The 57,671-nt window shown below is 44.7% G+C and carries 51 protein-coding genes (1 of these 51 running past the window's edge); 13 read left to right on the top strand and 38 right to left on the bottom strand.

The features are described 5' to 3' along the window. From ED652_RS12395 to ED652_RS12405, 3 genes are all read right to left on the bottom strand, one after another. Positions 1 to 233: hypothetical protein (locus tag ED652_RS12395; RefSeq protein ID WP_122055011.1), on the bottom strand; the 233-nt coding region annotated here is incomplete at its 3' end. 51 nt (positions 234 to 284) lie between these two features. Further along, positions 285 to 590 carry a hypothetical protein gene (locus ED652_RS12400; protein ID WP_216821910.1) on the bottom strand — a complete coding sequence of 102 codons (306 nt, stop codon included), beginning with the start codon at positions 588 to 590 and terminating at the stop codon, positions 285 to 287. A gap of 86 nt (positions 591 to 676) precedes the next feature. Continuing rightward, a complete protein-coding gene (locus ED652_RS12405) occupies positions 677 to 1,534 on the bottom strand; it encodes a MurR/RpiR family transcriptional regulator (protein ID WP_162929939.1) in 858 nt (285 codons plus the stop codon). Positions 1,535 to 1,802: 268 nt separating this feature from the next. Between ED652_RS12405 and ED652_RS12410 the strand changes: the two genes are divergently transcribed. The 7 genes from ED652_RS12410 (at position 1,803) to ED652_RS12440 (ending at position 9,568) form a co-directional block, all read left to right on the top strand. Beyond that, positions 1,803 to 2,345, top strand: a complete 543-nt coding sequence (locus tag ED652_RS12410) for a TRAP transporter small permease subunit (protein WP_122055015.1) — start codon at positions 1,803 to 1,805, stop codon at positions 2,343 to 2,345. Beyond that, positions 2,342 to 3,661 (top strand): TRAP transporter large permease subunit, encoded by a 1,320-nt coding sequence (locus ED652_RS12415; protein ID WP_122055016.1) that lies wholly within the window; start codon positions 2,342 to 2,344, stop codon positions 3,659 to 3,661. Before ED652_RS12410 ends, ED652_RS12415 begins: the two co-directional genes overlap by 4 nt. A gap of 65 nt (positions 3,662 to 3,726) precedes the next feature. Continuing rightward, the gene (gene dctP, locus ED652_RS12420; RefSeq protein ID WP_122055018.1) at positions 3,727 to 4,779 is read left to right on the top strand and encodes a TRAP transporter substrate-binding protein DctP; all 1,053 of its coding nucleotides are present in this window, start codon (positions 3,727 to 3,729) and stop codon (positions 4,777 to 4,779) included. Positions 4,780 to 4,827: 48 nt separating this feature from the next. After that, a complete protein-coding gene (locus ED652_RS12425) occupies positions 4,828 to 6,195 on the top strand; it encodes a glutamine synthetase family protein (protein ID WP_122055020.1) in 1,368 nt (455 codons plus the stop codon). 32 nt (positions 6,196 to 6,227) lie between these two features. Beyond that, on the top strand, positions 6,228 to 7,649 hold the full coding sequence (locus ED652_RS12430; RefSeq protein WP_122055021.1) for an aldehyde dehydrogenase family protein: 1,422 nt from the start codon (positions 6,228 to 6,230) through the stop codon (positions 7,647 to 7,649). Continuing rightward, positions 7,650 to 8,816 carry an iron-containing alcohol dehydrogenase gene (locus ED652_RS12435; RefSeq protein ID WP_122055023.1) on the top strand — a complete coding sequence of 389 codons (1,167 nt, stop codon included), beginning with the start codon at positions 7,650 to 7,652 and terminating at the stop codon, positions 8,814 to 8,816. 11 nt (positions 8,817 to 8,827) lie between these two features. Next, positions 8,828 to 9,568, top strand: coding sequence for a GMP synthase (locus ED652_RS12440; protein WP_122055025.1), 741 nt, complete (start codon positions 8,828 to 8,830; stop codon positions 9,566 to 9,568). Positions 9,569 to 9,677: 109 nt separating this feature from the next. On the opposite strand, the gene ED652_RS12445 is transcribed toward ED652_RS12440, so the two are convergent. From ED652_RS12445 to ED652_RS12460, 4 genes are all read right to left on the bottom strand, one after another. After that, positions 9,678 to 11,558: a RimK/LysX family protein gene (locus ED652_RS12445; RefSeq protein WP_122055027.1), complete on the bottom strand. Its 1,881-nt coding sequence runs from the start codon at positions 11,556 to 11,558 to the stop codon at positions 9,678 to 9,680. Positions 11,559 to 11,862: 304 nt separating this feature from the next. Then, positions 11,863 to 12,672 (bottom strand): M15 family metallopeptidase, encoded by an 810-nt coding sequence (locus ED652_RS12450; RefSeq protein WP_122055029.1) that lies wholly within the window; start codon positions 12,670 to 12,672, stop codon positions 11,863 to 11,865. Between the two features lie 79 nt (positions 12,673 to 12,751). After that, positions 12,752 to 13,480 (bottom strand): DUF429 domain-containing protein, encoded by a 729-nt coding sequence (locus tag ED652_RS12455; RefSeq protein ID WP_122055031.1) that lies wholly within the window; start codon positions 13,478 to 13,480, stop codon positions 12,752 to 12,754. 51 nt (positions 13,481 to 13,531) lie between these two features. Then, positions 13,532 to 15,244, bottom strand: coding sequence for a bifunctional 2-polyprenyl-6-hydroxyphenol methylase/3-demethylubiquinol 3-O-methyltransferase UbiG (locus tag ED652_RS12460; RefSeq protein ID WP_122055033.1), 1,713 nt, complete (start codon positions 15,242 to 15,244; stop codon positions 13,532 to 13,534). Positions 15,245 to 15,514: 270 nt separating this feature from the next. Between ED652_RS12460 and ED652_RS12465 the strand changes: the two genes are divergently transcribed. The 4 genes from ED652_RS12465 to ED652_RS12480 all read left to right on the top strand — a co-directional run bounded on the left by ED652_RS12465 (position 15,515) and on the right by ED652_RS12480 (position 20,938). Then, on the top strand, positions 15,515 to 16,453 hold the full coding sequence (locus ED652_RS12465) for a hypothetical protein (RefSeq protein ID WP_122055035.1): 939 nt from the start codon (positions 15,515 to 15,517) through the stop codon (positions 16,451 to 16,453). A 197-nt stretch (positions 16,454 to 16,650) separates the two neighbouring features. Further along, the gene (locus ED652_RS12470; RefSeq protein WP_122055037.1) at positions 16,651 to 17,418 is read left to right on the top strand and encodes a 1-acylglycerol-3-phosphate O-acyltransferase; all 768 of its coding nucleotides are present in this window, start codon (positions 16,651 to 16,653) and stop codon (positions 17,416 to 17,418) included. A gap of 147 nt (positions 17,419 to 17,565) precedes the next feature. Then, positions 17,566 to 18,936: an MBL fold metallo-hydrolase gene (locus ED652_RS12475; RefSeq protein ID WP_122055039.1), complete on the top strand. Its 1,371-nt coding sequence runs from the start codon at positions 17,566 to 17,568 to the stop codon at positions 18,934 to 18,936. Positions 18,937 to 19,390: 454 nt separating this feature from the next. Then, positions 19,391 to 20,938: a sodium:alanine symporter family protein gene (locus tag ED652_RS12480; protein WP_122055041.1), complete on the top strand. Its 1,548-nt coding sequence runs from the start codon at positions 19,391 to 19,393 to the stop codon at positions 20,936 to 20,938. A gap of 161 nt (positions 20,939 to 21,099) precedes the next feature. Here the strand turns inward: ED652_RS12480 and ED652_RS12485 are convergent, their stop codons facing one another. The 5 genes from ED652_RS12485 to guaB form a co-directional block, all read right to left on the bottom strand. Further along, positions 21,100 to 21,693: a GPR1/FUN34/YaaH family transporter gene (locus ED652_RS12485; protein ID WP_010440610.1), complete on the bottom strand. Its 594-nt coding sequence runs from the start codon at positions 21,691 to 21,693 to the stop codon at positions 21,100 to 21,102. Positions 21,694 to 22,351: 658 nt separating this feature from the next. Continuing rightward, positions 22,352 to 23,902, bottom strand: coding sequence for a Na+/H+ antiporter NhaC family protein (locus ED652_RS12490; protein WP_122055042.1), 1,551 nt, complete (start codon positions 23,900 to 23,902; stop codon positions 22,352 to 22,354). A 275-nt stretch (positions 23,903 to 24,177) separates the two neighbouring features. After that, positions 24,178 to 25,887: a chitinase gene (locus tag ED652_RS12495; protein ID WP_122055044.1), complete on the bottom strand. Its 1,710-nt coding sequence runs from the start codon at positions 25,885 to 25,887 to the stop codon at positions 24,178 to 24,180. Positions 25,888 to 26,173: 286 nt separating this feature from the next. Further along, the gene (gene guaA, locus ED652_RS12500) at positions 26,174 to 27,727 is read right to left on the bottom strand and encodes a glutamine-hydrolyzing GMP synthase (protein WP_122055046.1); all 1,554 of its coding nucleotides are present in this window, start codon (positions 27,725 to 27,727) and stop codon (positions 26,174 to 26,176) included. Positions 27,728 to 28,091: 364 nt separating this feature from the next. Beyond that, positions 28,092 to 29,555, bottom strand: coding sequence for an IMP dehydrogenase (gene guaB / locus ED652_RS12505; protein WP_004735127.1), 1,464 nt, complete (start codon positions 29,553 to 29,555; stop codon positions 28,092 to 28,094). Positions 29,556 to 29,824: 269 nt separating this feature from the next. Here guaB and xseA point away from each other — a divergent pair, with 269 nt between their 5' ends. Further along, positions 29,825 to 31,171, top strand: coding sequence for an exodeoxyribonuclease VII large subunit (gene xseA / locus ED652_RS12510; RefSeq protein ID WP_122055048.1), 1,347 nt, complete (start codon positions 29,825 to 29,827; stop codon positions 31,169 to 31,171). Positions 31,172 to 31,260: 89 nt separating this feature from the next. Here the strand turns inward: xseA and ED652_RS12515 are convergent, their stop codons facing one another. From ED652_RS12515 to trmJ, 21 genes are all read right to left on the bottom strand, one after another. Continuing rightward, positions 31,261 to 31,488: a zinc ribbon domain-containing protein gene (locus tag ED652_RS12515; RefSeq protein ID WP_017106474.1), complete on the bottom strand. Its 228-nt coding sequence runs from the start codon at positions 31,486 to 31,488 to the stop codon at positions 31,261 to 31,263. Positions 31,489 to 31,524: 36 nt separating this feature from the next. Then, positions 31,525 to 32,526 (bottom strand): sensor domain-containing diguanylate cyclase, encoded by a 1,002-nt coding sequence (locus tag ED652_RS12520; RefSeq protein ID WP_122055049.1) that lies wholly within the window; start codon positions 32,524 to 32,526, stop codon positions 31,525 to 31,527. A gap of 288 nt (positions 32,527 to 32,814) precedes the next feature. Continuing rightward, entirely contained in the window at positions 32,815 to 33,717 is a 903-nt protein-coding gene (locus tag ED652_RS12525; RefSeq protein ID WP_122055051.1) for an alanyl-tRNA editing protein, read from the bottom strand. A 133-nt stretch (positions 33,718 to 33,850) separates the two neighbouring features. After that, on the bottom strand, positions 33,851 to 35,332 hold the full coding sequence (gene der / locus ED652_RS12530; RefSeq protein ID WP_017106477.1) for a ribosome biogenesis GTPase Der: 1,482 nt from the start codon (positions 35,330 to 35,332) through the stop codon (positions 33,851 to 33,853). Positions 35,333 to 35,490: 158 nt separating this feature from the next. After that, positions 35,491 to 36,651 (bottom strand): outer membrane protein assembly factor BamB, encoded by a 1,161-nt coding sequence (gene bamB, locus ED652_RS12535; RefSeq protein ID WP_065105021.1) that lies wholly within the window; start codon positions 36,649 to 36,651, stop codon positions 35,491 to 35,493. A gap of 10 nt (positions 36,652 to 36,661) precedes the next feature. Further along, positions 36,662 to 37,276: a YfgM family protein gene (locus ED652_RS12540; protein WP_017106479.1), complete on the bottom strand. Its 615-nt coding sequence runs from the start codon at positions 37,274 to 37,276 to the stop codon at positions 36,662 to 36,664. A 79-nt stretch (positions 37,277 to 37,355) separates the two neighbouring features. After that, positions 37,356 to 38,624: a histidine--tRNA ligase gene (gene hisS, locus ED652_RS12545; protein WP_017106480.1), complete on the bottom strand. Its 1,269-nt coding sequence runs from the start codon at positions 38,622 to 38,624 to the stop codon at positions 37,356 to 37,358. Between the two features lie 70 nt (positions 38,625 to 38,694). Next, a complete protein-coding gene (ispG, locus tag ED652_RS12550; RefSeq protein ID WP_009848294.1) occupies positions 38,695 to 39,816 on the bottom strand; it encodes a flavodoxin-dependent (E)-4-hydroxy-3-methylbut-2-enyl-diphosphate synthase in 1,122 nt (373 codons plus the stop codon). A gap of 7 nt (positions 39,817 to 39,823) precedes the next feature. Next, positions 39,824 to 40,759 carry a cytoskeleton protein RodZ gene (gene rodZ / locus ED652_RS12555; protein ID WP_122055052.1) on the bottom strand — a complete coding sequence of 312 codons (936 nt, stop codon included), beginning with the start codon at positions 40,757 to 40,759 and terminating at the stop codon, positions 39,824 to 39,826. A gap of 440 nt (positions 40,760 to 41,199) precedes the next feature. Then, positions 41,200 to 42,342: a bifunctional tRNA (adenosine(37)-C2)-methyltransferase TrmG/ribosomal RNA large subunit methyltransferase RlmN gene (locus ED652_RS12560; RefSeq protein WP_009848292.1), complete on the bottom strand. Its 1,143-nt coding sequence runs from the start codon at positions 42,340 to 42,342 to the stop codon at positions 41,200 to 41,202. A gap of 345 nt (positions 42,343 to 42,687) precedes the next feature. Continuing rightward, entirely contained in the window at positions 42,688 to 43,122 is a 435-nt protein-coding gene (gene ndk / locus ED652_RS12565) for a nucleoside-diphosphate kinase (RefSeq protein WP_004735101.1), read from the bottom strand. A gap of 106 nt (positions 43,123 to 43,228) precedes the next feature. Further along, positions 43,229 to 44,524, bottom strand: a complete 1,296-nt coding sequence (gene pepB / locus ED652_RS12570; RefSeq protein WP_122055054.1) for an aminopeptidase PepB — start codon at positions 44,522 to 44,524, stop codon at positions 43,229 to 43,231. Positions 44,525 to 44,730: 206 nt separating this feature from the next. Next, positions 44,731 to 44,931 carry a Fe-S cluster assembly protein IscX gene (iscX, locus tag ED652_RS12575; protein WP_122055056.1) on the bottom strand — a complete coding sequence of 67 codons (201 nt, stop codon included), beginning with the start codon at positions 44,929 to 44,931 and terminating at the stop codon, positions 44,731 to 44,733. A 117-nt stretch (positions 44,932 to 45,048) separates the two neighbouring features. Then, on the bottom strand, positions 45,049 to 45,387 hold the full coding sequence (fdx, locus tag ED652_RS12580; protein ID WP_017098073.1) for an ISC system 2Fe-2S type ferredoxin: 339 nt from the start codon (positions 45,385 to 45,387) through the stop codon (positions 45,049 to 45,051). Between the two features lie 20 nt (positions 45,388 to 45,407). Further along, on the bottom strand, positions 45,408 to 47,258 hold the full coding sequence (gene hscA, locus ED652_RS12585; RefSeq protein ID WP_065105026.1) for a Fe-S protein assembly chaperone HscA: 1,851 nt from the start codon (positions 47,256 to 47,258) through the stop codon (positions 45,408 to 45,410). Between the two features lie 22 nt (positions 47,259 to 47,280). Beyond that, positions 47,281 to 47,796 (bottom strand): co-chaperone HscB, encoded by a 516-nt coding sequence (gene hscB, locus ED652_RS12590; protein WP_102383545.1) that lies wholly within the window; start codon positions 47,794 to 47,796, stop codon positions 47,281 to 47,283. Between the two features lie 80 nt (positions 47,797 to 47,876). Continuing rightward, on the bottom strand, positions 47,877 to 48,200 hold the full coding sequence (iscA, locus tag ED652_RS12595; RefSeq protein WP_004735095.1) for an iron-sulfur cluster assembly protein IscA: 324 nt from the start codon (positions 48,198 to 48,200) through the stop codon (positions 47,877 to 47,879). Between the two features lie 103 nt (positions 48,201 to 48,303). After that, the gene (gene iscU, locus ED652_RS12600) at positions 48,304 to 48,681 is read right to left on the bottom strand and encodes a Fe-S cluster assembly scaffold IscU (RefSeq protein ID WP_004735094.1); all 378 of its coding nucleotides are present in this window, start codon (positions 48,679 to 48,681) and stop codon (positions 48,304 to 48,306) included. A gap of 33 nt (positions 48,682 to 48,714) precedes the next feature. Next, on the bottom strand, positions 48,715 to 49,929 hold the full coding sequence (locus tag ED652_RS12605) for an IscS subfamily cysteine desulfurase (RefSeq protein WP_009848287.1): 1,215 nt from the start codon (positions 49,927 to 49,929) through the stop codon (positions 48,715 to 48,717). A gap of 27 nt (positions 49,930 to 49,956) precedes the next feature. Further along, a complete protein-coding gene (gene iscR / locus ED652_RS12610; protein WP_017110474.1) occupies positions 49,957 to 50,478 on the bottom strand; it encodes a Fe-S cluster assembly transcriptional regulator IscR in 522 nt (173 codons plus the stop codon). Positions 50,479 to 50,594: 116 nt separating this feature from the next. After that, a complete protein-coding gene (trmJ, locus tag ED652_RS12615) occupies positions 50,595 to 51,323 on the bottom strand; it encodes a tRNA (cytosine(32)/uridine(32)-2'-O)-methyltransferase TrmJ (RefSeq protein ID WP_017110475.1) in 729 nt (242 codons plus the stop codon). A 180-nt stretch (positions 51,324 to 51,503) separates the two neighbouring features. Here trmJ and suhB point away from each other — a divergent pair, with 180 nt between their 5' ends. After that, on the top strand, positions 51,504 to 52,307 hold the full coding sequence (suhB, locus tag ED652_RS12620) for an inositol-1-monophosphatase (protein ID WP_102279638.1): 804 nt from the start codon (positions 51,504 to 51,506) through the stop codon (positions 52,305 to 52,307). Between the two features lie 224 nt (positions 52,308 to 52,531). Here suhB and secF read toward each other — a convergent pair whose 3' ends face one another. The 5 genes from secF to queA all read right to left on the bottom strand — a co-directional run. Further along, complete coding sequence (gene secF / locus ED652_RS12625; RefSeq protein WP_122055058.1) at positions 52,532 to 53,479, bottom strand: protein translocase subunit SecF; 948 nt, start codon at positions 53,477 to 53,479, stop codon at positions 52,532 to 52,534. 14 nt (positions 53,480 to 53,493) lie between these two features. Beyond that, positions 53,494 to 55,350: a protein translocase subunit SecD gene (gene secD, locus ED652_RS12630; RefSeq protein ID WP_017106488.1), complete on the bottom strand. Its 1,857-nt coding sequence runs from the start codon at positions 55,348 to 55,350 to the stop codon at positions 53,494 to 53,496. A gap of 20 nt (positions 55,351 to 55,370) precedes the next feature. Then, the gene (yajC, locus tag ED652_RS12635; protein WP_010440492.1) at positions 55,371 to 55,700 is read right to left on the bottom strand and encodes a preprotein translocase subunit YajC; all 330 of its coding nucleotides are present in this window, start codon (positions 55,698 to 55,700) and stop codon (positions 55,371 to 55,373) included. Positions 55,701 to 55,810: 110 nt separating this feature from the next. Further along, a complete protein-coding gene (tgt, locus tag ED652_RS12640; RefSeq protein WP_004735086.1) occupies positions 55,811 to 56,947 on the bottom strand; it encodes a tRNA guanosine(34) transglycosylase Tgt in 1,137 nt (378 codons plus the stop codon). A 221-nt stretch (positions 56,948 to 57,168) separates the two neighbouring features. Continuing rightward, positions 57,169 to 57,671, bottom strand: partial view of a tRNA preQ1(34) S-adenosylmethionine ribosyltransferase-isomerase QueA gene (queA, locus tag ED652_RS12645; protein ID WP_122055059.1) — the final stretch only. The gene runs 550 nt beyond the window's last position; the window shows 503 of its 1,053 coding nt (coding positions 551–1,053); the start codon falls outside the window, past its right edge; it ends in the stop codon at positions 57,169 to 57,171.

A 57,671-nucleotide genomic window follows, 5' to 3' on the forward strand; every position in this document is an offset into this window, starting at 1 on the left:
AGAAGTGTCATGTTAGCGGTGGCTATTTGAGCTTGATATTTCGTTGTCTTTTCGACGACCTCTGCCCGTACAAAGCCTTGAGAGACATCTGCTTTTTTGAGTTGCTGGCGCTTAGCATAAAACGTCGAGGGATTGAGTTCATTAAGCTTACAAAATGCAAGCGTTGACAATGAACTCGATTCAGACTGCTTGATGAGCGTTTGCCACTCTTGATTAGTGTGTCGTTTTGCCATTTCAAATCTCCTCATGGTTGGAGACTTGATCTTATTCTACGCGCTAGGCGATTAGAATGCGGGTTTTATGGAGCGCTTACGGAAATGCTTACGGAAATCCTCTAAGAACTCTACAGGGTACAATTTTGCCGGGTAAACCCTACCATCTGGATACTCATGGTCATAAGTAGGAAACTCTTTAGGCTCAACACCTCTATGCTTCCTCAACCAACCGCAAAAGATTCTACCCTCAGATGCATCCGGAACAAGATTTTCTGGCAGTGTATAACCAGCTTCCTCTAGAGGTGCAATCAAGTTCAATGTAATCTCATTGAGCATAGAAAAATGTGTATAAGGAATCTTTGTTCTGTTCTTCATGTAACGGTCTAAGTGAGCAGGTAATGCGCCTGTTGCTTTACACTCTTGATATTGTGTACAGTCAACAAGTCATTGGTAAAAGTGAATTAAACAAACTTCTTAAACAGTTTGACTCGATCTAACAACACTTCAAGATCTTTCATTCTGCTACTGGTATCTGACCACGTAGCAGACTGTACAGCTTCAACTAAAGCTTCAACCAAAAAGGTAATTGCAACGTTAGAATCCCATGCCGAAGGGGCTTCAATACGAGCATGGAAAACATGCTGAGAAAATTTACTGACCGGTGAACCCCACTGATCAGTAAACAATACCAACCTTACGTCTCGACTTTGGGCGATTTCTGCTAAGGTCAGGATGTCATTTTCGTATCGACGAATATCAAACACCACCAATGTATCTCCTGGGTTCATATTGATCACATAATGTGACCAACGATTGGCATTAGGCTCCACCATCGTTACGTTAGCTCTGATCACTTGCATATGAGTAAACATATACTCAGCAATCGAATGACTAATTCGCCCCCCCACAATATATAGAGAACTATTTGGGTTAATCAGGGTATCAACGACTTGGTTGAATGACTCTTCATCAATTTGCGCGACAGTTTGCTGAATATTGTTTATAACTGCGTGAGAAAACCGTCCCAAAAGATGGGAACTTGGATCAGCGTTTGAGATAGATGCATGCTTTTCGATTGGGTTTTTTAACGTATCACCGATCTCTTCATGAAGACTTCGTTGCATATCTGAAAAGCCCATAAAATCCAGCTTTTTAGCTAAACGAACCACTGTAGGATTAGATACTTTGGCCGCTTCAGCAATTGAAACGACAGTCCCTAAACTTGATGCTGGATAGTTATCTAACATCACATTCGCCAGTTGCCTTTCAGCCCTTGTAAGCGTTGAAAATTTCTCTTTTATCTTTTCTGAAACCGTCAATTGATTCTCCTTAAGTGATTGTGAAAATAGAACCTGACACAATACCGTAACAAATATTACACCAAACCAAATCGTGAAATAAACTTTTCTTTTTTGTTGACTATTTGTGATTATTTGTAATTATTGTGTGACAAGCTGACATTTTGTTCATTTTTTAATCAACCCTCTAAGCCAATTATAGTCGGCTGTTAAATGGTAGGAAGAGCAGAGTGTTGATAGTAAGGAGCCATGAGTTTCCTACCAACAAAAAGACACGGAGTCGCGAACAATGCAGGATCCAATCAACTTTCTGCCCTCTCCCGCTAAGGCATTTGTCAGAATAGTCGAGGCCATCAACCGCAGAATTGGGCGATTTGCGATGTATCTAATCTTTGTAATGATCGGAATATTGCTCTATTCCTCCATTTCCAAAACGTTTTTCTTTCCCTCACTGTGGACATTAGAAATGGCTCAATTCGTTATGGTTGCCTTCTACATGCTTGGTGGACCGTACTCAATGCAACTGCATAGCCATGTCCGGATGGATCTGCTCTATGGCAATTGGACTCCACGCAAAAAAGCCGTCATCGACAGCATCACCGTCATCATGTTGTTTTTCTATCTCAGCGTGCTGCTTTATGGCGGCATATCTAGCACCAGTTATGCCATTGAATACGGCGAACGCAGTTATTCTGCGTGGCGCCCATACATGGCACCAATAAAGATCCTTATGTCAGTTAGTGTATTTATGATGATGCTGCAAGCCATAGCCGTTTGGCTTCGTGACATTGCGACAATTATTTATGGTAGCAAGTTGGAGGCGAGCTCATGAGTTACGAAATGATCGCCTTAATGATGTTCTCTGCCATGATGCTGATGCTACTCACTGGTCAACGAGTATTTGCCGTAATTGGCTCTATTGCCGTGATTGCTGCACTGTCGCTCTGGGGGGATGGCGGCTCTGAAATTGCCTTCAGCTCTGCAATCAAGTTGATGAAATGGTACCCACTGTTAACTCTACCGCTGTTTATCTACATGGGCTACATGCTATCAGAATCTGGTATTGCCGAAGATCTCTACCGGATGTTCCATGTGTGGATGGGACCACTCAACGGGGGGCTAGCCATCGGGACTATCGCTTTAATGGTGGTTATTTCGGCTATGAATGGCTTAAGCGTGGCCGGTATGGCTATTGGTGCCAGTATTGCCTTGCCAGAACTACTTCGTCGTGGCTATGACAAAATCATGGTCACAGGTGTTATTCAAGCCGGCAGCTCGTTGGGCATTCTCGTTCCACCGAGTGTGGTCTTGGTGCTCTATGGCATGATTGCTCGTCAGCCTGTTGGTCAACTATGGCTTGCCGGGGTATTCCCGGGATTATTGATGGCGACACTGTTTATTGTTTACATCGTGATTCGCTGCAAAATTCAGCCAAATCTTGGCCCGGCACTACCAGAAGAAGAGCGTAACGTTAGCCTAAAAGAGAAACTATTGCTGCTGCGTGCGGGTATTACCCCACTACTCATTTTTGTTTCCATGACTGGGCTTTTCCTCATGGGCGTAACCAGCTTAGTTGAAAGCTCTGCAGTTGGCTCCGTCGCAGCCACCATAGCCGCCATTGCAAAGAGACGACTTAACCGCTCAGTGCTGGAAGAGACGCTAAGAAAAACACTGGCGATTAGCTGCATGTTTATGTGGATCATATTAGCTGCACTCTGTTTTGGCGCAGTGTTTGATGGCATTGGTGCGGTAAAAGCGATTGAAGGCTTCTTTATTGACCGCCTCAATTTGACCCCGTGGCAAGTACTGATCTTAATGCAGCTATCTTACCTTTTGATGGGCACCTTTCTCGACGACACGGCAATGTTAGTCATTGTTGCCCCACTCTACGTGCCACTGGTTGGTGCTTTGGGCTTTGACCTATTGTGGTATGGCGTACTCTACACTATTACTTGCCAAATTGCCTATATGACACCACCGTTTGGCTACAACCTGTTTTTAATGCGTGCTATGGCACCACCTGAAGTTTCATTGAAAGACATTTACACCTCAATCATTCCGTTTGTGCTCATTATGATGTTTGGTTTGATTCTGGTAATGGCTTTCCCTCAACTAGCTTTGTGGCTTCCGGAGTACCACTACGGCTAATGAAAATCACCCAATGTACAACCATAACTTTTGATATGGACACACATTCCATGGAGGAATAAAACATGTCTTCTAGAAGAGATTTCCTGAAAAAAGCTGGTGCTGTTTCTGCTGCTGGTGCTACTGCATTGGCGGTGACACCTACGATTGCTAGTACCAAAGAGCCGATTAAATGGCGTTTACAAACCTATGCTGGCCCTGCATTAGGTGAACATGTCATTAAACCAGCTGTTGATGCTTTTAACGAAGCTGCCAATGGTGAAATGATCATTGAGTTGTTCTATGCCGATCAGCTTGTGCCAACTGGCGAGTTATTCCGCGCCATGCAACGTGGCACCATCGACATGGTGCAAAGTGATGATGATTCCATTGCCGCGCCAGTCGATATTTCTGTTTTCGGTGGCTACTTCCCGTTCGCAACTCGTTACAGCCTTGATGTTCCAGTTCTATTTGAGCAGTACGGTCTAAAAGAGATTTGGCAAGAAGCCTATGACGAAATCAAAGGCGTAACTTGGTTATCTGCAGGTGCGTGGGACCCATGTCACTTTGCCACAGTCAAACCTATTCGCAGCCTAGCGGATCTAAAAGGAAAACGTGTCTTTACTTTTCCAACCGCGGGTCGCTTCCTCTCTCGCTTTGGTGTTATTCCAGTCACCTTACCTTGGGAAGATGTTGAAGTAGCAATTCAAACTGGGGAGCTTGACGGAATTGCATGGTCAGGGATAACCGAGGATTACACGGTTGGTTGGGCGGATGTGACCAAATACTTCCTCACTAACAATATTTCTGGGGCTTGGTGTGGTTCCTTCTTTGCCAACAGCGAACGCTGGGATGCCTTACCTGAGCACCTTAAAACTCTATGGCAATTATGCATGGACAGCTCGCACTACTATCGTCAGCACTGGTATTGGGGTGGCGAAGCAAAACTACGTGTTGAAGGCGACAAACTTGAATTAACCACCATCCCTGATGAAGAGTGGAAAACGGTTGAAGCTGAAGCACTTAAGTTTTGGGATGAAGTCGCCGAAACCAGCCCAAGAAACAAACGGGTAGTGGATATATTCAAAAAGTACGCTGCCGACATGGAAAAAGCAGGTAAACCTTACCGTTATAGCTAACTCAGGTAATGCACCGGCTAAGATTGCCGGTGCAAAGAGGAACAACGAATGGACGCAAGATCAGTAAAGACCATCGAAGATGCCAAAGCGATAGTCGAGGATCGTAACCTATCTCATATCAAAGTTGGCTTATTTGATAATGATGGCATCATGCGCGGAAAATACATGTCGAAAGACAAATTTTTCTCGTCGCTGGAAAAAGGCTTCGCATTTTGTGATGTGGTATTAGGCTGGGACAGTAAAGACCAGCTCTACGATAATACCACTTACACCGGTTGGCATACCGGCTATCCCGATGCACCAGTTAAAATACTGCCTGATACGTGCCGAGATGTACTCGATGAAGAAGACATGCTGCTATTTATCGCTGAGTTTGACCAACAAGCAGCAGCAATTTGTCCTCGCAGTACTCTTAAGCGAATTGTTGAGAAGTACCATGAATTAGGACTGAATCCTTTCTGCGCCTTTGAATATGAATTTTTCGTTTTCAACGAGACACCTAAATCTGTTCGTGAGAAAAACTTTCAAGATCTTGAATCCATCACACCTGACTGGTTTGGCTATTCGATGATCAGAAACTCCACCTATATCGAGTTGTATAAGCAGATATTAGACATGAGTGAAAGCATGGACTTCCCTATCGAAGGCATTCACTCTGAGACGGGGCCAGGCGTAATTGAAGCTGCTCTTTCGGTTGATAATGCAATGAATGCTTCCGACAAAGCGGCGCTATTTAAAACCTATACCAAAGTGTTGATGCAACGAAATAACATGATGGCGACCTTTATGGCCAAATGGAGTAATGACTGCCCAGGTCAAAGTGGCCACATTCATATTTCACTGCAAAACAGTGATGGTAGCTCTGCATTTTACAACCAAAGTAATCAGCACAATATGAGCGCACTACAACGTCATTTTATTGCGGGTCAACAGCGATTGATGCCTGAGTTCTTGTCGATGGTAGCGCCAACGGTTAATAGCTACCGCCGCATGATCCCTGGTTTTTGGGCACCGACCCACTCCACTTGGGCAGTGGAAAACCGTACCACTTCACTGCGCGTTATCCCCGGTTCAGAAAAAAGCCAACGAGTCGAGTACCGAATCGGTGCGGCAGATGGCAACCCATATTTAGCATTGGCTGCCGCTTTAGCTTCCGGTCTTTGTGGCATTCTCAATAAATGGGAGCCGGGTGAAGCCATTGTTGGTAATGCCTATGAGCAAGACATTCCTGAAGAACTGAAACTGCCAGCCACCCTTTGGGAGGCTGCGCAAATGCTCAAAGCATCACCTTACGCTCGCGAAATGTTTGGTAATGAATTTGTTGACCATTTTGCAGCAAGTAGAGAATGGGAAGAACGTGAATTTCGTAAAGCAGTGACCGATTGGGAACTCAATCGCTACTTTGAAATCATTTAAACGGCAATCGTGACAACATAGGTAATAAAAGCATGGAACAGCACACTCTATCTCCCGTTGACGGCAAGGTTTGCGTATCGAGAGCGTTATCATCGGACAAGCAAATCAACGCTATTATTGAGCAAGCAACTCACAGCCAAAATAAGTGGCAAGCTACACCTTTGACTGAACGTAAGGCAATCTGCAGACAAGCGATCGCAAACTTTGTCGACAATCAAGACACCATCAGACAAGAAATCACTATGATGATGGGCAGACCCTTCGTTCAAACTCAAGGTGAAGTATTAGGGGTAGAAGAGCGTGCACTATCGATGATTGAGCAAGCAGAACAAGCGTTGATGACCATCGAATTGGCTGATAAACCCGGCTTTACTCGTTATATCAAGCGGGTACCAATAGGTAATGTTCTGGTGGTAGCGCCATGGAATTACCCTTACTTAACCGCCATTAACGCCGTTATCCCAGCACTTATAGCGGGTAACTGCGTGATCCTAAAACACTCAGCGCAGACGCCACTTTGTTCAGAGCGATTGGTACAAGCTTTTGAAGGTACGGGCTTACCTCATGGTGTTTTTCAGTTTGTACATACCGACCACCCAACCACTGAACAAATGATCAAGCATCCACAGATCAATTACGTTGCCTTTACCGGCTCAGTGGCAGGAGGTGCGATGGTCGAGAAAAACGCCGCTGGGCGCTTCATTGGCGTGGGGTTAGAGCTTGGTGGTAAAGACCCTGCGTATGTGCGTGCCGACGCCGATATTGATTACGCAGTTGAAACACTCGTCGATGGCGCGTTTTTCAATTCCGGCCAATCATGCTGTGGGATTGAACGCATATATCTGCATGAGTCAATTCATGATCAGTTCGTTGAAAAAGCGGTGGCATTGACCAAACAATATCAACTCGGCAATCCAAACGCCTCAGAGACCAATCTGGGCCCAGTTGTACGTACCGCTGCCGCCGATTTTGTTCGTTCACAAATTGAGGATGCGCTTGCTAAAGGAGCCATTGCCAATATTGATGAGTCTTGGTTTTCCTGGAGCAAAAACGGCACACCTTATCTTGCCCCGCAGATTTTAACCAATGTAAACCATACTATGCGAGTGATGACTGAAGAATCCTTTGGTCCCGTGGTTGGCATTCAGTCGGTATCGAATGACGAAGAAGCCGTCAGGTTGATGAATGACTCTGAGTTTGGCTTAACTGCTTCTATCTTCTCAAGCGATGAACAAGCTGCAGCAAAGCTTGGCGAGCAAGTTGATACAGGCACTTTATTCGTCAACCGATGTGATTATCTTGACCCACAATTAGCATGGACAGGGGTTAAAAATTCAGGTCGCGGTTGTACTTTATCACTCATTGGTTTTGAAATGCTCACTCGACCTAAATCATTTCATATTAAAACGCACCACACTCAAACATCTCAAGTTCAAGTTGCGGGAGAGAGCTAAATGACCATTTCAAATTGGAACTATCCTACATCAATCTGTGTAGGTGAAGGTGCGCTCAATTTACTAGCGAAGCATTGCCTACGCTTAAATATGAAGTCGCCAATGTTGGTCACCGACCCATTTCTCGCACAACTAGATATCGTGGAAAATACAGTGAATGATTGCGCCAAACAGGGCGTCGAAATCACCGTATTTTCCGATGTACAGGCCAACCCCACCGATGACAATGTTAATAACGGGATTGCTGCCTATAATGCGCAAAATCACGATGGTATTATCGCCTACGGTGGCGGTTCAAGCCTTGATGCGGCAAAAGCAATTGCGTTGTGTGCCAAGCAATCACTGCCACTATGGAGTTTTGAAGACATTGGAGATAACTGGACACATGCCGACGAGAACACAATCGTTGCGGTGATTGCCATCCCAACAACCGCAGGAACAGGATCAGAAGTAGGCAGAGCATCTGTCATTACTGATAGTCAAAACCACACAAAAAAAATTATTTTCCACCCGAAAATGTTGCCTGTGCAGGTGCTCCTAGACCCATTAACCACCATAGATTTACCTGCCCATATTACTGCTGCAACTGGGATGGACGCCCTATCTCATAGCTTGGAAGCGTTCTGCGCACTAGGTTATCACCCAATGGCTGATGGTATCGCGATTGAATCAATCCAACTAGTCAAACGTAATCTATATCGAGCATATGTTGATGGGCATGATGTTGATGCTCGTACTCAGCTATTGGTCGCATCATGTATGGGTGCTACGGCATTTCAAAAAGGCTTAGGAGCAATGCACGCCCTAGCGCACACCCTTGGCGGGCTGTATGACAAGCATCACGGGTTACTCAACGCGATTTTAATGCCTTACGTTCTGCAAGCCAACCGTAGCGAAATCGACTCCAAGATGGTCACGCTAGCTCGTGCACTTTCACTTCCATCCCCAGGGTTTAAAGCAGTGCATAAGTGGGTGATTGAATTAAGAGAAATATTAGCGATTCCACATACTCTTGCTGAGATCGGTATTAGCGATAAAGATGCGATAAAAATTGGTGAACTTGCGGTCAATGATGCAGCCTCCAGTGGCAACCCCATCCCGTTTAACGCACAGCAATATACACTCCTGTTTTTACATGCTCTGACAGGTAAAAACACAAACTCATAACGGTGACAACAATGAAAATTGGCGTATTAATCTGCGATGATGTAAGCCCTGCGCTAGAGCTAGAACACGGAAATTATAAGGCCATGTTTTCTCGATTGTTACTTGCCGTCGACAAAACCCTAGAGCTTAAATTTTACTGGTTAAATCACAATGAGTTTCCCGATGAATTAACTGAATGTGATGCCTATATGACGACTGGCAGCAAGTCAGGCATTATGGATGACGATGCGTGGATCATACGTATGGAGGATTTGGTTCGCCAAATCCATCTCGCGCAGATACCCTTTGTCGGTATCTGTTTTGGGCATCAGATGCTCGCCAAAGCCCTTGGTGGAGAAGTCTATCGAGCAAAGGTTGGCTGGGGTATTGGCACTATGATCGCCAAAGTCTACAAGCCACAAGTATGGATGAAACCTTATCAAAACAAATTCAACCTTCTAGTCAGCCATCAAGATCAAGTGCTGCGCATCCCAGACAATGCGCAAGCTATCGCAGGCAATGACTTTTGCCCAGTTTCAATGATGCAAGTAGGACAAACTTCATTGGGTATTCAAGCGCACCCTGAGTTTTGCGTGGCCTACTCAAAGGCGCTGATAGAAAAAAGAAAAGACTCTATTCCAGAAAACGTCCAAAAGAGAGGTTTTACCTCGTTGAAGCTGCCGACAGATGGGCAACTCGTCGCTTGTTGGATGCTAAACTTCATTAGAATGGGGCTGAAACTTGGGAAGAAAAATATTAAGCGAAGTACATGAAAAAGCCTGCTCATTTCCTTCTGGTCCAGTAAGAAAAGCCACACATCCCAATACTGAAATGTGTGACAGTTTAGAGCCGTTCTAGTACAAACTCAAACCAGTTTCGGGATTACTCCATATCACCGAGTAAGTAATCTTCATCGCTACTTACTACCGCGCCGTGCTTTAAGAAGTTCTTACCTAAAATCATGCTGTATGTGAAGCGGGAGCGATCTTGAAGGTTTACCCTCACCTCTTTCTCTAGATCTCCGAGCTTAACCTTCATTTCAACCACAGGGCGAATGTTCACCTTCTCGCCTTTCTTCGCTTTAATGCGCATCACATCAATCACTGGCTTGGTGAACTCTTGCTTATCGCCTTGGTTATTTTGATAAGTAAAGGTCACCATGTCTTGGCCGTCTTTCTTGAATCGCTTGATGTTCACCGCGTTCATAGAGCTCACATCAGCACCGGTATCTAGCTTGGCAGGGAATGTCATGCCGTTCACTTCAACCACTTCAATGTGCCCTACTTTAAACAGAGGCTCGGCTTTCAATAGGTAGTCAGAACGCGTGTTTACGTAAACGTCCTCTTTCGCCATCTTCTTACCTAGAATGAAGTAGGCTTCTTTTTCATTACTGTTTAGCACATCGATAGCAAACTCTTGTGTACGAACCTTGCCAGATGCCGAGAACTCACCACTCACAACTGGGCGACTATCATCACCGACGTTGAGCTTTTTAATGATTGGCTTTGTGACCTTTTGCTGTTCGCCATTCGCGTCAGTTAGGTAAAACTCAACCGATTCATCTTTGCCTTTACCGACAATCTCAAAGCTGTCCACCTTCAACAAAGGTGTGTTTACGGTAAAAGAAGCCACAGCCTTAAGTGGGAAGTCATCCAGTGTGATGTCCTCTTCTGGTGAGATAATCATAGGCTCACCCAACTCAGCAACATCACTAAAGCTCTCTGAACCTTCTGATAAAATGTTTTCAGCACTCGTATCAATCATAAAGAATTCGCTAGCGGTGCTGGTTCCAAATCTCAACTGCGACTCACTACTCGAACGCTCACGTAGGTATACCAGAACGTCTTTGGTGGTGTTCTCATCAAGTTGAACAGGCACATAGACTAAAGGCCTCTTCTTGCCGCTCACGCTTAACATTCGAACTAATGGCAATGTCATCTCTTTTTGCTTGCCATCGTTGTCGAACATATCAAACGTCACTTGTTTGTTCTTTTTATCTATGTCGATATTTTTTGCATGCAAAATACTGTAGCGGTTCTTTAAAGAGAAGGTCGCATTCATCGGCATTCCCGAGATAGACACCACCTCTTTACGGCCAACCACGGTTGCGTTCTCTTGCTCTTGCAAATAGTCGTAGCCCGCAAACACCAGCGCGTTATCCGCTAGGAAGGTCTTACCGATCAATACTGGCGCAGAGAAGTGGCTTCTGTCTGTCAGGTTAACATCGGTTTTTAGCTCTTGGTCTGCGATAGTCAGAGACATTTTAATCGTCGGGCGAAGCAAAGGCGTGCTGCTGGTACGGCTGCGAATCATGCTGACACGCTCTAGCGGCGCCTCAACCAATACCATCTCACCAGTACGTGGGTTTTGAACTTTAAAAGAGACCACAGCTTGGTATTTCGCAAAGGTGCTGCCATCCCAATCGTCGTAATCAACGTCACTATTGTTCAGCACATCTTCGGTCAATGCCGACATCAACTCTTTATCTTTGAGGTTCTTATAATCGGCATGTGTGCTTTTTACATGGATGTCTTCTGCATGCATGGAAGTGGTTTCTGCACCAGTGTCTATTTTGCCAATGAAAGGAACGTCTTTAAGCCCTTGAACGCTAGAGAGGTACACATTCTCAGTACGGCCTAATACCGCCTTACCATCGAGTTCGTAAGTCGGATTTTGAGTGGTGTGTGAAGTGACTGTAGCCAAAGAATATTGTGAAAAAAGTAAAGTGCTTAAAAGAGTTAGAGCCAAAGGTATCTTTTTCATTAGTTGGTCCGTTGTGATCAGTTCACTAATAATACTGATGAAAAGACAATAAGTTCCCCCACCAGCAATGGTTCTCACATAACGCTTACACTATGACTTTTTCAATGACAAACCGATGACTTTGTGTCGCATTACTTCATCAATTATTGACTAACCGATACCCAATAACCTTTGAATACTCAGAGTTCTATTGGAGAAACAAATACAAAAAAGGCCAACGACGCGCGTTGACCTTAGCGATTCAAAATACCCTTGAAGCGAGCTTAACTTGCTAAAACACAAACGGTTCTAAATAAACATAGCACTAAAAAGTCCCGACTGTTTTCTTTGCACAGATAGCACGAGCTTTTTCTGCGCCCTCACCTCTGTTTTTATTAAAACATTGGCGGTAAGATTCGACGTATCGCTCAAATAACACTTTGGCTTCCGGTTTGGGTTTAGAGAGCAGTTGATTGACGAACTTTCTCGAACCGACCTCGAAATGCTGAGTATCGATTGGGCTATTCCAATCCCCTCCCCAGATCATGAAACCATGATATGCAAACAGCTCGACCACATCTTCCGCCATGCCTCGGCGTTCAATGTCATTACGGGCACGAAAGCGTGTTCTATTCACGTAGCTGGGTGCCGATTGCGATGGCTTTACCGTGATGGTTCCGTTGCTATCAAACGCTAAGAAAGGATTTTGAACTGGGTTAATGTCGATTGCCACACCGTATGCATGCTTCGACCAACCTCCTCCACCAGTGATAGGCCGAGCATTAAACGCGCTGCTGTTATTGGCTTCCATTGAGGCGTTATCATCGCCGTTAAACTCACGCATTAGGCGCGCAGAATGCAGTGGGAAATTACGCTGTTTAAGTTCTAAAAAGATTTGTTCAACAGAAGGGGCGATAACATCAAGCACAATCATATTCCCCTGCTGCGTTTCGCCCTTAAAGTTCACGAAATCAAAGTCCACTTTAGATAGGCGCTCACAACCAACAGGTGCTCCACTATTCAATACCTTGTTCTTTTTCATCATGTCACACTGCCATTGAGAAACAGGTGCAACTTGGCCGTAACTCGCCGCACTGCTCAAGGTTGCCAGCAAACCAACAATTAAACGTTTCATATCAAGGCTCAAAAACAGTAAGAGTAAAAAGATAGGAAGTGGAAAATAACACACTCAACCTAACAGAGCGCATACTTTGCTAGTGCGTTTTCTTCCAATAAACGATTTCGCGAACTCGACCATTCTGATCCTTATCCACCTTTCCGCCAATCTCAGAAAGTTCGGGTAAGCACGACAATATTGGAGCGTGATAAGCAATCAACATCAATATAAACGCGTCATAAATATCATCTATCGCGACATCTTTACGTTTAGTCTTGGAAATAGATAACGCCAAACCCTCACACCATTGCGGAGCGAGTTGCTGAATAATCGAAAGCCTTTCCTCTTTGCCCTCTTGAGTTCGCTTAGAAAAGGTAAGCGGCTCCCCTTTCAAGGCAGCGAACACCACCTCAGGGTGAGACTCTCTAATCGATAAATGTGGGAGAGCATCGATGAGTTTATCTAGCTCTCGGATTTTTGGAACAATCCCCCAAGTTTGCTTAGAGAACTTCTGACCAAGCTGCTGCACATTGGCATTACACGCCGCGATATAATCGGTTTGGTAAACCGCCTCTCGGCACGGAACCGGAAACACCGAAGAACCGCGTTTGCTGGTGAGAAAACGCCTTGCTGCTTTGTCGCACAAGCGATCCGGAGTTTGTGCGTCACTAGAACCAATCGGCATATCGATAAGCACCGTTGAACCGACAAGATCACCCTCAAGCTCATCGAGCGCCTTTACCACTTTGAACACTGGCGCCTGATCATCAGAGACGAACCAAGCAATCCAACCCGCCTTACAGCCATCAATTCCGATGTATTTCATTGTTTACTCTACCGTTGATTAAAGAATTAAATTAGCGGGTAAGCGTGGCGATCATTGCCACTCATTGATTAGCAGTCGGCTTTTCACACCACGTACCTGCAAACCCATTGCGTCAAACACCTCTTCAAAGTCTCGACATTGTGGAGGAATATTGGGTAAAGAAAGGGCCGCCTCAGAAAAGAATTGCTGTTCAAAATGAGCCGAATCACTCCACGCCAATTGCCACCATTCGAGAATACGCGGTTTAGACGCGCGAAGTTTTTCAGCGGTAGGCACTTTGTCACTTTTGCTTAGGTTCTCTTTGCTTGTGGTTGGAAAAAGGTTCCACTTATCGTTATTCGGCCAGTAAGCAAAAGGCAGACAGTGATCAACGTGATACTCGTTTTTTAGTGACTTTCCACTCCAAATGCTGACAATGTCTGCATGTTCGGATCTAAGTTGCTCAACTCTTTTACGTACGTCACGAGTGTCGTGGTTTCGGTCAATCCAGACTAAGCAGTCATGATAGGTCTGCAGTGAAATATTGCGCTGTCGATTTAACTCAAACCGCTGCATCTCCATCACCCATTGATTCACGACTAGCGGCTCAATCCAAGAATGGTAGATTCTAAAGCACTCCCAAAGGCTTTCATCCAGTGTGAAGTAACCAAAGCTTGCTAAGAACTTGCTGTCGATGACCAGTGACTCTCGACTCTTTCGTCGCTGCTGAGGTGGGAGTATCTCAAACAACTTATTCTCTTTGGAACCTTGATAAATAAATGTCACTGGGCCCGATTTAATGGTGCTGATCGTTTGTGAAAACAACTTCTGCAATGCTTTGGCTTCATCACCAATAAACAGAGTGCCTATCGCTAAATCATCGGCACTGAGGTTCTTGAGCTTGTTCCAGCCATCGTCTTTTACAAAGCCTAGGCCTTTACTCGTATTGCTATTTTGCTGAATCCCAACGCCTTCTATATCGATGTCAATTAGACGCTTAAATTGCCTAACCCAATACAGAGCAACCAAACCCACAGGTAGAGATATTTTGCCATCAGTTCGATCAAGCACGGCACCTGAATGAGCATCTGCGATTCGTAGCAAGGTTCTTAACAGGGCCAATTTGTATGTGGCCGACTTATTGTCATTCACGATAATGTGGCGCACCTTGTTTAAATCTCCCGAGCCGTCATCTGGCAACGTCATCACTACGGTTTGCCACCAAACCTCACTGCGCTTCAAGGTGTCTTGGCTGTTATCGACATGACGCACCAACAAAGCACTGTTTTTTGATAAACGCTCAAGCTCTTCAACCGAGACCTCATAACCCTCTCGGTCGTCATGAAACTCTCCTTGTCGTAGCGTAATCACCAATTTGCCATTTGGAGCGAGTAAGTTAGATAACTTTCTGAATGCTCGCTCTCGATATGACGGTGCAAGGTGCATCCACACAGCACTTACCAATATCAAGTCAAAACGCATTCCAAGGTTTTCAGTTCGATTCAACGATGGGAGTGAATCATCTAACCATGTAACATTTGGCCCAGTATATTCTGATCCCTGCTCGCGTAATGGCGCACTAGGCTCTATCGCGATGACTACAGAGCCATTCTTGTGCATCCATAACGCATCACGGCCACTTCCTGCCCCCACATCTAGCACCTTATCGCCCTCTAAAGGCCAATAAGCTTGCCAGCTTTTATGTACCGTCTCGAACGTCACTGAGTTGTACTGTTCACAAAGTGTGTGAGCATTTTTATCGTAAAAAGGAATCGATGAGGACATATGCGCTATTGGGGTAAGGAGTCTATCTCAATAGTAATGGGGAGCTTAGGCGATTGCTAGCAAGTCATGTAAGTTCAGCCACACTAATCAATGTTTATCGTTAGTGACTGTTTTATATAAATATCCACCTAATGAGCTCATCAGGCGAGTCACATCACGAATCAGTTTCGTCAGCAAAACAAAAACAAACAAGGTGCAAGCTGACGTTCGAACAGAGATAATTGTTTGAAGATGATTAACTCGCCTCAAGTACCTAGCTGATAAAGACTAATGACCACATACTCACACATAGATACCCCGTTCAACCTGCGCCACACCTGTTGGTTTTGTGGTGAACCTTCCGATGATGTTGTTGAATTCCCTAAGACTGCACAAGCTATTGCCAAGATAGACTGTTCTCCGATTGCACTGCCAGCTTGTAAGGAGTGCGCGAGTGTTAGGTATGCAAAAGATCTAACTTCAATTTGGGCGGTGCGTGATCAGATAAAACACGCACTCATCGATAAGTACGCAAAGCACTTAGGGATTGGTGAAAATTGGACGGAACAAGAGCTGATCGATTCTGATTTCTCGGGCTCGACGCTTGGCGGGTTTGGCCGTAGCGCTTGGAAGATGTATCAAATCGCCAAGCAACGCGTCGATTATAAAGGCTGGCCTTTGTCGGTTGATGACATTCTAATAGAGGTCTACGACGAAACCAGTGGCTTTGAGTTTGACGGTACTCGTTATGCCTCAATCAATTCGTGTATCGACTATTTCACCAAGGCAGCAGGCGTAGACAAAGAGCTGTTGTCGCAACTTGTCGACATAGTGTCATCAGACCGATTTAGCTACGCACTTCGAATCGCCAAGCTGAATAAGAATGTCTCTAATACCAAGCGCTCGGAGATCGTCGAAGAGGTGCTACAACAAGAGTCTGAACAAGAAGAGATACTGCTTGAACAAGCTAATTCAATGTTTAACCCAAACGTCGAAGAGGTGAATATTTCAGGCTCAGTTGCGCCTGTATTTGCCATTCAATGGGCACTGGCCAACAAGGTTAAAGATTTGGCCCACCTTTGTGCGCTCGAAGATGAGTATTTTGACTATTTCGAACACCTTGGTGGCCCAGCGGCTTTCATGTCTTATAACGGTTTACAACTCTACTTAGAATCGCGTCAAGATCCGGAATGGGTAGAAAGATTGGATCCAAATAAACAGTATTGGTGATCATGAGCCATTACTGGTGAACACGTGTAAGCTCGATAACGGTGTCAAACACCCATTGTTAGTCCTTGTTTTATATAAAGATCTAAAAATAGCCCCCTATCACAGTTAATTGTTGCAATTCGGTTAAATAGAGTGAAAACTTCAAGCATCTAAAACTATTTAATCACTGACATCTTGCGGTGAGTAAGGAGTGAATTGTGCTTGCTGTTCTTCGTATCATTTTGGCTACGGTGTTTATTATTTTCACCACTCTATGTGCTTTTGTTTACTGCTTGTTTAGCCCCAAGAACCCCAAGCATGTGTACGTTTTCTGTCGTTGGTTCAACCAACTCCAAAAGATCATCGGTGTAAAACTGGTGCAGCGTGGCCTAGACAATGCCCCGACACCAGAGAACAGCGTCTACATATCTAACCACCAAAGCATATTGGACTTTGTGACCGATCCAGGAATGCTAAGACCACGCACTGTTTCATTGGGCAAACGCGATTTGTTGTACGTGCCTTTCTTTGGCCTGCTGTATTGGATCACCGGTAACATCATGATTAACCGCGAAGACAAGTCCAAAGCACGCGATACGATCAAGCAAGTGGCGGAAGCGATTCATCAAAGAGATCTGTCTGTTTGGGTTTACCCTGAAGGAACCCGTAGTAAAGGGCGCGGATTATTGCAATTCAAAACGGGCGCTTTCCGAATGGCGATTGAGGCGGGTGTGCCTATCACTCCTATGTGCACCAGCACCACTCACAAAAAAATCGACTTTAATCGATTAAACAACGGCATTGTGATCACCGAGATGCTTGAACCTATTGATGTGTCTGGATACAAGCTGAGTGACGCAAGAGAACTGGCGAATCACTGTCATGCGTTAATGGCAGAGAAAATAGCAGAGCTTGATGCCGAAGTGGCTCGTTTAGAGGCGCAGCAAAAACCAGAGTTGGATTCAGACGGTTCTTCTACGAACTAACTCACAACGAACCCACTGAGTCATCGCTCAATTACTTAAAAAGATACTCAACGATCGCAACTCTCATTGTTCTTGTTTTACTTGCTGGCACTTATCCGCAAAATAAAAACAGGCGTTAACGGCTTTATAGAGCAATGGGAGTAAACGATGGAAGTGATTCATCATGGCGGCAAGCATACTGTCACAGGATCTTGTCACGAGCTAAGAGATTCAGGCCAAGCGGTGCTCATCGATTGTGGCCTTTTTCAAGGTTTAGATCTTCAAGGTAAAAAGCTTCAGGGGGAAGATGCACGCCCTCTTGATATTGAATTTGAAACCTCCCATCTCAACGCTCTGCTGCTGACCCATACTCACATTGATCATATTGGCCGATTACCTTGGTTACTCGCCAGTGGATTTAACCAACCAATTTATTGCACGCAAGCCACCGCCGAACTCGCCCCTTTAATGATTGAAGATGGCTTAAAGCTACAAGGGCTCAGTAATAAACAATCGAAGCTGATACTCAAAAAAATTCATTCGTTAATTGCTCCCAAGCCTTACGGGGAATGGTTTCCAATTGTCTCTAAACAGCAAAACAACGGAAAGGAACATAGCAGGCCAAATACTCTGTATGCTCGTTTTCAACCTGCTGGACATATCTTAGGTTCTGCCTATATCGAGATAAAGTTACCTAATCAAGAAGTGGTCGTGTTTTCTGGAGACTTAGGTCCAAGCAACACACCTTTGCTACCCGACCCAATGCCGCCACAACAAGCCGATTATCTGTTTATCGAATCCACTTATGGCACCAGTGCACATGATGATATTGCTACGCGATCTGAGCGTCTCAAAGCAATTATTGATCGTTCACTACTCGATGGCGGCGTTATTCTAATTCCGGCATTTAGTATCGGCAGAACGCAGGAGCTGCTGTTTGATATCGAACAGCTGATCTTTGAGCATCAACTCAGTAGCGATATTCCTATTATTGTCGATTCTCCGATGGCTCAAAAAGTGACGCGTTCATACCGACGCTTTAAAGAGTTATGGGGACAAGAAGCAAAGCAGCGTCTTGAACTGAAACGTCACCCACTCGCTTTTGAGCAGTGCATTACGGTTGATGGGCATAGAATGCACAAGAAAATCGTTAATCGCCTTAAGTCGACAGGTGAACCCGCGATTGTGGTCGCAGCTTCTGGAATGTGTCAGGGCGGCAGGATAATGAACTACTTATCTGCCTTGCTTCCCGATAAACGAACCGATGTGATTTTAGCGGGCTATCAAGCGCACGGGACGCTCGGACGAGAGCTGCAACAAGGCGAAATGCAGGTTTCTATTGATAACAAAGACGTTGAGGTTAATGCTCAAATTCATGGCATGTCGGGTTATTCTGCCCATGCTGATAAAGAGGACCTTTACCGATTTATAGAAGGCATCGCGACTCCACCAAGAGAGTTACATTTGATTCACGGCGAGCCAAATACTCAGTCGGAGTTCGCTCAAGAATTACAGGCGCGAGGGTTCGTGGTTGTTTGAAACAGGCATCAAATTAACAATTTTCACTAGGTAGATATTAAAGCCTCAATTATCGAATCTTCAAGAAACACAGTTTCTTAGACCTACTAGCTCACACGATGCAGGTGATATATTCCAACCTACTTATCCCTGCACTCCCATATCAGCCGTTCATGCTAAGCGGCTTAACCGCTGTTTTGCGCGATTTCGCTTCTTATACGCACCTCAAATTCCTCTTTCTGTATTAATCATTATTTATTCACTTTGCAAAATACTACAAATTACAATCAGTTGCATATCAGGTTAAATGGAACGATTATCGAATTAGCACTAAGCATTAACAAACACCCTCTATAACTTGCTTTATGTCACAGTAATCCCAATGCGCAGTTAAATAATTTAACACTCGGGTTACAAGTGAAGTATTGTGTTGTTCGAAAAACAATCATAAGCAAAACTAACAGGGAAAATACTCATGCAGTCGTTCGTTGATTTTTTGAATGGAATAATCTGGAGCCCAGTACTTATCTACCTATGTTTAGGTGCAGGTTTGTTCTACTCCATCATGACTCGATTTGTTCAAATCCGTCACTTCTTTGAAATGTGGCGCTTGCTACTATCGGGTAAAAGCTCATCAAAAGGCATCTCGTCTTTCCAAGCTCTAGCCGTTTCGCTATCTGGCCGTGTAGGTACAGGTAACATTGCTGGTGTTGCTGCTGCTATCGGTTTCGGTGGCCCAGGTGCAGTATTCTGGATGTGGGTTGTAGCCTTCTTTGGCGCCGCGACTGCTTACGCAGAATCTACGCTAGCGCAAATATACAAAGAAGAAGACGAAGGCCAGTTCCGTGGTGGTCCGGCTTACTACATTGAAAAAGCAATGGGTCAGAAGTGGTACGCATGGATCTTCGCTATCGCGACTATTTTTGCATGTGGTATTTTACTTCCAGGTGTTCAGTCAAACAGTATTGGTAATGCTGTAGAAGCTGCATTTGGCTCAGGTGACATGATTGAAACAGCTATCGGTACATTCAGTTTCGCTAAAATTTTCACTGGTACTGTTGTTGCTATCATCCTTGCTTTCATCATCTTTGGTGGTGTTAAACGTATCGCGAACTTCACACAAATTGTCGTTCCATTCATGGCGTTGGCTTACATCATCATCGCATTCGTTATCATCCTACTAAACATCAGCCAAGTTCCTGTTGTTTTCGGAATGATTCTGGGTGATGCATTCACTCCTATGGCAGGCTTTGGTGCTGCAATCGGTTGGGGTGTTAAACGTGGTGTTTACTCAAACGAAGCAGGTCAAGGTACTGGTCCTCACGCGGCAGCTGCTGCGAGTGTTGATCACCCTGCTCAACAAGGTTTGGTACAAGCATTCTCTATCTACATCGATACACTTCTAGTATGTTCTGCTACAGCGTTCATGATCATCATCACTGGTGCTTACAACGTTCACGGCGGCGCTGAAGGCGTGTTCCTTGTTCAGAACCTAGCAGCAAACATCGGTGCGAATGGTCCTGTGTTTACACAGCTTGCTATTGAAAGTGCACTACCAGGCATTGGTAAGCCATTCATCGCATTTGCTCTGTTCTTCTTCGCATTTACAACGATTCTTGCTTACTACTACATCGCAGAAACGAATATTGCTTACCTACGTCGTACCATCAAGATCCCTGGCATGATGTTCGTACTTAAGCTTGTTCTTATCACTGCAGTTTTCTATGGCACAGTAAAAACAGCTAACCTTGCATGGGCAATGGGTGATGTTGGTGTTGGTTTGATGGCATGGTTAAACATCGTAGGTATTCTGATTATCTTCTTCATGTCTAAGCCTGCGCTTAAAGCTCTAGCAGACTACGAAGAACAGCAGAAACAAGGTGTGACTGAGTACACTTTCAACCCTGTAAAACTAGGCATTAAAGGTGCGACTTACTGGGAAGAGAAGTACAAGCGTAAAACAGGCAAGTCTCCAGAAGCAGGAGCTGCAGACACTAAACCTGTAGAGCAACCTTCAGCTTAAGCTTGTGCCTTAACAAATGGATTACTTTAACAAATAGCTCGCTCTAACTCGCGCTATTAATAACGCATAAAAAAGGGGTTAGCCATATCGGCTAACCCCTTTTGTTTTATTCATAACAAATAAACGGCTTATAACAAACTAACTGTTCCCGAGTTAGAGTATTAAGCAGCGATTTCTTGTGTTGCCATTTGAGGTGCTTTCTTCTCACCGATAGGCAGTACTGTGCGGCCGTATTCGTTGTTGATTACTTGTGCCATTGCAAAGTAGATAGCTGAAGCACCACAGAAGATACCTTCAAAACCAGCGATAGTGCCGATTAGTTCGCTGCCAGTGAAATCACGAGCTGCAAGTAGGAAGAACAAGATAGTCAGTGAACCGAATACTACTTGCTTCGCAACTGGGTAGCATAGAGAACCGATGAACATGAAGCCTGTGAAGATGCCCCATAGTAGTAGGTACCAACCCATGAATGCAGCAGGGCTTGCAGGTAGACCCATGTAAGGCATCACGATTAAACCAACCAAAGACAACCAGAATAGGCCGTAAGAAGTAAACGCAGTTGTACCGAACGTGTCACCACGTTTGAAACACATTGTGCCCACGATAACTTGGCTCAAACCACCGTAAAAAATACCCATAGCAAGAATCATTGAATCGATTGGAAAGAAACCTGCGTTGTGGATATTAAGAAGAATAGTGGTCATACCGAAACCCATTAAGCCTAGTGGCGCTGGGTTAGCTAGTTTGGTCGACATTGCGAATTTACCTTATTAAAGTGGTTGATTAAAAAAAATCGATAAAATTTGTAAGAAAATTTTAATCTATAAACCGTTCAACTAGGTAATCCAGTTATCGAAAACTAAGATTGTGTAAATGATCTTATGGAAAATTAGTTTCATAACAAGCTGTATTGATTCATTGAAACTATCAATGAGCAGATTCCCTATCGCGCTATAAAAAAGATGCGAGTAACGAGATGCGGGATACGAAAAGCATCTCTGATTGAAGTAAGTGATATATCAGGAGTGAATGCAGAACAAGACACTGCGGGCTTTTCGTTACTCGTTTACTCGTTTACTCGCATCCCGTATCTGTTCATTGAATCGTCATTCCAGAATCGAGGAACGAGATATCTGGAATCTACTTTAGATATAACTACTTACTGAACACACCAGAGATTCCCTATCACGTTCGTCCCTCACTGTAGGGAATGACAAGGTTTACTTAGATGCGAGTAACGAGATGCGAAATGCGAAAAGAGTCTCTAGATTCAAGTAAGCGGGATACGAAGAGCATCTCTTGATTGAAGTAAGTGAGATATGAATGCAGAACAAGAGACAGCGAGCTCTTCGCTACTCGTTTACTCGCATCCCGTATCTATTCATTAAATCTCGCCCTCTTCGTAATCTAAAATTACGCTTGTTGTGGTTTAGATTCAGACACTTGAGATTGCACTTCTGAAGAAGCGTTTTTACTCGCATCGCGCTTGGCTAACAACGTCACGATAATCAACTGAGCAACAAGAGCACCCAGCACAACCAATGCACTTCCAGTAAAGCCTGCCACGACAAAACTAACCAAAGCGATAGAGCCGTTCATCAACGCATAAGGAAGTTGTGTCTTAAAGTGTTCAAACTGATCACACCCAGCCCCTGTTGAAGAAAGAATCGTTGTTTCAGAGATCGGTGAGCAATGGTCACCAAACAAACCACCAGACAACACAGCGCCTATTGCGACGAGTAGCGGTGCATCAATCGCAATCGCAGTTGGAATAACCAATGGCATCATTATCGCGAAGGTTCCCCATGATGAGCCCGTTGCGAATGAAATAATGGCAGACAGCAAAAACGCGACCGCAGGTACTAACCAATATGGAAAGCCACTCTGTGCTTGTTCAGCAATATAGGCCGCTGCACCCAGCTCTTTACCGACAGTGCTTAACGCCCAAGCTAATACCAAGATGATCGCTACAGGCATCATGTTTCCCATACCTTTTAAGTACACAGAAACACCATCTGAAAGCTTTCTAACTCCGTAGTAAGCCATCAGCGTGATCAAGGTAATCGCGGCAAAGAAATAAGCCGATGATAATGCTGCTCTGAATGATGAACCTGCGACCTTTTGGAATGGAAAGCCCTGTGGAACCAACATGGCACATAACACCACAACCATCACCAGAAGCGGTGCCCAGACAAAAGATGCCTTTGCATTTTTATGCGAGAACGCATTAAGTGATTCATTATTCGCACCAGAGCAGATTCCCTCTTGGCAATCACGCTCCGCTTTTGCCATTGGTCCGAAATCTAGACCTTTAACAGAAACCAAAGGAACAATGAAAATCGCTAAGAAGGCGTAGAACTGAAAAGGAATCGCACCGATAAAAGCATCCCAATCAGACATGTTGACATTCAACGCCGTAAACTCTTTTTGGATCAGGCCCATGATGTAAACACCCCACCCAATGAAAGGAATAAGGATCGCAACTGGTGACGAGGTTGAGTCGATGATGAATGCTAGCTTCTGTCTAGAAAGTTTCAGTTTATCGAAAAGGGGACGAAAAACAGGGCCAACAATTAACGGGGTGCCTAAGTCTGAGAAAAATATAATGATTCCCCCAAACCAGGCTGACAATTGAGCTTGGCATTTATTGCTAACCCACTGAGTCACTCGCTTGGCAAACGCAACACCACCACCGGACTTTTCCATCAAGGCGACAAAGCCACCGATGAACACCAACAGCATAATTACACCAGCGTTGTAGCTATCAGTCAGCTGTGGCACTAGGTAGCCTTTAACCATGGTTCCGAAGGTATCAAGAGGGTTCAGTTCGCTAAACATTCCGGTGAGCATAGCTACACCACTCAGCACGCCTGCAAATAGGCCTATCACTACATTCCTTGTCGCCAGCGACAACACCAAAGTAATCACAATGGGGATGAGTGACGTGATATCTGTCTGTTCCATAGGTACACCTTGACCCTAAAATAAAAAGAATAAATATAAATTAAATTTGAATATAAATTCACAACCACCATTTGTACAGAACTTTATCCTCTAACTGGATAATTAATCTTTAAATGCGCTTCAACATAGCCAAATAGACCAGTCGAACTTCTTAGACAGTCAAGTTCAAAACGAAAAAAAGCCGAAAGTAGAAACTTTCGGCTTTTGATTATTTATATCGCTATGGTCGTACTACTGAACTCGTAACTTAGGTCACCTATTCAGTATTCAGACTATCAATTACAGCTAATTTCATCCCAGAACCAATTCGACTGAACAGGGCTTTCCCATACACCCGGCCCGTTTTTCGCTACGAAGCACTTACCGTTATGCGTCACTTTATCACCGTTACTCACTTGGCTAACGCCCGCTTGCCACGTAATAAAGACCGATGGGTCAACAACGATAGGCGGCTCAGTAACTGGTGGTTCAACTGGTGTTGGGTCTACCGGAGCAGGATCGACAGGTGCAGGGTCAACTGGCGATGGATCTGTCACGGGTGGTGTTGGCTCTCCAGCAACCAATTTCCAAGGGCCGCCATTGGCCGGGTCATCCCCTTGAGTCCACCATTTCGCTTCGTAGGTTGCACCGTTGTGAGTAACTTGGTCACCCGCGTTGTAAACCTTGGTCGCACTCCAACCGTTACCACCAGGATCAGTACCTGGGTCTACTGGATCAAGCTTATCGACCACTTTCACTTCAGGCCAGCTCGCATGTGATCCATAAAAGTTGGTCACACACTTCTCGTAATCGCCAGCCACCAGCGCTGAATATGCCGTTTGGAATCCAACCAACTCACATTCAAACGAGTATCCTTCAGGACGGTCTGCGTAGTATTTCCAGTTGCCATCCCAGTTGGTGTACAACACATCGGTTGCGCCGTTGAGATTCAAGCTACCGTAAGGCGTTTGCTGCCAACAAGTATTGGCTTCATCTGCTTCTACCGGAATTTGATAGTGCGCCGCTAGCCCTTCCCAGTAACGAATACGGTTAACTGGCTGGCCTTTGTCTTTGTTCTGCTCACCACACTCGATACCACCATTAATCACGTTGATCGTGGTACCAAATCCATAACCAATACCTGCATCCAATTCACGCTGAGAGGGAGTCCAAGTACGGTCAATCACGTGCAGCATGGCTGGTTTAGGAGCTTGAGGCGTAAGGAAGAACCAGATAGCAGAAGCCAAGTTCAACCAAGAATCAGCAACCAAGCCCGGATTATTCAATAGAACCGTCGCATCACCATCAAACATCACTTCCGAGAACGCGCCGTAGTTAAAGTGGTAAGAAAGCTGTTTAGCACCACGACCGAAGTAGCCCTGCCCTGCGGCACATGGCCAGCGCGCATTTTGCCAATCGTTCTGGCCACAACCTGTGGTGTAGCCTTCTTGCCCTTCAGACCAACCCATTTCACGAACATGCACCAGCGCTTGCTGCCACTCTTCGAGAGCTAATGGGTTATCAGAGGTGTTGTCTATCGCGATGTGACCGCCCGTCTCTTGTGAGAAATGGGCAAAAGCGGTGATGATGGATTTTTTACAGATGGCGTCGGAATCACGGCCATCGGTGTACTCTCCACAGAAGGCTGGGAATTTACCAATCGCACGTAAGAAACGAGTGTATGTGTATTCTGGCGCAGCCATTTGAGTGAGGAAGTCCCATTCAGATTGAGGGAATACACGCTCGACTCGTTTCACGTTTTCAGGATTCGAGGCTAAACCCGGTTCAATAGCTTCAACAATACTATTGGGACGAGTTTGTAATGCTTGTGACCAGATCGCATACATAGGATCGGATGTTTTCGCTTGTTCAGCAGCTTGTAAAGCCGACTTTTCAACAAGGTAGCCATTCGGGTTTTGCGGATCAGGTTGAATGTTCAAAGACGCGTAACTGTGTGCTGCTAAAGTGCAGCCAACTACTGTCGCCAAATATTTGATTTTTAACATGATGGATTCTCTTATCTGTCCTTAATAAGTCCATCAAAGAGTATGTGGCACATGGGAAATAGCCTAGCTGTTGCGGTATGAATTTATAAAAAGTGCGAGTGATAGTTTTATGTATAGTTAAACGTAACAACGCGTCTCATACTTTCTTGAGCTGATATCTAGTTTCCAACTTATTCGGTTTCTAGCGGTTATATATAGCTCTTTAATCCCCTGAATCAGAAAGAAAAAGCCCCGAACGAGTTCGAGGCTTAAGAGCTTAATCAAAACTGGTTAAATCTCTAAGAGATTATTCCCACTCGATAGTTGCTGGTGGCTTACCAGAAATATCGTAAACAACACGTGAAATGCCGTTAACTTCGTTGATAATACGGTTAGATACCTTACCTAGGAAGTCGTATGGTAGGTGTGCCCAGTGAGCAGTCATGAAGTCGATAGTTTCTACTGCACGTAGAGATACAACCCAATCGTACTTACGGCCATCGCCCATTACGCCAACTGAACGTACAGGTAGGAATACCGTGAATGCTTGAGATACTTTGTGGTAAAGGTCAGCAGCGTGAAGCTCTTCAATGAAGATAGCATCAGCACGACGCAGTAAGTCACAGTACTCTTTCTTCACTTCGCCAAGTACACGAACACCTAGACCTGGACCCGGGAATGGGTGGCGATAAAGCATGTTGTATGGAAGACCAAGCTCTAGGCCGATCTTGCGTACTTCATCTTTAAACAGCTCACGTAGAGGCTCAACAAGGCCCATTTCCATATCATCAGGAAGACCACCAACGTTGTGGTGAGATTTGATTACGTGTGCTTTGCCAGTCTTAGATGCTGCAGACTCGATTACGTCTGGGTAGATAGTACCCTGAGCAAGCCATTTAGCATTCTTCAGTTTCTTAGACTCTTCGTCGAAGATATCTACGAATACGTGACCGATGATCTTACGTTTCGCTTCTGGTTCAGCTTCGCCTTCCAGAGCGTTAAGGAAACGTTCTTCAGCATCAACTTTAATGATGTTAAGGCCGAATTTGTCACCAAACATGTCCATAACCTGCTCGCCTTCGTTTAAACGAAGAAGGCCGTTATCAACAAATACACATGTTAGTTTGTCGCCGATAGCGCGGTGAGCAAGCATCGCAACTACAGATGAATCAACACCACCAGAAAGACCAAGGATAACTTCGTCGTCACCTACTTGTTCTTTAATGCGTGCAACTGCATCTTCAATGATAGATGCTGAAGTCCACAGACCTTCACAACCACACGCGTTAAGAACGAAGTTCTCAAGCATTTTTAGGCCGTTTTTAGTGTGCGTTACTTCTGGGTGGAATTGAACACCGTAGTATTTCTTATCTTCGTTTGCCATTGCTGCGTATGGGCAAGTGTCTGTCTCTGCGATTTTTTTAAAATCAGCAGGGATTTCAACCACTTTGTCACCGTGGCTCATCCAAACATCTTGAGTCGTCTCAAGGTCAGCGAAAAGTGCAGATTCACCCGTTACTTGTACCGCTGCGTAGCCGAACTCGCGCTCAGTAGACGTTGCTACTTTACCGCCAAGTTGCTCAGCCATAGTTTGCATTCCGTAGCAGATACCGAAGACAGGAACACCTGAATCAAATACGTACTGAGGTGCACGTGGAGAATTCTCTTCCGTTACACTTTCAGGGCCACCAGATAGGATGATACCGTCTGGATTGAATTCACGAATATCCGCTTCTTCTACGTCCCAGCTCCAAAGTTCACAGTAAACACCGATCTCACGAATACGACGAGCTACTAGCTGTGTGTATTGAGAACCGAAGTCCAGAATTAGAATACGTTGGTCATGAATATTTTTAGTCATTGTAAGCAGTCTTATTGGCTATGTGATAAAACGGAGGCGAGTTTACTCACCTCTGATTAACTCTTCAAGAAATAAAGCAAACGTTTTCGTAAGTTATCTATAAGGCAATGTTTTGCAAAAATCATACGTTCAACAAAACAGGCTTTAGATATAATACCAATCACAGTAAGTAAGTGTTCAGGAATAGCGCAGGAAAAAAGCTTGAAAACAAGGCAGGATTTTCTGATAAGTAGTTATTCTACAATCAAAAATTCTAACGAAGTTATCGAGGTTTTTAACAAGCTAGGATGACCAGTTATTTACTACGATTGGTATATAATGTGCCGACTAAATCAGCACATTATTCAAACGTTTGGACGTATTATTAACCTAAACGGTAGTTAGGTGCTTCTTTCGTGATTTGAACATCGTGTACGTGAGATTCTTTCATGCCCGCACCAGAGATACGAACAAACTCAGCTTTAGTACGCATGTCTTCAACAGTTGCAGAACCCGTTAGGCCCATGCTTGAACGTAGACCGCCCATCTGTTGGTGAACGATCTCTTTTAGACGACCTTTGTATGCGATACGACCTTCAATACCTTCTGGAACAAGCTTGTCTGCAGCGTTGTCAGATTGGAAGTAACGGTCAGAAGAACCTTGAGACATAGCGCCAAGAGAACCCATACCACGGTAAGACTTGTAAGAACGACCGTTGTAAAGGATAACTTCACCCGGTGCTTCTTCAGTACCCGCGAACATTGAACCAACCATCACACAAGATGCGCCAGCAACGATAGCTTTACAGATATCGCCAGAGAAGCGGATGCCGCCATCTGCGATTACTGGAATACCGTATTCGTTTGCTACTTCAGCTGCGTCTGCAATTGCTGTTACTTGAGGAACACCAACACCAGTAACGATACGAGTAGTACAGATTGAACCCGGGCCGATACCTACTTTAACCGCACTAACACCCGCTTCGATAAGAGCACGAGCGCCAGCGCCAGTTGCTACGTTACCACCGATGATTTGTAGATCAGGGTATGCAGCACGCGTATCACGGATACGGTTAAGTACGCCTTCAGAGTGACCGTGTGAAGAGTCGATAAGTAGAACGTCTACGCCAGCTTCAACAAGAGCAGCAACGCGCTCTTCGTTACCAGCACCAGCACCAACAGCTGCACCTACACGTAGGCTGCCGCGCTCATCTTTACAAGCGTTTGGTTTACGTTCTGCTTTGTGGAAATCTTTTGCAGTGATCATTCCTGTTAGTTGGAAGTCATCATTTACAACAAGAACTTTTTCAACACGCGCTTCGTGCATTTTCTCTTGAACTTCTTCACGAGTTGCACCTTCTTTAACAGAAGCAAGGCGAGCTTTAGGCGTCATTACTACGTCAACTTTCTTAGAAAGGTCAGTCACAAAGCGAACGTCACGGCCAGTAATAATACCAACAAGTTCGTTTGTTTCAGTAACAACAGGGAAACCGGCGAAGCCGTGTTTTTGAGTAAGAGCTACAACATCAGCGATTGTCGCGTCAGGGTTTACAGTCACAGGGTGAGAAACCACACCTGCTTCGTAAATTTTAACCTGGCGAACCATTTCAGCTTGCTGTTCAATAGACATGTTCTTATGAATGAAGCCTATTCCGCCTTCTTGTGCCAGTGCAATCGCTAGGCGAGCTTCTGTCACAGTGTCCATCGATGCAGAGATCATTGGGATGTTTAGGGAAATATTCTTCGTCAGCTGAGTGCGAAGATCAGCTGTATTAGGGAGAACGGTGGAGTGTGCTGGCACTAGCAGTACGTCGTCGAATGTCAGCGCTTCTTTGGCAATTCTTAGCATTTGCAATATCTCACAATAATAGGAGTAAAAAGAAACAATCCAATCTCATCGTTTCGCCTAATGAGGGCAGCCAATTAAGGAAAATCAAACTGCATTTGGATTAGATATTGCGGACGGATTATACGGCCAACGAAATCGCTTGGCTACACATTTTTGTATTTTTAATTTGCATTTACCCCCTTGCTATGTATTATATTGCCGCTATCTTCCATACTCACGCCCTGTGAGATTCCAAGAAAGACCTTCCTTCAAGGAAAGATAGAGCTTCTATGACTAATCCAAACATCTTTACTGTTTCTCGCCTCAACTCAGAGGTTCGTCTCCTATTAGAAAACGAAATGGGAATAGTCTGGCTCGTTGGTGAAATCTCAAACTTCTCTGCACCTGTATCTGGTCACTGGTACCTCACACTTAAAGACTCTCGCGCTCAAGTTAAGTGCGCCATGTTTCGTGGCAATAACCGTCGTGTGACTTTTAAACCCCAGAACGGTAATCAAGTTTTAGTCAAAGCACGTCTGTCTCTTTATGAGCCGCGTGGTGACTATCAACTCATCATCGAAAGCATTCAGCCAGAAGGCGATGGTAAGCTTCAGCAAGAATTTGAAAAGCTGAAGATGAACCTCGCTGCAGAAGGGCTATTTGCTCAATCGAGTAAACAAATTCTTCCAGAACATCCTAAATGCGTTGGTGTCATCACCTCTAAAACAGGCGCAGCCCTCTTCGATATTCTCGATGTACTGAAAAGACGCGATCCTTCATTGCCTGTTGTGGTTTACCCAACCATGGTTCAGGGCGAAGAAGCGGCTATTCAGATTGCACAAGCGATTGGACGTGCCAATGAGCGCAACGAGTGTGATGTGTTGATCGTGGGTCGTGGAGGCGGTTCATTAGAGGACTTATGGTGTTTCAATAACGAGATCGTTGCTCGCACAATTGCAGCAAGTCAGATCCCGATTATCAGCGCAGTTGGCCACGAAGTTGATGTCACTATCGCCGATTTCGTCGCAGATATGCGCGCTCCAACGCCATCAGCAGCCGCTGAATTGGTTAGCCGTGACAACAGTCATAAAGAGCAAGCTTATGCCTCTAAACGTGCTCGTTTAGTAAGTGCGATTCGTCATGTGTTAATCAAACAAGCGCAATCAACTCAAACGTTGAAATACCGCTTAGAGAAACAACATCCGAGCTACCAACTGCAAAAGCAGAGTCAGCAGCTTGATGACTTAGACATGCGTTTGCGTCGTGGTATGACTCAATACTTAAAGCAGCATGCACAGCGTGTTGAGCGTAAGCAGCACCAGCTTCAGCTGAACTCGCCAGTAAAACGCCTTGGCGAACAGAAACTGCATCTGCAACGTTCAGAGCAAAAGCTGTTGGATGCAATGGACAAGACATTACTAACGACTCGCCACCAGCTAGCCATGGCTGCAGAGAAGTTAGAAACCGTCAGTCCACTGGCAACGCTAAAGCGTGGCTACAGCATTACCCATTCCGCATCGAGCAAGACGGTGTCATCGATTAACGATGTTGAGGTGGGCGAAGTGATTACCACTCAAGTAGAAGATGGTGTGATTGAATCGCAAGTGACAACAAGAGTTGGTAAGAGTGAGCTTTAGTTTCATCAGATACAAAAAAGACCCCACACTTTAGTATTGAGTCTCTGGTATAACATCACCGATAGTCGTTCAAACCAAATAGTTCAAGGCTATTCAGCTGGTTGGAATTCGAATTTCACTCTCGACTTAGACTTCAACTCGTTGCAATCACCATTACAAAAATAGCTCGCCGCACCGCAGGCTTGAAGCTTCTCAAGTTGGCTGTTGCACTCAGGGCAAAACCCAACTTTAGTAAAGTGTGCCTGACAACTTTCACAGTGATACTTGCCATCCCAAGCTAGCTCTGACTGGCACTTAGGGCAGATATTTTCACTCATTAGCATTTCCTAATTCACTACTTTTTTTACAATCTACTACTGCTGAGACTTCGCTTGCTTGATTTGGTACATGTTCTTATCAGCTTGTGCGATCAAGGTTTCTAATGACTCAGGATCTTTTTCACAAGAGAGCCCAACACTGACTGCGAACTGAATATCGTTGATATAGAGCGCTTGTTCCAAGGTTCTTTCTAAGCTGTGATAAAAGCTAACAACGCTTTCTTCAGAGTCAAAACAAGAGAACACCACAAATTCATCACCGCCATAGCGACCAATTTTGGCACATGACGAGGTGGCTTCATCCAAAACCTTTGCAACAGCGAGCAATACGCCATCACCAAAGCTGTGACCATAGGTGTCATTAATTGATTTGAATTTATCGACATCGACAAACAGACACGCCATAACCTTGTCACCAAAACATCGCTTTGCCAGTACGTTTTCAGCTTCACTCAACAGTGCGCGGCGATTCAAACAATGAGTAAGGGAATCATGATGAGCAAAAAAGTTAAGTTGATTCTCTAACTCATATTTCTCCAATGCGACCGAATACAGTGAAGCCAATAACTCTAGGATTTCGAGTTCAAATTCATGGGGTTCAGAGATGTACTGGCTGTAAATCGCGAAGGTACCTAGCACGTGTCCATGTGAGGAGATGATTGGTACTGACCAACACGCATGAAGATTAGCTTGATTGGTCAGAGGTAGGAAAGGAACCCAATTAGGGTGTCTATTGATGTCTGAAACCATAACGGCTTTCTTGAGTGCCGCCGCCTCTCCACAAGAACCAATTCCCACACCAATCCCCACCCCTTCTATTTGCTGATTATAAAAATCAGGTAGGTTCGGAGCATATTCAAGGTGCAAAGTCTTTGACTCTGAGTTGAGCAGTAAAATTGAAGCCATGCGCTGCCCGAAAAGCTGCTCGGTAAGCTGAATGATCTTATGATTTAAATCTTTACGATCCATCCCAAGAGCAAGCTTCCGAAGCAAACTGTTGACTGCTCGGTGGCCTTCTAATAAAAATTTTTGTTCCATTCACTAAAGCTTTCAATTGTGTAATTAGGTACGGCTTGTTCTTATACAAGCTTGCTATTGGTTAATAATAACACACTAAATAACCACAACACACAATCGAAGATCATAGGTTGATCTTTCGCTTTATCTATTTTGATCAGCGATCTACCCCAAAAAGAATATTTATATCACCACACACCGAAAGCATAAGTTACATGTGCTGCATTTCAATTTTAAATAGTCATTTATATTAAAAGTGACATATAAAAACAAAAAAACAGCACAAGCCATTTCGATCTATAGTCTAAATCATCGAATTACATGCGTCAGCATTTCAATATTCTGGTCATCTAACTGGGTTAACTTAACCGATAATGCTTTAAGCTCTGACGTATTCTCAATGTGAGTACCACCACACGGAATAGACACGAGAGTGTCTGCATTGAGCTGCCATTCCCAGTAACGAGAGTCTGTTAATGCCTCGCCTTCCAGCCTCATCGCGACTGGCGTCGGCTCTGCTAGCCAGCCTGCAATCATTTGATTGATGTCGACTTCAATGCCATCAAGGTTTGCTAGCATGTCTGCGACGTTCAAGCCGCGTTTCTTCAAGGTTTTGCCCAAACGATACTTGTCGGTACATAGTTCTGGGGTCACAAAGCTGGTGACTTGCGCGTAGCTATTGAAGTCGTAACTACCAAGCGGATCTTTTCTGTCCGCATCTTTGCGCCAGTAACTCTCAGCCAGTACTTTATTCAACGCTAAGAAAGCGATATGACCAGCACTGTGCCCACGGCTCAAGCTTGCTTGGTATTCTTTATCAACCGACAACTCAACTTCATCGCCAATATTAATCATAGAAGCTGATGCCGGTAGTTGGTGAACAACCACAAACGCCCACCCTTCCGCATCACGCTTAACAGGGATATCTGCTGCGATATGAAAATTGCTAGTAGATTGTTCTATTGCACCAACAAGACAGTCTTCAACGGGATATTGCACGTCACCAACATTCACAAAGCCTTGGTCTGCAGGGTGATCTGGCCAAATATGACTAACAGGATGAAAAGGCGTCACATCAGTGATCAAGTAGGTTTTACTGTTATCGCTTTCAACATATAGCGCTTTGGCATTTAGCTGCCAAGCCTGATGACAGAATTGAGTGATGGTTGGTGTGATTGCTTGTGCGGATGTAATCAAATCGCTAGTGCTCATAATGTTCTTCTTTTGAAATCGAGTCTAATTCGCTAACCCATAATGATGTGAGAATGTGAGGCTATGGCTTAACGTAAATTTTGCTTAAAAAAATACCCGAGACAGGCTCGGGTATCAAATCGATTAGAAAGGGTTATTTACGGCCTTTCATCATGCTCATCATACGCTTACGTTTGCGTTCCTGAGAAATCGTTAGCTTGTTTGTTTTCGCTTCAAACGGGTTTTCGCTGTTCTGGAATTGAATGCGAATCGGTGTACCCATGATCTCTAGCGAACGACGGTAGTAGTTCATTAGGAATCGTTTGTACGAATCTGGCAAGTTACGAACTTGGTTACCGTGGATAACGATAATAGGTGGGTTATAGCCACCAGCGTGCGCGTATTTAAGTTTCACACGACGGCCACGAACCATAGGCGGTTGGTGATCATCCGTTGCCATTTTCATGATACGAGTCAGAACAGAAGTACCAACACGTGTTGTCGCTGACTTGTAAGCTTCTTGAACAGATTCAAACAAGTGACCAACACCTGTGCCATGAAGTGCAGAAATAAAGTGAATACGTGCGAAATCAACGAAACCTAAACGGCGGTCTAGTTCTTTCTTAACGTGTTCTTTTACATCGCTGTCTAGACCGTCCCACTTGTTTACTGCAATCACGATTGAACGACCAGCATTCAACGCAAAGCCTAACAAGCTTAAATCTTGATCCGAGATATTCTCGCGAGCATCAATCAGCAATAAAACAACGTTAGCGTCTTCGATCGCTTTCAGTGTTTTAACTACAGAGAACTTCTCTACCGTTTCATTGATGTTCTTACGACGACGAACACCCGCAGTATCAATCAGAACGTATTCACGCTCATCACGCTGCATTGGAATGTAGATAGAGTCACGAGTCGTACCAGGCATATCGTAAACAACAACACGTTCTTCACCAAGAATACGGTTAGTTAGTGTTGATTTACCTACGTTCGGACGACCAATGATCGCTAGCTTGATTGGTTGATCTTGAAGACGCTGGAATTCTTCTTCCGCTTCTTCTTCAGTGAAATCAACTTGCTCTTCTTCTTCGTCTTCAAACTCAGTCAAATCGCTTACTTCACCATTCTCAGCTTTTAAAGCTTCAGCGAATGGGTTAAGTGCAAGGTCAATCAATGCGGTTACACCACGACCGTGTGCCGCTGCGATTTGATACATGTCTTCAACGCCTAGCTGCCAGAAGTCAGCACTTGCAGCATCAGGGTCGATACCATCAACCTTGTTTACTACTAGCATTGAAGGCTTTTCTAGTTGGCGAAGGTGCTTAGCAATCGCCACGTCTGAAGGTGTTAGACCAGCACGGCCATCTACCATAAACAGAACGACGTCAGCTTCATCAATCGCCGCTAGCGACTGTTCAGCCATTTTAGTTTCAACACCTTCTTCGGTACCGTCGATACCACCAGTGTCGATAACAATAAAGTCATGCTCACTAAAATGAGCATGGCCGTATTTACGGTCACGCGTTAAGCCAGGGAAATCCGCAACCAATGCATCACGAGTTCGAGTCAATCGGTTAAATAACGTAGATTTACCTACGTTCGGACGCCCTACTAGAGCAACAACAGGTACCATAACAACCTCTACAATTTCTTCTCTAAATGTAGTTATAGGTAAGCACTTGTTCGCAAGTTTAAACTCTTACCTATAACCACATGGTTTATTAATTTATAACAACAAAACGGCTCCTAGCTGTTACCAACCAGGAGCCGACTGTGAATTGTATCACGCTTTTATTGGCTAATCGTTAGTTTCTTTACATCGCCATTGCGAGTCGTCACTAAGTAGCCTTCAGGTAGCTCAATTGGCGCAACCGCAAAGCCGCTATCATCAACTAACTGCTGGGCAACGAACTCACCCGATGAACGATCTAACCAGTGTAGATAACCTTCTGTATCACCCACGACTACATAACCGTTAATAATAGCAGGTGCTGTCAGTAAGCGGTTTTCTAGCAGTGGCGTGCTCCATAGCTCAGTACCGCTACGCGCATCTACCGCAACCACATGGTCTTTGTCTGTTACTACAAACAAACGGCTGCCATCGCTCGCTAAATCAATCGCAGACGAGTAGTTACGCTTCCAAACTGGCTTACCAGAACGAAGATCGATAGCAATTAACTGACCATTGATACCAACGGTATACAAGGTGCCGCCAAGAACAATCGGAGACGCATCAACATCAACCAAGCGGTCAATTTCCGTTGCGCCTTTTGGCGTACCTACTGGCTGTTGCCAAATCAGCTGACCACGATCAACGATAGCTGCGGCTAAACGACCATTTGCCGTACCCCAGAAAACACCACCAGAAACAGCAACAGGAGAGCTATCGCCGCGCAGTGTTAAACTTGGAACTTCAGTGCTAATCGTCCACTTCTGTTCGCCGCTTTCTTGATCTAAAGCGATCATCATGCCACGGCTCGTATGAACCAATACCATGTTGCTTTCAGTCGCAGGGGATGCAAGCACCTCACCGTTCACTGGTACGCGCCACAGTTCTTCACCGGTCGATTCGTCTAACGCGATCACTTCGCCATTTTCAGAGCCTAAGAACACTTTGCCGTAAGCCGCTGTTAGGCCACCTGATAAGCGTGCGAGCACATCTTTTTCAAGATCGGTTTCCCACAACTTTTTACCCGTTTCAGGATCAAGCGCTTTAACAATACCTTCGCGACTTGCAACAAACACTTTGTCGTAAGCAAGCTCTGGCGTTAATTTTGAAAAGTAATGACCAACACCATCACCAACCGACGTAGACCATTCCTGCTTAGGAGTGAACTCGCTGTTTACTGTTGGTACTGGAGCCATGATGACGGTGTCTTCTTCACCCGCACAACCCGCTAACAGGCCAAGAGCAATCGCACACAACGCCGCTTTTGGAAACATCTTCTTCATTCAAAGCGCCTTATTTAGCTAGGTCGTCAAGTTTGATTTGAAGCGTTTGGCTCGCATCAGCAGCTTGTTGAGCTTCAGAGTAAGCACTGTAAGCTGCATCAGTGTCGCCTTTACGAAGTGAGATATCACCACGTAGTTCAGCAACACGGCCTTTCCAAGATTCGTCAGTCATCGCTTCAAGATCAGTCAATGCTGCGTCAAATTCACCTTGCTCAGCTTTGATACGAGCAACACGGTAAGTAAGTAGTGGCGCTAATGCCGCGTCCTTAGTTGCCGATTTTGCCCACTCAAGCTGTTCAAGTGCTGCTGCAAGGTCACCCGCTTGAACTTGTGCTTTAGCTAATTGCATAGCAGCAAGAACAGAGTATTCAGCGTCTTTGTTTGCGTCGATGAAAGCTTGAATATCAGATTGAGCATCAACGCCCTTAGTATCAAGAGCTGAAATTACAGAGGTGTAGCTTTCTGAAGCTGCTTCACGCGCTTCAACGACTGAATCTTGGTAATAGCGCCAACCGAATAGACCACCTAAACCAATAACCGCACCAAAGATTACGGCTTTACCGTTCTCTTTCCACCAATCTTTAATGGCTTCAACTTGTTGCTCTTCGCTATCGTAAAGTTCCACTTCCTGTCCTCTTTAATTCTTTAAACGCCAGCATAGTGCTGACGTTAATATTCATGATGAGCGTTTGCTCAATGGCTAACTAGATTAGCGCAGCTACTTTCTCTGCAACTTCCGTTTGAGACACGGTTTCTTGCACACCGCCAACCAAATCTTTTAGCACAACTGTATTATCAGCAACTTCGTTCTCACCAAGTACAAGTGCTACAACAGCACCTACTTTGTCAGCACGTTTAAATTGCTTCTTGAAGCTACCACCACCGAAGTGGTTCATCACGCGTACGCCTTTAACGGTGTCGCGCAATTGATTCGCTAACTGCATGCCCGCGATCATAGTACCTTCGCCAGCAGCAACCATATATACGTCAACGCTACGACGAACTTCTGTAAGTTCTAGCGTTTCCATCATAAGAACTAGACGCTCTAGACCCATTGCAAAACCAACCGCATTAGTTGCTTTGCCGCCTAGTTGCTCAACAAGACCATCGTAACGGCCGCCGCCACATACTGTACCTTGCGCACCTAGGCTGTCAGTAATCCACTCAAATACTGTGCGGTTGTAGTAATCTAAACCACGAACTAGACGCTCGTTAACTTGGTATTCGATACCAACAGCGTCAAGAAGTTCACACAAACCAGCAAAATGTTGCTTTGATTCTTCACCTAAATATTCAGATAGTCGAGGTGCGTCACCTAGGATCGCTTGAACATCCGGGTTCTTAGTATCAAGTACACGTAAAGGGTTAGTGTGCATGCGACGTTTACAATCTTCATCAAGCACATCGATGTGTTGCTCAAGGAACGCCACTAACGCAGTGCGGTAGCTTACGCGGTCTTCTTGAGAACCGATTGAGTTCAGTTCTAGGCGAACGTGTTTGTCGATGCCTAGCTCACGCCATAGACGTGCAGTCATCATAATCAGTTCAGCGTCAACGTCTGGACCGTCTAGGCCAAACACTTCAACACCACATTGGTGGAATTGACGGTAACGACCTTTTTGAGGACGCTCGTGACGGAACATTGGACCCATGTACCATAGGCGCTGTTCATCACGGTTGATAAGGCTGTTTTGAATGCATGAACGTACACAACCTGCAGTGCCTTCTGGACGCAGCGTTAGGCTATCGCCATTGCGGTCATCAAAGGTGTACATCTCTTTAGAAACAACGTCAGTTTCTTCACCAACCGCACGGCTAAATAGATTTGTTTCTTCAACGATAGGCATACGTACTTCGTTGTAACCGTATGCGCTCACCACGTTTTTAACTGCGCTTTCTACTTTCTGCCACAGTGGTGATTGAGTTGGAAGGCAGTCGTTCATGCCTCGAATTGCTTGGATATTTTTAGCCACAGTATTTATTCCGTAATTTCTCACGACCAGGTGTTAGTGCGAATAGACAATCACACCCCATCGCGTTGTATTAATCTTCTAAGTTTTCTACATCAATGCGATTTGCTTTATCAAGCACTGACGCTTTTGCACGAATCTTAGCTTCAAGTTTGTCGACAAGGTCATCGTTGTCGAAGCGCTCTTTCTGACGCTTACCGTCTTCATAGAAGGCACTCTTACGTGCACTACCAGCCAAACCTAAGTGAGACACTTCAGCTTCACCTGGGCCGTTAACCACACAACCGATGATTGATACATCCATTGGAGTAATAACGTCTTCTAAGCGCTCTTCAAGAGCATTAACGGTGTTAATAACATCGAACTCTTGACGAGAACAGCTCGGGCACGCAATGAAGTTGATGCCACGCGAGCGAATGCGCAAAGATTTAAGAATATCAAAGCCTACTTTGATCTCTTCAACAGGATCAGCCGCGAGCGAAATACGCAACGTATCGCCGATACCTTCAGAAAGAAGCATGCCCAAACCTACCGCTGATTTCACAGAACCCGCACGCGCACCACCCGCTTCGGTAATACCAAGATGTAAAGGTTGATCAATCTGCTTAGCCAGCAAACGGTAAGAACCGACGGCTAGGAATACATCAGAAGCCTTAACGCTGACTTTAAATTGATCAAAGTTCAAACGGTCTAGGATATCGACATGACGCATTGCAGATTCAACAAGCGCTTCTGCTGTAGGCTCTGTGTATTTCTCTTGGATCTCTTTTTCAAGAGAACCGCCGTTAACACCAATACGAATCGGGATATTCATATCACGAGCACAATCCACAACAGAGCGAATGCGGCTTTCGTTACCGATGTTACCTGGGTTAATACGCAGACAGTCAACACCGTACTCTGCCACTTTAAGGGCAATACGGTAGTCGAAGTGAATGTCAGCCACCAAAGGAACAGAAACCTGCTGCTTGATTAGCTTAAATGCTTCAGCGGCATCCATAGTCGGTACAGATACGCGAACGATATCAGCGCCAACTTTTTCCAAAGCTCTAATTTGAGCAACGGTCGCAGCGACATCAGTTGTTCTTGTGTTGGTCATGGATTGCACAGCAATTGGTGCACCATCACCGATCGGCACATCACCCACATAAATACGGGTTGATTTGCGACGAATAATAGGAGATTCGTGTTGCATATAAACTCTAAGGTAAGGTTATTCTAGCTACTTTGCCTGAAGTATACCCAGAAAGGTCAACGGGTTCACTTGCAAATGTCATTGATACGCCCTCTGGCGCACCTAGAATCACTTTGTATGGCGCAGTTCCTGAAAGATTGAGTGTCTGACCTGCTTTTTTGATACCAGTAGACAAAGTCTTGCCTGCCGCATCTTTAACTTGGATCCAACAGTCTGCAGAAAACTGCATCACTAGTTCGTTGGCTACAGGTTCAGGCGTCACTGTCTCTGATTCAGCCGCTACAGGGGTAACCTCTGCAACGTCTTGTGTCTGTTCTATTTGCTCGACATTCTCTGAGGCTTCAGCAGCACTCACTACAGCAAGAAGGTCATCAGAATTTTCAGTAACAGGAGATGTCTCTGTGTTTTGCTCAGCTTCAATCACTTCTAACGAAGTCAACTCAGGATCAAGCGACTCTTCTACCACTAGCTCTTCTGAGCTTTCAGTGTTGACTAGAGATTGAGATAGGGTGTCTTGCTGTTGGTTCTGCCACCACCAAAGTGATGAGATACCCGCTATCACAGCAAAGATGCTCCATGTGAGGATCATAATACGGCTGTTGTGCTTCTCTGTTTTTGTCTTACGAGAAAAGCTCAGCATTTCTTGTTCTTGATGTTGAGCATCACCGGCATGATGAAGCGCACTCAATACGACCTTTTCGTCAAGATTGACGTATTTCGCGTATGAGCGAATGTAGCCGCGCATAAACGTAGCCACTTGATCTGATTCAAACTGGTTTTCTTCAATTTGCTGAATAAGCGTAACGCGCAACTTCAAGCGATCAGAGATCTGCTTTTGTGTTAAACCAAGAGATTCTCGTTTATTTTTAAGCAGCGTTCCCGCTTCAATTGCTGGAGCGACGGTTTCATTCGTTTGTGTTTGTGTTTCGTGTTCTGTGTTCATAGAGAGTGAACTTCTAAAGTATTATCGCAGGTTGATGAGAGCATTTTTTATTTTCGTTTAAGCTCAATCTTACAACCTACTATGTGGAATTTTTCCTGCAACCCAGTTCATCAACCCTTAAAGTAGAAAACCACACGCTGTTGGTGAGCGATTTTCTCAGGAAGCTAGTTTATCAAGTAGCCAACCTAAATAGACACATTGACGATTATCGGGTAACAAGCGAGCACTTAAATTAATTTAAGATTATTTAATCATAAGCTAATGCCATTACAAGGCAAAAACACTTTCGACAAAATTTACCGTCAGCTCATGGTTTTGTCCAAAATTTAACGAAAAATGTAAGAAAGCGTGGGGAAAAAATCCAATTATTGGAAATTCACCTTCCAGAAAAGCAACAAGCCAGAAGGAATCCTTCTGGCTTGTTTCGTTCTAAATGGTATTTAAACCGCTTTTACTTGAATCACATCACCTGCGATTAAGTTCGCTTCAGAGGCAGCTTTCAGCATTTTAGTACGCTTGGTTCTATCAATAACATCACCAACCAGCTGGCCACATGCGGCATCAATATCATCACCACGAGTTTTACGAACCGTTACTGTGTAGTTGTATTCCATCAGCGTTTTTTGGAAGCGATCAATACGAGAGTTGCTTGGCTTCTTGTAAGGCGAACCCGGATAAGGGTTAAATGGAATCAAGTTGATCTTACAAGGCGTATCTTTCATTAGCTCAGCAAGTTCACGAGCGTGGTCCATATCATCATTCACATGATCCAATAGCACGTACTCAACCGTTACTTTACCGCGGTTAGCATTTGAAGAAGCAATGTAGCGACGAACCGATGCTAGGAAATCTTGGATATCCCAACGATCGTTGATTGGCATGATTTGGCTACGTAGTGCATCGTTTGGTGCGTGTAGAGAAATAGCCAGAGCGACATCGATGTTATCTGTCATCTGATCAAGACCAGAAACAACACCGGATGTTGATACTGTCACACGACGCTTAGACAGTGAGAAACCCAGATCATCAAGCATCAGCTCTAATGATGGAATTAGGTTCTTCATGTTAAGCAGAGGCTCACCCATACCCATCATTACGACGTTAGTAATTGGACGACGACCCGTTTCTTTCTCTAAACCGATTTCACGTGCAGCACGCCAGATTTGACCAACGATCTCTGAAACTTTCAGGTTACGGTTGAAGCCTTGTTGAGCCGTAGAGCAGAATTTACATTCAAGCGCACAACCGACTTGCGAAGATACACATAGCGTCGCGCGGTCACCATCTGGGATGTATACCGTTTCAACGTCTTGGTCACCAACGCTCATAGCCCATTTAATGGTGCCATCCGCAGAGTGCTGAGCTTCAGAAACGATAGGTGCAACAATCTCACAGCGATGCAGCAGTTTCTCGCGTAATTTTTTGTTGATGTTGTTCATTTGTTCGAAGTCATCGACACCGAAGTGATAAATCCACTTCATCACTTGCTCTGCTCGAAACGCTTTCTCATTCAGTTCTTCTGTGAAAAATTTACGAAGACCTTTACGATCAAAATCGAGTAGATTGACTTTAGCTGTGGTCATGATGCCTCTCAATGACGGAACAATAATTAAGGGCGCGAATTGTACAGCCTTTACGCAACTTCAACAAGCACTGTAAAACCTTGTGTTTACTAAGACATTCAAACTTAAGTGATTAAAATTTACACAGTCAAACTTACCTGCTTAAGTTTGGCCAATTCACAGCGAGATTGTGGCTCCAAAGTTCCCCGTCATTCCAGAACGGAGGAACGAGGTATCTGGAATCTCCGACAGCACACTGAGACTCCCACCACTTTCCTCGTCACTACCGAAATAACACTAGACCTCACCAGAAAAGAAAAAGGCTTCACCGAAGTGAAGCCTTTATTGATACTTGCTGTTGCCTGCTTATTCAGCTGGACGCGGGCAAATTTCAGATTCTGGGAAGAAGAATTCGATTTCACGAGCCGCAGACTCAGGGCTATCGCTGCCGTGTACTGAGTTGTAACGCATGCTGATTGCGTAGTCAGCACGGATAGTGCCGCATGCCGCTTCTTCTGGGTTAGTTTTACCCATTAGTTCACGGTAACGAGCGATCGCATTTTCGCCTTCAAGTACTTGAACCATGATAGGACCAGAAGTCATGAACTCTTTTAGTGGTCCAAAGAACTCTTTACCTTCATGTTCTGCGTAGAAGCCACTTGCTTGCGCTTCTGTAAGAGAAACCATTTTAGCTGCAATAATCTGTAGGCCAGCTTTTTCAATGCGGTGGTAGATTTCACCGACAAGGTTACGCTTAACTGCATCCGGCTTAACAATTGAGAACGTTCTTTCTAGAGCCATAGGGATTCCTTCACTTCATTTTTTTGTTATTAAATACTGAAATTACTAAGATCATTCGATCTAAGTTTATGAATAAGCGGTATCGAAATACCGCTCACTCTTATTATTATTTTGCTTGGTCGATAAGAAGACGAGCCAGTGTACGAACACCCATACCAGTCGCGCCTGCAGCCCACTTATCACTTGATGACTTACGGTAAGTACCCGCGCAGTCCATGTGAATCCAACCTTTTTTGTAGTCATCTACAAAGTAAGAAAGGAACGCAGCAGCTGTACTTGCACCCGGTGTGTAATCACCAGAGCTGATATTTGAAAGATCAGCAAAGTTTGAAGGCAACATACCACGGTGGAAGTCAGCAAGAGGCAATGGCCATAGGCCTTCTTTCTCTTGGTTTGCAGCTGTTAGTGCTTGATGAGATAACTCATCATCGAAGCTCAATAGTGCGTGGTAGTCGTTACCTAATGCATTTTTAGCCGCGCCAGTTAGCGTTGCACAGTCGATGATCAACTCTGGATTCTGAGCGCTTGCGAACATCAGGCCATCAGCTAAAACTAAACGACCTTCAGCATCGGTATTCATGATCTCGACAGTCTTACCATTTTTGTAAGTAATGATGTCACCAAGCTTCAATGCGCGACCAGAGATCATGTTCTCTGCACAACATAGAATAAGCTTAATACGCTTGTTCAGGCCGCGTTCAATCGCTAGACCTAAACCACCCGTAATAGTTGCTGCGCCGCCCATGTCAGCCTTCATTGCTGTCATGAATTGACCTGGCTTGATGCTGTAACCGCCTGAGTCGAAAGTGATACCTTTACCAACTAGACAAGCAAATACAGGTGCGTCTTCGTCGCCGGTAGGGTTGAAGTCCAGTTGAAGCATTGCAGAAGTACGTTCAGAGCCGCGACCTACCGCGTAGATGCCTTCCCAACCTTCAGTTAGGAGATCTTTGTCTTTAACGATTTTTGCTTTAACAGTGCCTGCTGGTGCCACTGACTTGATGTATTCAGCTGCCATTGTCGCTAATTGACGAGGGGCAACTTCTTCAGCCGTTTTATTGATGATGTCACGCGTCCAATCTGTCGCGCGGATACGTGCTTCTAATTCAACTTGATCAGCTTCAGCTAGAGCATCCCACTCCAATGCATTCTTTTTCTTTGGTCCACGGTAGCCTTGGTAAAAAGCCCAAACACTTTCTAGATCCCAACCTTCACCGCTAAGTGCAACCAATGCGATACCTTGTCCGTCAAGCGTACGACCAGCACGTTGAACCGCACCTAAATCGTGGCCTTCACCAATGTGAATTGTCGCTCCCGCTTCCGAAAACGATAAGATAGCTCTTGCTCCCCACTGAGGCTGGGCAGCTTCTTGACTTAAAAATACTGACATCTGTGTAGACATGATTTCTCCTTGTCTTTGAACCACGTTGAGTGAGTGATTCTGATTATTTTTTATTAGCGCTCTGATGTTAGCATTATGTAGAAGTAAAATGTCATTTTGATAAAAAAACGGACCATAAGGTCCGCTTTTTTTAGTAAGAATTGTTAACTTGGCTGTGTTTATATTGGATAAATTCCAACCAACAGCCAAATTATAGAACAAGAGGGTTAGTCCATCTCATCCATCCAGCATAAAATAATGGCCTCTAGAATTTTCTCATTCGAGTGATTCGGCTCATCATCAAAATATTCAAGATCTAACACCCATTGATGCAAGTCCGTAAAACGTACGGTTTTAGGATCAGTCTCAGGGTATAAATCACATAGCTCAATCGCAATATCTCGCGAATCAATCCATTTCAAGCTCATAACACTTCCTTATATTTATCAGCGACGATTTATCATCTTCATGATTTGTATTCTATGCCAGTTTTACTAACACGTTTAGTCGAGCTGAATTCTTAATGCTCTTCAGAAGCTGAGTGCTTAATGCTCTTCAGAAGCTAAGTTCAACGTGTACTTTGGAATCTCTACAACAAGATCCGAATCAGCTACTTTAGCTTGGCAACCAAGGCGAGATTCCATCTCTAAGCCCCATGCTTTATCTAGCATGTCGTCTTCTAGGTCATCACTCTCTTCTAATGAGTCGAAACCTTCACGAATCACGACGTGACATGTAGTACATGCACACGACTTCTCACATGCGTGTTCAATACCAATACCGGCCTTCAATGCAACATCAAGAACCGTCTCACCAGTTTTTGCTTCTAAAACAGCGCCTTCTGGACATAGATCTTCGTGAGGTAAAACAATAATCTTTGGCATGTTTATCTATTCTCTAACTATTAAATATTATCGACTGACTGACCTGACAGTGCAGCTCGAATTGATTTATCCATACGACGAGAAGCAAAGTCTTGGCTCGCTTTGTCGGTATTCTTAATTTCTAGTTCGATGGCATCAGCACTTTCGCCATTACGCACTTCAATCAGTGCTTCAATAGCTTGCAGAAGATGCTGCTTTTCTTGCTCATCAAGCAGCTCATCGCCATCAGCTTGCATTGCTGCAATAAGACCTTCGATAACACGATCTGCTTCTACACGTTGTTCAGCTAGAGCACGTGCTTGCATGTCTTCTTTAGCAAACGTCATCGAATCTTTCAGCATGCTCGCCACTTCATTATCGCTTAAGCCGTAAGACGGTTTAACCTGAATTTCAGCTTGAACACCTGTGCTCTTCTCCATAGCAGTCACCGATAGCAGGCCATCAGCATCTACTTGGTAAGTCACACGAATATGCGCCGCACCAGCCGCCATTGGTGGAATGCCTTTCAGAGCAAAACGAGCCAATGAACGACAGTCATCAACCATCTCACGTTCACCTTGTACCGTGTGTACTGTCATTGCAGTTTGACCGTCTTTGAACGTGGTAAATTCTTGTGCGCGAGCAACAGGGATCGTGGTATTGCGTGGAATGATCTTTTCGACCAAGCCACCCATCGTTTCGATACCTAGGGAAAGAGGAATAACATCAAGCAGCAGCATTTCAGAGTCAGGCTTGTTGCCGACTAAAATATCCGCTTGGATAGAGGCGCCAATCGCAACCACTTCATCTGGGTTAATGCTGGTTAATGGCGTACGACCAAAAAAGTCACCTACCATTTCACGTACAAGCAATGTACGAGTTGAACCGCCGACCATCACGACTTCTAGAACATCATCCGCGTCAACTTCGGCATCTTTCAATGCACGACGACATGAAAGCAGTGTTTTCTTAACAAGTGGCTTAATGATGTCTTCAAACTCTTCACGAGTTAATGAACCAGCCCAACCCAACACTTCAACATTAACGCTTTCAGCTTCAGATAAGCCAATCTTCGCTTCTGTTGCTGCATCTAGAAGAATACGATTCTGTTCTGCAGTTAGCTCTGATAAGCCCATTTGCTCTTGGAAATGTTCTGCGATCAAGTGGTCAAAGTCGTCTCCGCCTAATGCAGAGTCGCCACCAGTTGCTAATACTTCAAAAACACCTTTAGACAGGCGTAAGATAGAGATATCAAACGTGCCACCGCCAAGATCATAAACCGCAATCACCCCTTCTTTGCCTGAATCCAAACCGTAAGCAATCGCTGCCGCAGTAGGTTCATTAAGAAGACGTAACACGTGAAGGCCAGCAAGTTGAGCCGCGTCTTTTGTACCCGCACGCTGTGCATCATCAAAATACGCAGGAACCGTAATCACGGCACCAGATAATTCACCGCCTAACGTAGACTCAGCACGTTGGCCAAGCGCTCGTAGAATATCAGCAGAAACCTGGATTGGGTTCTTGTTGCCTTGTTCTGTACGTATCACAGGTAGACCATTATCACTTTCTTCAAACTGATATGGCAGAGACGGGTATCGCTGTTGAATATCCGACAGTGAGCGACCAATTAATCGCTTAACTGAGATAATGGTATTTTTAGGGTCAGTCTGCGCGTTAGCACGAGCTTCATCGCCAGTCGTATAAGATTCCGACTGGTAGTGAACAACTGAAGGTAAAATGCTTCGACCTTGTTGATCAACGAGTGTGCTCGCCTCGCCACTGCGTACTGCAGCAACCAACGAGTTTGTTGTACCTAAATCAATACCCACAGCAAGCTTGTGCTGGTGAGGAGCGGCGCTTTGCCCTGGTTCTGCAATCTGAAGTAGTGCCATGGATGTGTCCTTGTTATACAAACTAGCCGATCAAACGATCTTCAACTAATTCGATTTCATTCTTTAATTTTGCAATAAACTTAAGCTTTCTTACTCGGTCTGCAGCTTCTAGCCAAGCTTCGCTTTCGAGTTCTTGTTGGATAGCACTTAATTGTTGTTTATACATTTTGCTAACCTTGCCTTCAAATGCAAATAGCGCATCTTCAGGATCAGAACTGTCTGCGATATCTTCCAGCTCTTCACGCAGTTCCATTTGCTCCATCAGGAACATCGGATCTTGCATGGTTTGTTGTTCACCACGAATGTCTTCTCCGTGTTGAACCAACAGGTATTCCGCTCGGCTGATTGGATTCTTCAATACCTGATACGCATCGTTGATTTGTGCCGCTTTTTGCACGGCTAATAAGCGATCACGCTCAGAAGCTACCGCAAATTTATCAGGATGGAATTGGCGTTGCAGATCTCTAAACTGAGAAGAAAGAAGGCTACCATCCAGTTGAAACTGAAGTGGTAGCCCAAATAATTCGAAATGATTCATGTAAAGGTGGTCCTAAGTTTAGGCTCTTTATTCAGAGCCTAATTTTATTCTTCGCTTACAACGCTTAACGATTTAAGCGTTTAAACATTGAAGCTCTCACCACAACCACATTCGCCTTTCGCGTTCGGGTTGTTGAATTCAAAACCTTCGTTTAGGCCTTCTTTTACATAATCAAGCTCAGTACCGTCTAGGTATACTAGGCTCTTTGGATCAATGATGACCTTCACACCTGAGTGCTCAAACACTTCGTCTTCTTCGTTGAGCTCGTCAACGAATTCCAGCACATACGCCATACCCGAACAGCCAGTAGTTTTTACTGCTAAGCGTAACCCGAGACCTTTACCACGGTTATCTAGGAAAGCTTGAACTCGGCTTGCTGCCGTATCTGTCATGGTGATGGCCATACTACAACCTTGTGTTTTATATAAATTGAGAACTCAGGTGGGAGCACAAAGGGTGCTCCCAAATATTACTTATTTTGTCGACGTAATTACGGTATTGAAGCGATTAGTGCTTCTTTTTGTAATCCGCAACCGCTGCTTTGATTGCATCTTCAGCAAGAATTGAACAGTGAACTTTCACTGGTGGCAACTCAAGCTCTTCTGCGATTTCAGAGTTTTTAATAGCAGCTGCTTCATCAATACTTTTACCTTTAACCCACTCTGTAACCAGTGAGCTAGAAGCGATTGCGCTACCGCAACCGTAAGTCTTGAATTTTGCGTCTTCGATAATGCCTTCTGCAGATACTTTGATTTGCAGTTTCATTACGTCACCACAAGCCGGTGCGCCAACCATACCGCTACCTACACTTGGGTCTTCTTTATCAAACGAACCTACGTTACGTGGGTTTTCGTAGTGATCAATTACTTTTTCGCTATATGCCATGATAGTTACCTCGAATCCTCTATTTCCGTGAGATTAGTGATGAGCCCACTCAACAGTGTTCAAATCAATCCCTTCTTTATACATATCCCATAGAGGAGACATGTCGCGTAATTTGTTTACCGCTACACGGATTTGAGCAATCGCGTAGTCGATTTCTTCTTCCGTTGTGAAACGGCCGAATGAGAAACGTACTGAGCTGTGTGCCAGTTCATCGTTTAGACCAAGAGCACGTAGAACGTATGAAGGCTCTAGGCTTGCTGATGTACATGCTGAACCCGATGATACTGCTAGGTCTTTTAGAGACATAAGCAGAGACTCACCTTCAACGAAAGCGAAGCTCACGTTTAGGTTGTGTGGTACACGTTGGTCTAAGTCGCCGTTTACGGTTACTGCTTCTAGATCTTGAACACCTTTCAATAGGCGCTCACGAAGTGCTAGTGCGTGATCGTAATCTTTCTGCATATCTTGCTTAGCGATAGCAAACGCTTCACCCATACCCACGATTTGGTGAGTAGCAAGCGTACCAGAACGGAAACCACGTTCATGACCGCCACCGTGCATTTGCGCTTCAAGGCGAATACGTGGCTTACGACGAACGTACAAAGCGCCGATGCCTTTAGGGCCGTATGCTTTGTGTGCAGACATAGAGATAAGATCAACTTTCATCTCTTTTACGTCTAGTGGGATTTTACCCGCAGACTGCGCCGCATCAACGTGGAAGATGATCTTGCGTGCACGACATAATTCGCCGATTGCACCGATATCTTGGATTACACCAATCTCGTTGTTTACGTGCATGATAGAAACTAGGACAGTATCTTCACGCATTGCAGCTTGTAGCTTGTCTAGATCAATGATGCCGTTTGCTTCTGGCTCAAGGTATGTAACCTCAAAACCTTCACGCTCTAGTTGGCGACATGGATCAAGAACCGCTTTGTGTTCTGTTTTGCACGTGATTACGTGCTTACCTTTCTTCTCGTAAAAGTGCGCTGCACCTTTGATAGCAAGGTTATCTGACTCAGTAGCGCCTGACGTGAAAACAATCTCACGTGGGTCTGCATTTAGTAGATCGGCAATTTGCTCACGAGCATTATCTACTGATTCTTCTGCCTGCCAGCCATAACGGTGTGAACGAGACGCAGGGTTACCGAAGTTACCATCCATCGTCATACACTGAACCATCTTTTCAGCAACACGTGGATCGACTGGACATGTAGCTGAATAGTCAAAGTAAATAGGCAGTTTCATTTTCTACTCCAATGTAAAAACTGACCGCTAAGAGCGGGCATTAACACCGTGAGGTGCTGCACTAATCGTTGTAGTGCTCGTATTTTTTTGTGCAAAACCATTATTAACCGCAAGATCAATATCTTGACGATCAGAAATCTGTAAAACTTCGTTATCTTTCATTAGCTCACCGAGCGTAATGTCATTTAAGAAGCTGCTAATACGGGAGCTTAAATCACGCCATAAAGTGTGAGTTAAACAACGACTACCACCTTGGCAATCTGCTCTACCGTGACACTTAGTTGCGTCGACTGATTCGTCAACTGCAGCAATCACAGTTCCGACAGCGATGTCGCCCGCTTCAGCACCTAGGCGGTAACCACCACCAGGACCACGAACACTAGCAACTAAGCCAGCTTTACGTAACTTAGAAAATAGCTGTTCTAAGTAAGATAACGAAATACCCTGTCGCTCTGAAATGTCAGCCAGAGGAACTGGGCTTTTTTGCGAATGCAGTGCTACATCTAGCATAGCTGTTACCGCATATCTTCCTTTAGATGTAAGTTTCATATCACACCGTATCCACATTGTTTATGTGGTTGGAATTTTCCCATACCCGACCAAATTGGTCAAGTATTTAGTTGACTATTTTAGTCAGGTATTCACCCCTACCTATTGCATGGGCTTTATTTGTCTTTATTACTCTTCTCAATAGAGGTCAAAATACCGCGTAGAGTATTGATCTCTTGTAGTTCTGGACGAGCTCGGCTGAATAGGCGACGTAGCTTGTTCATCACCTGACCTGGCTTGTCCTTAGAGATAAATTGGGTATCGATGATCACTTTTTCAAGGTGTTCGTAGAACATTTCTAGTTCTTCGTGACGAGGATAGTCATCTTGTTGCTGCGGCTGATATTGGCTAGCAACCATATCAAGGTGTGCCACACGAACTTCATAGCTCAGCGTTTGTACCGCCATTGCTAGGTTCAGTGAACTGTATTCAGGGTTTGCAGGAATACACACATGATAATGACACTTTTGCAGTTCATCATTTGTTAGACCAGTTCGTTCACGGCCGAAGACTAATGCTACAGGGTGTTTTTGACCTTCAACTGCAAACTTTTCACCACATTCACGCGGCTCAAGCATTGGCCATTCAAGCGTACGTGAACGCGCACTCGAACCTACCACCAAACCACAGTCTTTTACTGCTTCATCCAGTGTAGAAACAATCGTCGCATTTTCTGCGATGTCACCTGCACCCGCTGCCAGTGCTAAGGTCTGCTCGTCAACTTCACATTGAGGATCGACAAGAACCAATTGACTCAAACCCATCACTTTCATTGCGCGAGCTGCTGATCCGATATTTCCCGAATGAGACGTACCAACCAGAACGACTTTTACATTGTCTAACATGCTATATGACACCACTTTAAAAATAATCGCGAGATATTAACACATAGCTAAGTAAAATGGTCAGACCCTTCTCGTAATGTGAATTCAAGAGTTCAAAAAACAACCACTTCCCTTTTGCAAAAAATTTGGTATACTCGCCGCCGCTTTAAACTGTTCTTTAACATCTTGTGGGAAAAACCTATGCATCCAATGCTAAACATTGCGATACGCGCTGCGCGTAAAGCTGGCAACCATATTGCTAAATCTCTAGAAACAACTGATAAGATCGAAACGTCTCTAAAAGGTAACAACGATTACGTTACTAACATTGCTCAAGAAGCTGAGTACATGATTATTGAGACAATCAAATCATCTTACCCAGAGCACAGCATTATTTCTGAAGAGTCAGGCCTAACTGAAGGTAAAGACTCTGACGTACAATGGATCGTTGACCCACTAGATGGCACCAACAACTTTGTAAAAGGTTTCCCTCACTTCTCAGTATCTATCGCTGTTCGCATGAACGGTCGTACAGAAGTTGCTTGTGTTTATGATCCAATGCTAAACGAGCTATTCACAGCTCAACGTGGCGCTGGCGCACAACTTAACAACGCTCGTATGCGTGTTACTCAACTTAAAGACCTTCAAGGTACTGTTCTTGCTACTGGTTTCCCGTTCAAGCAAAAACAACACTCTGAATCTTTCATGAAAATCATCACTGGTCTATTCGTTGACTGTGCTGACTTCCGTCGTACTGGTTCTCCAGCGCTTGACCTATGTTACCTAGCGGCTGGCCGTGTTGACGGTTACCTAGAACTAGGCCTTAAGCCATGGGATCTAGCGGCTGGCGATCTAATCGCTCGTGAAGCTGGTGCTATCATGACTGACTTTGCTGGCGGTACTGATTACATGACTTCTGGTAATGTTGTTGCTTCAAGCGCACGTGGTGTTAAGTCTATTCTTAAGCACGTTCGTGAGAACGCAAACGAAGGTATGCTGAAGTAATTCAGGCCTTACGTTAAAGCTCTCTTATAGCAGAGCGTAGAAATTCTAAAGCCTCGCGATTGCGGGGCTTTTTTGTATCTGCTAGCAAGGTGGCGCTTAGTTACATTGAGTGCAACTCACTTCAACGTTAAATTGCATTGAGCTCAACCACAAAATACAGATGTAAAAAAACCGCTAGTTACCTAGCGGTTTTTTTTGTATATCGAAACAGTTTAAGCCAAGGCTTAAGGCATCTCGTTAAACTCTTCACCTTCTTTATCCACTTGTGGTGGCATTAGGTGTTCACGCGTAATACCCAACTTCATAGCGAGTGCAGAGGCAACGTAGATAGAAGAATAAGTACCAACGGTAATACCCAATAGAAGTGCAGTCGCGAAGCCGTGAATCATAGCACCACCCTGTACAAACAGAGCGATAACTACGAACAACGTTGTACCAGAAGTAATCAAGGTACGGCTCAATGTTTGTGTGATTGAGCTATTCAACACTTCAGGCGCTTCGCCTTTACGCATCTTACGGAAGTTCTCACGAATACGGTCAAATACCACTATGGTATCGTTGAGGGAGTAACCGACCACCGTCAGCAAGGCTGCCACGATAGTAAGGTCTACCTCAATTTGCATTAGAGAGAACACACCTAGTGTGATGATAACGTCGTGTGCTAGGGCTAATACAGCACCTGCCGCCAATCGCCATTCAAATCGCACTGATACGTAGATCAAGATACAGATCAGAGAAACTAAGATCGCAAGACCACCAGCTTCTGTTAGTTCATCACCCACGTTTGGACCAACGAACTCGATACGACGCATCTCAACTTGTTCACCAGTACCATCTTTAATCGCAGACAGGATTTGGTTACCAAGCGTTTCGCCCGCAACACCATCACGTGGACGTAGACGAACCATTACCTCACGCGCAGAACCAAAGTTCTGAACCGTAGCATCACCAAAGCCTTCAGCTTCTAGTGCACTTCGAATGTCAGGTAGGTTTGCTGGCTCCTCAAAACCCACTTCAATCAGAGTACCGCCGGTAAAATCTAGACCCCAGTTCAACGATTTCGTTGTTAGGGTGAAGATAGCTGTACCAATCATCAAGATAGAGAATACAAAGGCAACCTTTGACCAACGCATAAAGTCGATCATTTTTTCTGCTTTTAGAATCTGAAACATATTAATTCCTAGCCTTAGATCGACAGTTTCTTAACACGTTTACCGCCGTACATCAGGTTCACGATACAACGTGTTCCGATAATAGCTGTAAACATTGAAGTCAAGATACCGATTGATAACGTTACCGCGAAGCCTTTAATCGCACCTGTACCGACAGCAAATAGAATGATTGCTGTTAATAGTGTGGTGATGTTGGCATCGGCGATTGTACTAAATGCGTTTGCATAACCTTGGTGAATCGCTTGTTGTGGACTGCGTCCATCTCGAAGTTCTTCACGTATACGCTCAAAGATAAGAACGTTGGCATCGACCGCCATACCGACCGTCAATACGATACCGGCAATACCTGGTAGCGTCATTGTCGCGCCAGGAATCATCGACATCACACCAATAATCAACACCAAGTTAGCCATCAGAGCGACATTCGCAATCAAACCGAAAGTACGGTAGTAAAGCAGTGTAAATAGCATTACTGCAGCCATACCCCAAACCATCGCCATGATACCCATATCGATGTTTTGTTGACCCATAGATGGACCAATCGTACGTTCTTCTACAATCGAGATAGGAGCAATCAATGCACCAGCACGTAGTAGAAGTGCCAAGTTATGAGCTTCAGCCGTTGAGTCGATACCTGTAATACGGAAGTTACGGCCAAGTGCAGATTGAATCGTCGCTTGGTTAATCACTTCTTCGTGCTTACTTAGGATCACTCGGCCTTCAGGTGTTTTACGACCGCTGTCTTTGTACTCTGCAAATACGGTTGCCATTAGCTTACCGATATTTTGACGAGAGAACGTAGACATCTTGCTACCACCTTCGCTATCTAGCGAGATGTTAACTTGTGGGCGACCATATTCATCAACACTTGAGCTTGCATCTGTAATGCTAGAACCGCCTAAGATAACGCGCTTCTTAAGTACTACAGGGCGACCATCACGGTCTTGCTTGATTTCACTACCAGCAGGAGCACGACCAGCAGCTGCAGCGGCCAAATCGGCACTGCTGTCTACTTCACGGAATTCAAGAGTAGCGGTTGCGCCTAAAATTTCTTTAGCACGAGCCGTGTCTTGAACACCTGGCAATTCCACTACGATACGGCTAGCACCTTGACGTTGAACCAAAGGCTCAGCAACACCAAGTTCGTTAACACGGTTACGTAGAATGGTAATGTTTTGCTCTACCGCGTAGTTGCGGATTTCTTGAAGGCGAGTTTCAGTGAAGTTAGCAATCAAAGAGAAACGACCGTTAGATTCCGAATCTACGAACGTCATATCTTGATGCTTAGATTGCAGTAGCGATTTCGCTTCAGCAAGCTGCTCTTCGTTACGCAGAATCACTTCCACGGCGTCTTTACCCGATGGGCGAATAGCACGGTAACGGATTTTTTCTTCACGAAGTTCGCTACGGAACGCTTCTTCTTGTTGGCCAACGAGTTTTTCCATTGCAGCGTCCATATCCACTTCCATTAAGAAGTGAACACCACCACGCAGGTCAAGACCCAGTTTCATTGGTGCAGCACCAATAGACTCGAGCCAATCAGGAGTTGAAGCAGCTAAGTTTAGAGCAACGATAACGTCATCGCCTAGTGCTTCTGTGATGATATCACGGGCACTGATTTGCGTATCTGTATCGTTAAAGCGAACAAGAATGGAACCGTTCTCTAGAGCAACGGATTTAGTAGAAAGGCTCTTTGCTTCAAGAGCGTCGGTGACAGCATCCAGCGTAGACAGATCTACAGAGGCGCCGCGCGCCCCTGTAACTTGAACTGCCGGATCTTCACCGTATATATTTGGAAGTGCGTACAACGCAGCGATAGCGATGGCAAACATCACCATCAAATACTTCCATAACGGATAACGGTTTAGCACAGCGAGGATCCTCTAGCTGTTTATAGAGATTTCAGAGTACCTTTTGGTAGCACTGCTGTAACGAAGTCTTTCTTGATAACAACTTCGTTGTTTGCGTTCAGTTCGATAGCAACGTAGTCGCTGTCTTCTGCAATCTTAGTAATCTTACCAATCAGACCGCCGCTCGTTAGAACTTCATCGCCTTTGCCCATAGAAGACATAAGGTTCTTATGCTCTTTTACGCGCTTAGCTTGTGGACGGTAGATCATGAAGTAGAAGATCACAGCGAACATACCTAGCATGATAAGCATTTCGAAACCGCCGCCTGCTGGTGCACCTTCTGCTGCTGCGTGAGCTTGAGAAATAAACATTAAAAACATCCTCTATTATATTTTAGTAATTGTTTGTCTAATTGGGTTGCATCCCTTTATTTTCAAGCCCCATCACTCGGAAGAGAGATGGGGCTCGCAAAAAAGAAATACTAAGATTCTTTACCTAGTGGTGGCACTTCACGCCCCATTCTTGCGTAGAACTCAGCAACGAACTCTTCAAAACGGTCTTCATCAATAGATTGACGAATGTCTGACATGATTCGTTGGTAGAAACGCAGGTTATGGATAGTGTTTAGTCTTGCACCTAGGATTTCATTACAGCGATCCAAATGATGTAAGTAAGACTTACTGTAGTTCTTACAAGTGTAACAGTCACAATCTGAATCTAGTGGTGTTGTATCGGTTTTATGCTTCGCATTACGGATCTTGATCACACCTTCAGTCACAAACAAGTGGCCGTTACGTGCATTTCGCGTTGGCATAACACAGTCAAACATGTCGATACCACGACGAACACCTTCAACTAAGTCTTCAGGTTTACCTACGCCCATCAGGTAACGTGGTTTATCTTCAGGCAGTTGAGGACATGTGTGCTCAAGAATACGGTGCATGTCTTCTTTTGGTTCGCCTACTGCTAGGCCGCCAACAGCGTAACCATCAAAACCAATTTCTGTTAGGCCTTTAACGGATACATCACGAAGGTCTTCGTATACGCCACCTTGAACGATACCGAATAGTGAGTTCGGGTTTTCTTGCTTATCAAAGTGATTGCGTGAACGCTGAGCCCAACGAAGAGACATCTCCATTGAGTCTTTAGCTTCTTTGTGCGTTGCTGGATAAGGCGTACATTCGTCAAAGATCATTACGATATCTGAACCTAGATCCTTTTGGATTTCCATCGACTTTTCAGCGTCCATGAAGATCTTGTCACCGTTTACAGGGTTACGGAAGTGAACACCCTCTTCAGTGATTTTACGCGTAGCACCTAGGCTGAATACTTGGAAACCACCTGAATCAGTCAGGATAGGTCCTTTCCAGTTCATGAAGTCGTGCAAATCACCGTGCAGTTTCATGATTTCTTGACCAGGGCGTAACCATAGGTGGAACGTATTACCTAGTAGGATTTCAGCACCGGTGTCTTTCACTTCTTCAGGAGTCATGCCTTTAACCGTACCGTAAGTACCTACTGGCATGAATGCTGGTGTTTCAACGCTACCACGTTCAAACTGAAGTTGACCACGACGTGCGCCGCTGTTTGTTTTTTTAAGTTCGTATTTTAATTTCACGAAGCCTCCAATATGCCAGAGAAACAATCTGACTGATAATTCAGAACCTTAAGCTAAACATAAGTTCAATCTAGCGAGTTCTATGAGGAGCGGTCGCGTATTCCTTGCGAGAGATTAGACAGTGACCTGCCCGACTCCTAGCCTACTGCTAGCACCCGTAAATATTTTGTATCTAATGGTGAATCGATTAGCTCACCAAGCTTTAAGATCAAAGCTTTAAATTATGCTGTTTTCTTGTTGATGAACATGGCATCACCGTAGCTGAAGAAACGATATTCGCTCTTCACTGCATGATCATATGCGCCCATCACATTGTCATAACCAGCAAATGCACTCACCAACATAATCAGAGTTGATTCTGGTAAGTGGAAATTAGTAATCAAACAATCCACTAGCTGATATTCATAGCCAGGGAAAATGAAGATTTCGGTATCACCAAAGAAAGGAACGAGCTCAGTGCCTTTTTTCAGTGCGTCTTGCGCTGCACTTTCTAGTGAGCGCACAGATGTTGTACCAACGGCAATGATACGCCCGCCACGAGCTTTTGCAGCCGCTACGGCATCAACCACTTCTTGCGGCACTTCAACGTACTCTGCATGCATATGGTGATCATTGATATTATCTACTTTTACCGGTTGGAATGTGCCCGCACCTACGTGAAGTGTCACATAAGCAAACTCGACACCTTTTGCCTTCATGTCAGCCATCAGCTTGTCATCAAAGT

The organism is Vibrio sp. Evd11 (assembly GCF_900382755.1).
Lineage (GTDB): Bacteria > Pseudomonadota > Gammaproteobacteria > Enterobacterales > Vibrionaceae > Vibrio > Vibrio lentus.

Bases quoted from the DNA above. Each gene is read 5' to 3' on its own strand.
- iscX (WP_122055056.1), bottom strand. From the start codon at position 44,931: ATGAGCTTGAAATGGATTGATTCGCGAGATATTGCGATTGAGCTATGT.
- fdx (WP_017098073.1), bottom strand. From the start codon at position 45,387: ATGCCAAAGATTATTGTTTTACCTCACGAAGATCTATGTCCAGAAGGC.
- suhB (WP_102279638.1), top strand. From the start codon at position 51,504: ATGCATCCAATGCTAAACATTGCGATACGCGCTGCGCGTAAAGCTGGC.
- ED652_RS12490 (WP_122055042.1), bottom strand. From the start codon at position 23,902: ATGGAACAGACAGATATCACGTCACTCATCCCCATTGTGATTACTTTG.
- ED652_RS12415 (WP_122055016.1), top strand. From the start codon at position 2,342: ATGAGTTACGAAATGATCGCCTTAATGATGTTCTCTGCCATGATGCTG.
- yajC (WP_010440492.1), bottom strand. From the start codon at position 55,700: ATGTTTATTTCTCAAGCTCACGCAGCAGCAGAAGGTGCACCAGCAGGC.
- hscB (WP_102383545.1), bottom strand. From the start codon at position 47,796: ATGAATCATTTCGAATTATTTGGGCTACCACTTCAGTTTCAACTGGAT.
- rodZ (WP_122055052.1), bottom strand. From the start codon at position 40,759: ATGAACACAGAACACGAAACACAAACACAAACGAATGAAACCGTCGCT.
- ispG (WP_009848294.1), bottom strand. From the start codon at position 39,816: ATGCAACACGAATCTCCTATTATTCGTCGCAAATCAACCCGTATTTAT.
- ED652_RS12455 (WP_122055031.1), bottom strand. From the start codon at position 13,480: ATGAAATACATCGGAATTGATGGCTGTAAGGCGGGTTGGATTGCTTGG.
- ED652_RS12465 (WP_122055035.1), top strand. From the start codon at position 15,515: ATGACCACATACTCACACATAGATACCCCGTTCAACCTGCGCCACACC.
- bamB (WP_065105021.1), bottom strand. From the start codon at position 36,651: ATGAAGAAGATGTTTCCAAAAGCGGCGTTGTGTGCGATTGCTCTTGGC.
- ED652_RS12520 (WP_122055049.1), bottom strand. From the start codon at position 32,526: ATGGAACAAAAATTTTTATTAGAAGGCCACCGAGCAGTCAACAGTTTG.
- iscR (WP_017110474.1), bottom strand. From the start codon at position 50,478: ATGAAACTTACATCTAAAGGAAGATATGCGGTAACAGCTATGCTAGAT.
- ED652_RS12485 (WP_010440610.1), bottom strand. From the start codon at position 21,693: ATGTCGACCAAACTAGCTAACCCAGCGCCACTAGGCTTAATGGGTTTC.
- guaB (WP_004735127.1), bottom strand. From the start codon at position 29,555: ATGCTAAGAATTGCCAAAGAAGCGCTGACATTCGACGACGTACTGCTA.
- ED652_RS12525 (WP_122055051.1), bottom strand. From the start codon at position 33,717: ATGAGCACTAGCGATTTGATTACATCCGCACAAGCAATCACACCAACC.
- iscU (WP_004735094.1), bottom strand. From the start codon at position 48,681: ATGGCATATAGCGAAAAAGTAATTGATCACTACGAAAACCCACGTAAC.
- ED652_RS12460 (WP_122055033.1), bottom strand. From the start codon at position 15,244: ATGTCCTCATCGATTCCTTTTTACGATAAAAATGCTCACACACTTTGT.
- ED652_RS12435 (WP_122055023.1), top strand. From the start codon at position 7,650: ATGACCATTTCAAATTGGAACTATCCTACATCAATCTGTGTAGGTGAA.
- ED652_RS12515 (WP_017106474.1), bottom strand. From the start codon at position 31,488: ATGAGTGAAAATATCTGCCCTAAGTGCCAGTCAGAGCTAGCTTGGGAT.
- pepB (WP_122055054.1), bottom strand. From the start codon at position 44,524: ATGTCTACACAGATGTCAGTATTTTTAAGTCAAGAAGCTGCCCAGCCT.
- dctP (WP_122055018.1), top strand. From the start codon at position 3,727: ATGTCTTCTAGAAGAGATTTCCTGAAAAAAGCTGGTGCTGTTTCTGCT.
- ED652_RS12495 (WP_122055044.1), bottom strand. From the start codon at position 25,887: ATGTTAAAAATCAAATATTTGGCGACAGTAGTTGGCTGCACTTTAGCA.
- ED652_RS12480 (WP_122055041.1), top strand. From the start codon at position 19,391: ATGCAGTCGTTCGTTGATTTTTTGAATGGAATAATCTGGAGCCCAGTA.
- guaA (WP_122055046.1), bottom strand. From the start codon at position 27,727: ATGACTAAAAATATTCATGACCAACGTATTCTAATTCTGGACTTCGGT.
- ED652_RS12430 (WP_122055021.1), top strand. From the start codon at position 6,228: ATGGAACAGCACACTCTATCTCCCGTTGACGGCAAGGTTTGCGTATCG.
- ED652_RS12605 (WP_009848287.1), bottom strand. From the start codon at position 49,929: ATGAAACTGCCTATTTACTTTGACTATTCAGCTACATGTCCAGTCGAT.
- ED652_RS12450 (WP_122055029.1), bottom strand. From the start codon at position 12,672: ATGAAACGTTTAATTGTTGGTTTGCTGGCAACCTTGAGCAGTGCGGCG.
- ED652_RS12475 (WP_122055039.1), top strand. From the start codon at position 17,566: ATGGAAGTGATTCATCATGGCGGCAAGCATACTGTCACAGGATCTTGT.
- hscA (WP_065105026.1), bottom strand. From the start codon at position 47,258: ATGGCACTACTTCAGATTGCAGAACCAGGGCAAAGCGCCGCTCCTCAC.
- ED652_RS12410 (WP_122055015.1), top strand. From the start codon at position 1,803: ATGCAGGATCCAATCAACTTTCTGCCCTCTCCCGCTAAGGCATTTGTC.
- iscA (WP_004735095.1), bottom strand. From the start codon at position 48,200: ATGGCCATCACCATGACAGATACGGCAGCAAGCCGAGTTCAAGCTTTC.
- trmJ (WP_017110475.1), bottom strand. From the start codon at position 51,323: ATGTTAGACAATGTAAAAGTCGTTCTGGTTGGTACGTCTCATTCGGGA.
- ED652_RS12400 (WP_216821910.1), bottom strand. From the start codon at position 590: ATGAAGAACAGAACAAAGATTCCTTATACACATTTTTCTATGCTCAAT.
- xseA (WP_122055048.1), top strand. From the start codon at position 29,825: ATGACTAATCCAAACATCTTTACTGTTTCTCGCCTCAACTCAGAGGTT.
- ED652_RS12440 (WP_122055025.1), top strand. From the start codon at position 8,828: ATGAAAATTGGCGTATTAATCTGCGATGATGTAAGCCCTGCGCTAGAG.
- ndk (WP_004735101.1), bottom strand. From the start codon at position 43,122: ATGGCTCTAGAAAGAACGTTCTCAATTGTTAAGCCGGATGCAGTTAAG.
- ED652_RS12425 (WP_122055020.1), top strand. From the start codon at position 4,828: ATGGACGCAAGATCAGTAAAGACCATCGAAGATGCCAAAGCGATAGTC.
- ED652_RS12445 (WP_122055027.1), bottom strand. From the start codon at position 11,558: ATGAAAAAGATACCTTTGGCTCTAACTCTTTTAAGCACTTTACTTTTT.
- der (WP_017106477.1), bottom strand. From the start codon at position 35,332: ATGGTACCTGTTGTTGCTCTAGTAGGGCGTCCGAACGTAGGTAAATCT.
- secF (WP_122055058.1), bottom strand. From the start codon at position 53,479: ATGTTTCAGATTCTAAAAGCAGAAAAAATGATCGACTTTATGCGTTGG.
- ED652_RS12560 (WP_009848292.1), bottom strand. From the start codon at position 42,342: ATGACCACAGCTAAAGTCAATCTACTCGATTTTGATCGTAAAGGTCTT.